This is a genomic window from Burkholderia sp. Bp9090, from assembly GCF_003857985.1.
Lineage (GTDB): Bacteria > Pseudomonadota > Gammaproteobacteria > Burkholderiales > Burkholderiaceae > Burkholderia.
In genome coordinates this window covers 1-57,671 of the sequence record NZ_QTPV01000038.1, presented here as the reverse complement: position 1 = coordinate 57,671, position 57,671 = coordinate 1, and the positions used below count along the sequence as shown (strand labels likewise).

Genomic DNA, 57,671 nt, shown 5'->3' with positions numbered 1-57,671 from the left:
CGTCGCAGATATCGATGGCCACCGATGTTGTTCAATATGCAACCGTTTCCGAGCGGCCGCCGCGGATCAGCTCGATGCTGCCGCCGCCACTACCGCCTCCGACGGATCGCCCTGCCGGCGGCAAGCGCGATGGCAGCGGCGGCACATTTACGTTGGCCACCGCAGTCCTCGACGTACCGGACAGCTGTTGCAGCGATACGCCGGCCGCGGCAAGCGCCGACGGCGACAACTTGTTGTCCGTACGCACCGCCACCGTCTGCATCGCAAGCTCGTCGTCGCGCGGATTGCGCAGTGCGAGCGTCAGCCGACCGCTCGCCTCGCCGAGCGTGAGTGCATCGACCTGCGCCGTCGGCACCGCGAGCACCGCGATGCGCGTATTGCTCGGCTGGCCGTTATTGCCGTTCGTGTTGCTGCCGCTGTCGCGCTCCGGCGTCGCGTCGCCGAACGACAGCACGCGCACCTTCGACATCAGGAGCCGCGCTTGTGTCTGCGAGACTTCGCCGTCGAGCATCCCGCCGCCCGCCTCACGCTTCAGGTTCACGAAGACGTCGACGAAGTTGCCGGGCCGCAGGCGATTGCCGACCGCATTGGTCTCGTCGACACGAACCGCAATCGCGCGCTCGCCCGGCTGCACGTCCTCGGCAAGCCCCGACACCAGTGCGTCCGACACAACCGGTGCCGACGCCGGGATGTCTCTCACCGGAACGCGACCGACCAGGGCGGCCGGATCGGAAAACGCACCTGCCGGCGCAGGAGCAACTGGTTGAACCCTCAACGCATCGGCGGCAATCGGCTGCCCCATCGGCAGCGCGCGCGTCGCGATAACCACTGACACCGGGCTCGCAGCGACAGCCTGTTGCACGGGGATGGGACTAGGCGTACTGCGCCCAAGCATCCAAGCGTAGATTCCAAGCAGAACAGCGATCGCAATCAGCAACCCCGCGATGATTTTTGTCAGATTGTTGGCCATGTTGATATGGGAATGCCGGAATCAGGTTCAAGAGCGTGATGACGATCGGGCGACTCGATTAAATAGGATTGCGATTCAGAGCATGCTTGGCTGAACTTGCACGGTCGCACTACTCTGCAGCTGCGGCGCAGTGAACAGGAATATCCACGGGATCAGCGGATTCGCCGCGTATGAATAGGTCGTTGTCACCATCACGTTGAATGCGGCGGTGGACGTCGATGTGAATGTCCCGCCGCAGGTCACGCCGGGCGTCGACGTGGGCGACGGTACCGAAGTGGACACCTGCGCGGCGAAACTGACGTTCTTCGACCACGGTGCGCCGCCCAACGCTTGCGTCACGGCATTTCGCGCATTGACCTGCAGGCGGTCGCACGGCGCCGACGTGTAGTTCAACGCAGCGCGCGCGCCTTCGGATGCCGCGAATGTCAGGCTTTGCTGGATGATGAACACCATCCCGAACGTGACGATCGCGTAGAAAATCAGGAAGAACAAAGGAAAGACGACAGCGAACTCAACCGCCGCCACTCCTCGTTGCCACCGCCATGCGGACGGCTGGCGCGCTTGCGTCCCCCGAGCCATCACATTCCCCTCACATACATAAGATGCAGAAGCCAAACAGCCGCGGGTATAACGAGAAAGGCCGCATAGGGCGTCGCGCGACGGCCGCCGAGCGTCATTGTGGGCATCGTGCGCTTGTACAGCAGGGAAACAGACGTCCGCGACAGCAGCATTAACCAAAGCGCGTGCAGCCCCCCGGCGAGACTCGCGACAACCCAAAGCCACAACAATGCTTGCGCACCACACCATGCACCCAGTACGGCGAATACCTTAACGTCGGCCGCGCCCATGACGCGCAATGCGAACAAGGGCGAAAAGCAAATCAGCCCTACGACCGCGCCTGCCAATGATTGAGAGAGGGAAATTCCAAACGGATTTCCGGAGATCGTCGCGCCCACCAGTGCGGCCACCAAACCGAAAATGACGAGTGAATTTCGAATGCGCCGAAGACGGATATCACTGGCCGCGACAAATACCGCCCAGCCCAGGAATGTCCCGCAGAAAATAAGACGTACCATCACGCCGCGATCGATCCCGGCCAGATCGGCGGGCGAACAACTAATGCAGTCCGCCCGCTGCCCAGCCGCAAGATGATTTCCGGAACCCGCGCCCTCTCACCCGCCGCGATTAACTCGAAGCAGCCGCGGTCCAGCACGTGCTACTCGGCGCCGAGACACAGGTACCAATTTTTGAGAAGGTACTGCTGAGATTGGACCCCACCGAGGAGGCGCCAGCGATGATGGCAACAGCAATCAGACCCGCAATCAGCCCATACTCGATCGCGGTAACCCCGTCTTCTTCCTTGAGGAAGCGCTTGATGAGTGCTTTCATTTTTTAATTCCTCGTGCCTGTATGTACGTTTTTTGGCCTTTTATACGTTGTAGTTCCCGTATATCTGGCCCTTGCCCCGCGTCGTTCGCTACAACTAAGTAACGACAACCGGATGCGCTTTCTTTATATGTCACCCCGAGGGGTATGTATCACAATTTGATGCAAGTTAACATTCGCGATAGTGACCCTCCTCGAACGTCGTGTACCGAGCTGTACATTTCCTTACACCTGCTCCGGATTCTATATCCGATCGTATTTAACTTCCAACCTCTTTTAAGACCGGATCGAAAAAACTTTCCGGGAGCACAGCCGTATTTGTACGGCGTTTCGGTACGACTTACACATAGGACTTACGATAGGTTAGATGTGCACACCTAATCCACCAGTAAAACAGCCGGAGCGCCCGCCAGGCCTGCACGCCCGCCCACGTTACGCCGCACGCGTAACGCCAATGTTGTGACGTTACGTTACGAAACGGCCGAAACCGTTCTCATTCGACCGTTCTTAAACAGATTCAACAATCTTTCAGTTTGCCTAAATCCCTTTTCCGACAAGGAATTGCCCCGTTTAAAACCAATCGTCGAACCGTCGGCCATCGAAATGGCACGACAGTTGCAGAGTAATCCCCGCATCACTCAACACAACATCAGCTTCAATGCGAGGACGAAATGGACATTCAGGTTATCCCTCATGGCACGCTCCGGACGACTATGATCGCGGCCACCGTGGCAGCCATGCTTTCCCTCTCTGCGTGCGGCGGCTCCGGTTCCATCAGCAAGGGGCTCAGCGGCGGTTCCAGCTCGGGCGGTGGCGACTCCGTCTCGACGTCGGGCGGCGGCACCTCGGGCGGCACGTCCGGTTCGACGAGCGGCAGCACGTCGGGCGGCACCAGCGGCTCGACCAGTGGCAGCACGAGCGGCTCGACGAGCGGCAGCACCAGCGGCACGACGAGCGGCACGACGAGCGGAACGTCCAGCGGAACGAGCGGCACCTCCGGTGTGTCGTCGAACGCAGTGGGTCAGGTCCTCGCAAGCGGCAGCAATCTCGTCACCAATCTCGGTGGCACCGTGTCAAACCTCGGCGGCGTCGTCGCCGGCCAGTCGTTGCCCGGCGTCAACCCGGCCACGACGCAAGCGGCGGGCGGCATCATCCAGAACGTCGGCGGCGCGGTCACTGCACTCGGCAATGGCCTCGGCAACGGCCTCGGCCAGCTCGGCGCAACGAAAGACCCGGTCGGCGTCACGGTCGCCAGCACCGGCGGCGTGGTGAACCAGCTCGGCGGCGCAGTCACGCAGACCGGCAACCTGGTCACGAGCCTCGGCAGTGGCCCGTTGTCGCCACTCGCTCCCGTCACCGGCGCCGTCGGCGGCCTCGTGACGCAGGTCGGCAACGCGGTTTCGAACGGTGGCACCACGCTGTCCAACGTGCTGTCGACCGGCCCGATCCAGCAGGTCACGCAGACGGTCAGCTCGGCGATCACGCCGATCACGACGATGGTCGGTCAGACGACGCAGACGATCGGGACGGCCACCGGCCTCGGCGCCCCGGTCAACACGCTGCTCGGCACGATCGGCAACGGCCTGAACCAGGCCGGCGCGGTGATTGCGTCGACGGGCGGCAATCCCGTCACGACCGGCCTCGGCAGCACTGTCTCGTCGACCGGCAATACCGTGAAGGCCGTCGGCGGCCTGCTCACGGGCGCCACCGGCGGCGCGACCAACCCGCTCGCGCCGCTCACGGGCCTGCTCACGACCGTCACCGGCACGCTCGGCGGCGCAACGGGCGGTACGAGCGGCGGCCCGCTCGCTCCGGTCACCGGCCTCGTCTCCACCGTCACCGGCGCACTCGGCGGCGCAACGGGTGGCACGAGCGGCGGTCCGCTCGCTCCGGTCACCGGCCTCGTCTCCACGGTTACCGGCGCGCTCGGCGGCGCAACGGGCGGCGCGGGCGGCAGCAACCCGCTCGCTCCCGTGACGGGCGCCGTGTCCGCGGTCACCAGCACGGTCGGTGCCCCGGCACTGAGCGGCACCACGGGCGCCGTCACGAATTCGGGCTCGGGCTCGAACCCGCTCGCGCCTGTCACGTCGCTGCTCGGCGGCCTGCTCGGCGGCACGCACGGCAAGTAATCGAACATCCATTCATCGACAAGACAGCGAGGAGTCCATCATGTCCCAGCAACGTTCCATCACGTCGGCCGCCCTGCGCCAATGGCGCGCGCCCCTCACCGCTTTCGCCGCAGCGTGCCTGCTGGCCGCCTGCGGCGGCAACAGCGTCAGCACGCCGCCGACGAGCAGCAATGCCGGCAGCAGCAGCGGCACGAGCGGCACCAGTGGTACGAGCGGCACCAGCGGCTCGTCCACCGGCACCAAGGGCGCTGTCAGCACGATAGGCCAGACGGCAACCGACCTCGGCAGCACGGTCGGCAACATCAGCGTGCCCGGCCTCGGCGACGGCGTGACGAAGGGTGTCGGCAGCACCGTCTCGAGCACCGGCACGATCATCAACGCGGCTGCCGATGCGTTGAGCAACGGGCTGGGACAGACCGGCTCGATCAAGGATCCCGTCGGCACGACGGTCGCCGGCCTCGGGAACGTCGTGGGCGCGACGAGCAACACCGTGTCCGGACTGAGTTCGACGGTCAAGGCGCTCGGCACGGGTCCGCTCGCGCCGCTCGCCCCTGTCACGACGCCGGTCGGAACCGTGCTCGACACGGTTGCCAACGGCCTGTCGGCAGCCGGCACGACGATCGGTTCGACGCTGTCGTCGGGTGCCGTGCAGCAGGTTACGCAACCGCTCAGCTCGGCGATCACGCCGCTGGTGATTACCGCAGGCCAGGTCACGCAACAGGTCGGCACGACCACCGGCCTCGGGCAGCCCGTGTCGGGCCTGCTCGGTCAGGTCGGCGGTGCAATCAGCTCGGCGGGCACGAAGGTCGCAAGCACGTCTAACCAGCCGCTCGTCGGCGACGTCGGCCAGCTCGTCACCGCGGTCGGCAACACCGTGACCAACGCGGGCGGCCTCGTGAACCCGAACGGTCCGAACGGCGCGGCACCGATCCCCGGCCTGCTCACCAGCCTCGTCGGCGGCTCGACGGCTACGGTCCAGAACGGCACGTCGTCGGGTTCCGGCTCGACGAACCCGCTCGGCGGCCTGCTGTCCGGCCTCGGCTCGACGCCGCTCGGTTCGCTCACGGGTGCGGTCGGCGGCGCAACGGGCAGCTCGGGCAGCAATCCGCTCGCGCCCGTCACGGGCCTCGTGTCGACGGTCACGGGCACGCTGGGCGGCGCAACGGGTGGTGCAGGCGGGGCAAACCCTCTCGCGCCCGTCACCGGTTTGCTGAATACTGTCACCGGAACAGTCGGCGGTGCAGCGGGAACCGGGGGTTCGTCGAGCCCGCTCGCACCAGTCACGTCGCTGGTCGGCAGCGTGACGGGTGCGGCATCGTCGGGCAGTTCGACGGGTCTGCTGGCACCGGTCACGGGGCTGCTGGGCACGCTGGGTAGCGTCGGCAAGTAAGGAGGACGATCGCGCCTTTGCAGCCGGAGCAGGAGGCGCGGCCGTACCAATACAACCGGCAATGCGGCACGCGGCGCGCGACACCCTGGTGTCGCGCGCCCGCATTAGAAAGAAGATGAAAAGCAAGGCCTACGAGGAAGAACAATGAAATCCAGACTCGACAGATGGATGATGCTGCTCGCTATCGCGGCAGCAGGCACGGCACATGCACAAACGCGCGCGGCAGGTAACCCGCTCGACTCCCTCCCCCAGATCAACGCACCGCAGAAAGGCCCGAGCGTCACCGTGCAGGTCGCGCCGCAGGCACCGCAACTGCAGGAACTGCTGTCGCGGCACCTGACGCCGACGACGTTCCAGGTGGAAGGCGTGAAGTCGGTGCCGTTCGACGAGATCTCGCGTCGCTTCACGCCCCTCGTCGGCAAGGACATCACGATCGGCGAGCTGATCGAAACCGCCAACGGCGTGACCAAGCTGTACCAGGATCGCGGCTATGCGCTGTCGTTCGCGTTCATTCCCGCGCAGACGTTCGAGAACGGCGTCGTGCGCGTCACGGTCGTCGAAGGCTATGTGTCGGACGTCAAGGTGACCGGCAAGCCCGGCGCGATGGAATCGAAGATCCGCGCGATCGCCGCGCACATCACGGCCGATCGCCCGCTGCGCCGCGCGACGTTCGAACGCTACGTGAACACGTTCGGCCTCCTGCCCGGCGTGTCGGTGAAGGCCAATGTGCCGCCGCCGCAGACGACCGACGGCGCAACGACGCTCGAACTGGCCGTCGACCGCAAGGCATTCAACATCAGCACCGGCATCGATTTCAATCACCCGGGCGTGCAGGGGCTCATCACCGCAACGGAGAACGGCCTCACGTCGTTCGGCGAGCAATTGAGCATTTCCGCGCTGGTGCCGCCCGGACGCGACAAGCAGACCTACGTCGCATTCAGCGGCGCCGTGCCGGTCGGCAGCAGCGGCCTGGTCACGCGCCTCGACGCCAGCACGTATCGCGGCAAGCCGACCGACAACCCGGGCCTGCCGTCGACCGTCGAGCGCACCGTCAAGAACGAGAAGCTCGGTCTTTCGGCATCCTATCCGTTGCTGCTGAACAACCAGCGCAGCCTGCTCGGCACCGTGTCGGGCTATGCGTCGCACAACGAAGACCGCTACCAGAACAAGATCAGCGGCAACAGCATCGATACACGCTCGCAGGTCCGCGTGCTGCAGATGCAGCTCGACTACACGAGCGTATCGGCCAAGCAGGTACAGAAGCTGAGCGTGAACGTCGCGAAGGGCTTCAACATTCTCGGCGCGTCGAAATCGCAGGACATCACGATCGGCTCGAACACGACGTCGGTGGACAGCCCGATCTCGCTGACGTTCGTGCGCACCGGCGCGACCTTCACGCAGACCAACGAATGGCCGTTCAAGATCGGCACGTCGGTCTCGCTGACCGGCCAGTACAGCCCCGACTCGCTGCCGACGTCGGAGCAGATCTCGTTCGGTTCGACACGCTATGCCCTCGGCTACCAGCCCGGCGAAACGTCGGGCGATTCGGGCTGGGGAATGTCGCTGGAGGTCAACCGCGGGTTCACGCCGGGCTGGACGTACATGAAATCGATCACGCCGTACATCGCGTACGACATGGCGCGCGTGTATCTGCATACCGGCACGCCGTCGCCGAGCCGCCTGTCGTCGGTCGGTATCGGCGTGCGGTTTACCGACAGCCGCTACTACAGTCTCGACCTGAACATCGCGAAGCCGGTCGGCGATGCACCGGTTGAAAGCGCATCGCGCAGCCCGCGCGTGAATGCCGCGTTCTCGTATCAGCTCAACTGATCGGTCACCAAACAGCCTGCGTCTCGCGGGCCGTTTGGATTAGAACCCCCTCTATCAAACGCAGCGTGCGGTTTCACGTATTCTGGCAAAGCTCGCAACATGCCACCGCCCCATGCAGACGGTCGTGCGGGCACATCGAACACGACATGAAACAAGGAGGAAGACGATGATTCAACTGACCCGCCCGTTGCGCGCGCTGGCCGTCGCAAGCGCCCTGCTCGCTTGCGCCGCCCCAACCTTCGCCCAGGCCGACAGCCCCGTCGGCATGTGGCAAACGATCGACGACAACACGCATCAGCCGAAGGCGCTCGTACAGATCGCCGACGACGGCGAAGGCTCGCTGTCGGGCAAAGTCGTCAAGGGCCTCGGCGCCAATGACACGCCCGATCGCCGCTGCACCGCATGCACGGACGAGCGCAAAGATCAGCTCATCAAGGGCATGACGATCATCAAGGCGATGAAGAAGGACGGCGATCACTGGGACGGCGGCAACATTCTCGACCCGGAGAACGGCAAGGTCTACAAGTGCAAGATGTCGCTCGAAGACGGCGGCCAGAAGCTCGTCGTGCGCGGCTATATCGGCGTATCGCTGCTCGGCCGGTCACAGACCTGGGTTCGCGCACAATGACGCAACGCGCGTCGACACGCTCGACGCGATAAAAAAATCGGCCTGCGACGACGTCGTCAGGCCGATTTTGTTTTGACGCCGACGTGCATGAAACCGATCGACATCACGCTGCGCGCTTCAGCGCATCCGCCGTGTAGCTGCGCGGTGCGCGATAGACCGGCGCCACGGCACTGCGCACAGCTGCCGCCTTCGATTGCGCGTGCTTGCGCATCCGCGTGGCCAGCTGGTCGCACAGATTCGCGCCTGCGTCGCCATATAACGCATGCATCACCTGCCGCAGCGTGCCGGTCTCGTGCCAGACCTTGAAACGGCGGTGGCAGGTTTGGTACGAAGGGTAACGACGCGGCATCGCGGACCAGGTCGCGCCGCTATAAATGACCCACAGCACGCCGTTCAGGACGGCGCGTGTGTTGGCCAGTGGTCGGCCGCGCAACTCGGTGCGCGGCTGCATTTCGGGAAAAAACGGCGCGACGCAGCGCCACTCATGGTCGGTCAGATCGCGGTACGGTGTCATGGATATCTCCAGCCTTGGGAACCATGACACAACGATATCGGCTGACCTCGACCGTGAACATAAGACAAGTCCGAAAATACCCGGAGATTGCGGGAATTTGACCGGAATTGACCTTTGAAGCCCGGCGCTCGCTGGCAACCGCGATCAGGTCAGCGAAGTATCGACGATGCGACGCGGCGTTTCGAGGTATTCCTTCGACTGCATCTCGACGATCCGCGACACCGTGCGCGTGAACTCGTTCGCCATCGGCCCTTCGACGTACAACTGCTCCGCCGGCACCGCCGCGGACATCAGCAGCTTGACCTTGTGGTCGTACAGCACGTCGATGAGCCAGGTGAAGCGTCGCGCCTCGGACGCCATCCGCGGCGACATCTGCGGCACTTCCGACAGCACGATCGCATGGAAGCGGCTGGCAAGCTCGAGATAGTCGTTCTGTGAACGCGGGCCGCCGCACAGCGTCGCGAAGTCGAACCAGACGACCCCGTCGGCCTTGCGCAGCGCCTTCAACTCGCGCTTCTCGATATGCAGGAGCGGGCTTTCGTCCGGCACTGCGGCGAGCTTCGCGAACGCATGACGCAATTCGCGATCGGCGTCCGCGCCGAGCGGCGTGTGGTACATCTGCACCTGCGCCAGCGTGCGCTGACGATAGTCGACGCCCGCGTCGACGTTCAGCACGTCGAGCTTTTGCTTGATCAGCGCGATCGCCGGCAGCATGCGGTCGCGATGCAGGCCATCGGGATACAGATCGTCGGGATCGTAGTTGGACGTCATCACGAACTGCACGCCGTTGTTGAAGAGGCGATCGAGCAGCCGGTACAGGATCATCGCGTCCGCGATGTCCGACACGTGGAATTCGTCGAAACAGATCAGCCGGTAGCGCTTCGCGATGCGCCGCGCGAGCTCGTCGAGCGGATCGGCCTGCCCTTTCAGCTCCTCGAGTTCGCGGTGGACTTCACGCATGAATTCGTGGAAATGCAGGCGCGTCTTGCGCTGCACGGGCACCACCGCATAGAAGCTGTCCATCAGGAAGCTCTTGCCGCGGCCGACGCCGCCCCACATGTAGACGCCGCGCGGGAGGTCCGGATGATTGATGAGCTTCTTGAACGCGTTCGAGCGACGCGCCTTGTACTCGACCCACTCGTCGAAACAGCGCTGCAGGCGATCGACGGCCGCGCGCTGGGCGGGATCGGACTGATAGCCGCGCGTGGTCAGTTCGCGCGTGTAGTATTCGGTGACGTTCATCGGGCAAACCGGAAAGAACGAAGGCGAGCGGGAAACCCCGCCCGCCTTCGTCATGAGACTGCTGCACCGGCCAATGGCCGGCCGGCGCTATACCGCGCTCAGCTGTTCAGCGAGCGCTTGTCGACGGCGAGCGCCGCTTCGCGCATCACTTCCGACATCGACGGGTGCGGATGGCAGATGCGGGCGATGTCTTCCGACGCCGCCTTGAACTCCATCGCCACCACGGCTTCCGCAATCAGGTCCGACGCGTTTGCGGCGATCACGTGCACGCCGAGCAGTTCGTCGGTCTTCGCGTCCGCGATCATCTTCACGAAACCGTCCGGCGCGTTCATGCCGAGCGCGCGGCCGTTGATCGAGAACGGGAACTTGCCCGACTTGATCTCGCGGCCTTCGGCCTTCAGCTGCTGTTCCGTCTTGCCGACCCATGCGATTTCCGGGTACGTGTAGATCACCCACGGAATGCAGTTGTAGTCGATGTGCGGCTTCTGGCCGTCGATCACTTCCGCGACCAGCACGCCTTCGTCTTCCGCCTTGTGCGCGAGCATCGGGCCACGCACCACGTCGCCGATCGCGTAGACGTTCGGCACCGCGGTACGGCAGTGGTCGTCCACGTCGATGAAGCCACGCTCGTTCGCCTTCAGGCCGATTGCCTCGAGGCCGAGGTTGTCGGTGTTCGGCACACGGCCGACCGACACGATCAGGCGGTCGGCGTCGAGCGTCTGCGCGTTGCCGTCCTTGTCCGTGTAAGCGATCGACACGCCGTCGGCGGTCGTCTTCACTTCGCCGATCTTCACGCCGAGATGGATGTCGAGGCCCTGCTTCTTGAACAGCTTGGCCGCTTCCTTCGCGAGCGCTTCATCGGCTGCACCGAGGAATGCCGGCAGCGCTTCGAGCACCGTCACTTCGGCACCCAGGCGACGCCACACCGAGCCGAGCTCGAGGCCGATCACGCCTGCGCCGATCACGGCGAGCTTCTTCGGCACCGAGTCGAACGTCAGCGCACCTTCGTTGTCCGACACGATCTTGTTGTCGACCGGGATACCCGGCAGGTGACGCGCCTTCGAGCCCGTCGCGATGATCACGTTCTTCGCGGTGACGACTTCGGTTTCACCCTCGCCGCTCACTTCGATCTGCACGCCGGCATCGGTCTTGCCGGTGAACTTGCCATGGCCCTTCAGCCAGGTGATCTTGTTCTTCTTGAACAGGAACTCGATCCCGCTCGTCATTTTCTCGACGATCGCATCCTTGCGGCCGAGCATCTTCGCGACGTCGATCTTCACGCCGTCGACCGTGATGCCGTGGTCGGCCAGGTGATGCGACGTGTTCTCGAACTCTTCCGACGAGGCGAGCAGCGCCTTCGACGGGATGCAGCCGACGTTCAGGCAGGTACCGCCGAGCTTCAGCGCGCCGGCCGGGTTCTTCCACTTCTCGATACAGGCAACGGTCTTGCCGAGCTGCGCGGCGCGAATCGCGGCGATGTAGCCGCCGGGGCCGGCGCCGATCACGACGACGTCAAATTCCTTGGACATGACAATCCTTTCTACTTGTACGCCCGCACGCTCGCGCAAGTGCGCGAGCGTGCGGGGCGGGTCAATGCAGTGAGACTCGGCTTACAGGTCGAGCAGCAGGCGTGCCGGATCTTCCAGCGCATCCTTCATCGCGACGAGCGACAGGACTGCTTCGCGGCCGTCGATGATGCGGTGGTCGTACGACAGGGCCAGGTAGTTGATCGGACGGATCACGATCTGGCCGTTTTCGACAACCGGGCGTTCCTTCGTCGCGTGCACGCCGAGGATGGCCGATTGCGGCGGGTTGATGATCGGGGTCGACAGCATCGACCCGAACACGCCGCCGTTCGAGATCGAGAACGTACCGCCCGTCATTTCCTCGATCGACAGCTTGCCGTCCTTCGCCTTCTGGCCGAATTCGGCGATCTTCTTCTCGATCTCGGCGAGACTCAGCTGATCGGCGTTGCGCAGGATCGGCACGACCAGGCCGCGCGGCGAACCGACCGCGATACCGATGTCGAAGTAGCCGTGATAGACGATGTCGTTACCGTCGATCGACGCGTTCACCAGCGGGAACTTCTTCAGCGCGTGCACGGCCGCCTTCACGAAGAACGACATGAAGCCGAGCTTCACGCCATGTTCCTTCTCGAACTTGTCCTTGTACTTGTTGCGCAGTTCCATGACCGGAGCCATGTTCACTTCGTTGAACGTCGTCAGGATCGCATTGGTCTGCTGCGACTCGAGCAGACGCTCGGCGATACGCGCACGCAGGCGCGACATCGGCACGCGCTGTTCCGGACGATCGTTCAGCCACGTCGCTGCCGATGCCGGCACCTTCACTTCCGGCAGCGCCGGCTTCGCAGCAGCGGCCTTCGCCGGTGCGGCGGCCGGAGCAGCCTTCGGTGCGCTGCCTGCGGCCAGCGCGTCGCCCTTCGTGACACGGCCGTCACGGCCCGAACCTGCGACGTCGCCTGCCGACAGGCCCTTCTCGGCCAGCAGCTTCGCTGCGGCCGGCGATGCGGCGGCCGAGCTCGACGCGGTCGCGACGGCCGGCTGTGCTGCCGGTGCGGCTGCAGCAGGGGCTGCCGCCGGCTTCACTTCGGCGGCGCCTGCCGCTGCTTCGGCAGCACCTGCCTTCGCTTCGGTGTCGATCGTCGCGATGATCTGGTCGGCGACCACGGTGTCACCGTCGTTCTGCAGCACTTGCGCGAGCACGCCCGCGGCCGGTGCCGGCACTTCGAGCACGACCTTGTCGGTCTCGAGTTCGATCAGGATTTCGTCCTGCGCGACTGCTTCGCCCGGCTTCTTCTTCCACTGCAGCATGGTGGCTTCCGAAACCGACTCCGAAAGCTGGGGGACTTTGACTTCTACGATAGCCATGTGATTTTCCTGGATGCTTAATCTGGGGTATGACGAGGTTCGTGCGATTCCTTCGGCCGGTGCGGCGCGCGACGCGCCCGGCAGGCCAAAAGAGACGGGAAAGCGCAGTGCGCCTTCCCGTTTCGCTTGACGTCGGTTATTTCGCGATCGATGCGCTCTTCAGGCGGCCGAATGCACCTTCGATGAGGGCCTTCTGCTGCTCGTAGTGCTTCGCGTAGTAGCCAACCGCCGGCGAGGCCGAAGCCGGACGGCCGCTGTATGCCAGCTTCTGCCCTTCCTTCATGCCTTCCTTCAGGTGGTGCTCGACGTAGAACCAGGGACCCTGGTTCTGCGGCTCGTCCTGCACCCAGACCACTTCAGTCGCGTTCTCGTACTTCTTCATTTCGGCTTCGAACTGCTTGTGCGCGAACGGATACAGCTGCTCGATACGGATGATCGCGACGTCGTTCGCCTTCGCTTCGCGGCGATGCGCGACGAGGTCGTAGTACACGCGGCCCGAGCAAGCCAGCACGCGCTTGACCTTCTTCGCGTCGATGCCGCCGTCGGTTTCGCCCAGCACCGGCTGGAACGAACCCTTCGCGAGTTCCGACAGGTCCGACACCGCTTCCTTGTGGCGCAGCAGCGACTTCGGCGTGGCGACGATCAGCGGCTTGCGGAACAGGCGGATCATCTGGCGACGCAGCAGGTGGAAGATCTGCGCCGGCGTCGTCGGCTGGACGACCTGCATGTTGTGATCGGCACACAGTTGCAGGAAACGCTCGATACGCGTCGACGAGTGTTCCGGACCCTGGCCTTCGTAGCCGTGCGGCAGCAGCATCGTGAGACCCGACACGCGGCCCCACTTCACTTCGCCCGACGAGATGAACTGGTCGATCACGACCTGCGCGCCGTTGACGAAGTCGCCGAACTGCGCTTCCCACAGCACGAGCGTGTTCGGCTCGGCGGTCGAGTAACCGTATTCGAAGCCCAGCACAGCTTCTTCGGACAGCACCGAGTCGATCACCGTGAACTTCGCCTGACCGTCGGCGATGTTCTGCAGCGGCACGTACGTGCCGTCGTTCCAGCGCTCGCGGTTCTGGTCGTGCAGCACCGCGTGACGGTGCGTGAACGTGCCGCGGCCCGAGTCCTGGCCCGTCAGGCGCACCGAGTAGCCCGATGCGACGAGCGACGCGAACGCGAGGTGTTCGCCCATGCCCCAGTCAAGCGGCTGGTCGCCGCGCGCCATGTTGCGGCGGTCGTTGATCACGCGCTCGACGAGCGGGTGAACCTTGAAGTTTTCCGGGACCGTCGTGATGCGTTCGCCCAGGCGCTTCAGTTCGGCGAGCGGCACGGCCGTGTCGGCTGCGTCCGTCCACTTGCGGTTCAGGAACGGAACCCAGTCGACCGCGTACTTGCTCTTGTAGTTCGACAGGACCGGATCGACGGTGTGGTGGCCGTCGTCCATCGCCTTGCGGTACGCCTTCACGTAGTTGTCGGCGTCTTCCGCGGTGATCACGCCCTGCTGCACGAGCTTCTCGGCATACAGCGCACGGGTGCCCGGGTGCTGCGCGATCTTCTTGTACATCAGCGGCTGCGTGACCGCCGGCGTGTCCTGCTCGTTGTGACCCAGCTTGCGGAAGCAGACGATGTCGATCACGACATCCTTGTGGAACTGCATCCGGTAGTCGATCGCGATCTGGATCGCGAGCACGACGGCTTCCGGATCGTCACCGTTCACGTGCAGCACCGGCGCTTCGATCATCTTGACCACGTCGGTACAGTACAGCGTCGAGCGCGCATCGCGTGGGTCCGACGTCGTGAAGCCGATCTGGTTGTTGATGACGATGTGCAGCGTGCCGTGCGTGCCGTAACCGCGCGTCTGCGCGAGGTTCAGCGTTTCCATCACGACGCCCTGGCCGGCGAAGGCCGCGTCGCCGTGGATCTGCACCGGCAGCACCTGCAGGCCGTCTTCGTCGCCGCGACGGTCCATCCGCGCCTTCGCGGAACCTTCGACCACCGGGTTCACGATTTCGAGGTGCGACGGGTTGAACGCGAGCGACAGGTGGACCGGACCGCCTTCGGTCGACACGTCCGACGAGAAGCCCTTGTGGTACTTCACGTCACCGGCCGGCAGGTCGTCGACGTGCTTGCCTTCGAATTCGGCGAACAGGTCGGCCGGCATCTTGCCCAGCGTGTTGACCAGCACGTTCAGACGGCCGCGGTGGGCCATGCCGATGATGATTTCCTGCACGCCGCGCTTGCCCGCGTGCTGGACGACTTCGTCCATCGCCGCGATGAAGCTTTCGCCGCCTTCGAGCGAGAAGCGCTTCTGGCCGACGTACTTGGTGTGCAGATAGCGCTCGAGGCCTTCCGCTGCCGTCAGGCGATTCAGGATGTGCTTCTTCTTGTCGATCGAGAAGGACGGCGTCGCGCGGGTCGATTCCAGGCGCTCCTGCCACCAGCGCTTCTGCTCCGGATCGCTGATGTACATGTATTCGGCGCCGATCGTGCCGCAATACGTGTCACGCAGGCCCTTGACGATGTCGCGCAGCGAAGCCTGGTCGAAGCCGAAATACAGGTTGCTTGCGCTGTACGTCTGGTCGAGGTCGCCTTCGGAGAAGTCGTAGAACGCGGGTTCGAGTTCGGGAATGGCGGGACGTTCGCGACGCTTCAGCGGATCCAGATTGGCCCATTGCGAGCCGAGGAAGCGATATGCGCTGATGAGGGACTGGACGTGGACCTGCTTGCGCGCGGTCGCCAGATTGCTGGTGCTTTCGCGCGGGATGAAGGCATTGGCCTTCGCGCGCTCGGCGAACGATTCGACGATCGGAAAATGAGCGACGTCATTGGCATTCGAGCCGTCGGTTGCAGGCACGTTCTGCAGCGCGTCGAAATACTCTCGCCAGTTCTCCGGCACCGATGCCGGATTGTTGAGGTATGCATCGTACAGTTCTTCAACGTACGAAGCATTGCCGCCGAACAGATAGGAGTTCAGCTGAAACTGCTTCATTACATCTGACATTTTACGCTCACCTTTCTTCGAGCTTCTCGAGAAATAGCGGGTTACTCAACCTTCCGCGACACGGCCTGACCGTTTAGCGGATTGCGAATCAAGTCTTGCTTGGAAGGACCTAAAACTTGCGTGCGCGCAGCATATCACAGAACCGTTACCGAAGTTCACGACGAAATGTGCCCGAAAGCACCGCGCGACGGGGTTTTGCCGGATTGCCACGACCCGCGGGAACAGTGTTTTGCAGCCCGCTCGATTGCGCATCGCGCAGATGCAAAAAAGGCCGCCCGAAGGCAGCCTTTTTCATCATGCAAGGGAACGATCGAACTTAGTCGACCGCGCCTTCGCGGCTCGCGCGGCGACGCTCGTGCTCCTTCAGGAAGCGCTTGCGCAGGCGGATCGACTGCGGCGTCACTTCCACGAGTTCGTCGTCGTCGATGAATTCGACCGCGTATTCGAGCGACATCTGGACCGGCGGCACGAGGCGCACGGCTTCGTCGGTGCCCGACGCGCGCACGTTGGTCAGTTGCTTGCCCTTGATCGGGTTCACGACGAGGTCGTTGTCGCGGCTGTGGATGCCGATGATCATGCCCTCATACAGCGCATCGCCCGGCTTCACGAACATGCGGCCGCGATCCTGCAGCTTCCACAGTGCGTAGGCGACCGCGGCGCCGTCATCCTGCGAGATCAGCACGCCGTTGCGGCGCTCGAAGACCGAGCCGTCCTTGACCGGTGCGTACGAGTCGAAGATGTGGCTCATCAGGCCCGTGCCGCGCGTGAGCGTCAGGAATTCGCTCTGGAAGCCGATCAGGCCACGTGCCGAGATCTTGTATTCCAGGCGCGTGCGGCCGCGGCCGTCCGATGCCATGTCGAGCATTTCGCCCTTGCGGCGACCGAGCTCTTCCATCACGCCGCCCTGGTGTTCGTCTTCGACGTCGACCGTCAGCAGCTCGTACGGCTCGTGGCGCACACCGTCGATTTCCTGCATCACGACGCGCGGACGCGACACGGCCAGCTCATACCCTTCACGGCGCATGTTCTCGACGAGAATCGTCAGGTGCAGTTCGCCGCGGCCCGACACTTCGAACACCGTTTCGTCGCCCGTGTCCTTCACGCGCAGCGCGACGTTGTGATTCAGTTCCTTCATCAGGCGGTCGCGGATCTGGCGGCTCGTCACGAACTTGCCTTCGCGGCCTGCCAGCGGCGACGAGTTGACGAGGAAGTTCATCGTCAGCGTCGGTTCGTCGACCGTGATCATCGGCAGCGCTTCCGGCGTGTCGACCGCGCAGATCGTCGCGCCGATGCCGACGTCTTCAATACCGTTGATCAGCACGATGTCGCCGGCTTCAGCCGACTCGACCTGCACGCGCTCGAGGCCCTTGAACGACAGCACCTGGTTGATCTTGCGGTTCAGCACGTCGCCTTCCGGACCGAAGCGCATCACGACCGGCTGGCCCGGCTTGATGCGGCCGCGCGTGATGCGGCCGACGCCGATCCGGCCGACGTACGTCGAGTAGTCGAGCGACGTGATCTGGAGCTGCAGCGGCGCTTCCGGATCGGCCGGGCGAACCGGCACGTGCGCGAGGATCGCCTCGAACAGCGGGCGCATGTCGCCTTCGCGGGTCGCCGGATCGAGCGACGCATAGCCGTTCAGGCCCGATGCGTAGACGATCGGGAAGTCGAGCTGCTCTTCGGTCGCGCCGAGCTTGTCGAACAGGTCGAAGGTCTGGTTGATGACCCAGTCGATCCGCGCGCCCGGACGGTCGATCTTGTTGACGACCACGATCGGCTTCAGGCCGAGCGCCAGCGCCTTCTTCGTGACGAAGCGCGTTTGCGGCATCGGGCCCTCGACCGCGTCGACGAGCAGCAGCACCGAGTCGACCATCGACAGCACACGCTCCACCTCGCCACCGAAGTCCGCGTGCCCCGGCGTGTCGACGATGTTGATGTGCGTGCCTTCGTATTCGACCGCGCAGTTCTTCGCGAGAATCGTGATCCCGCGCTCTTTTTCGATGTCGTTCGAGTCCATCACTCGCTCGGCAATCTGCTGGTTCTCGCGGAAGGTGCCGGACTGGCGGAGCAGTTGGTCGACGAGCGTGGTCTTGCCGTGGTCGACGTGAGCGATGATGGCGATATTGCGAAGGGCGCGGGTCATAGAAACCTGAAAATCGTTGAACGCGCAAACGCGCACGCTCGTCAGTCACCGGGACACGTGCGCGCGCGTTGCAGCTTGGAAAGCCTCAAATTATAGCACGTGAGAATGTCGAGAGCCGGACCGTGTGTTGCAACGCGAAAGATGATGCGCCCCGCCCTCGCCTCGCAGAGGGCGATTTCGCCTGCGGACACACCGCCCACGAACGAAGACCCTGACGCCCGCAAGGGAATTTCGGGCCGCGCAGCGCCCGCCCGCCCGTTCGATTAATATTTGCCGCGGCAAGCAAATAGCGCCTATACTGCTGCCTAGTCAACTATTGCAGCTTCAGGGTTTTATGTCGGATTCTCCTTCCCAACCGCCCGTTTCGCCGCTGTCCTCGTATCAGATGAACGACAGCGTCGGTTATCTGATGTCGCGTGTGAAGTCGGTGATGACCAACCTCGTCACGCAGCGCACGCAGGAAGAGCTCGGCATCACGGGCACGCAGGCGAGCATGCTGTTCATGATCGCCGTCGGAAAGTGCTCGACGGCCGCCGAACTCGCGCGGGAATACGGGATCGACGCGAGCGCGGTCACGCGCCTGCTCGATCGCGTCGAGAAACGCGGCCTGCTGTCCCGCGTGCGCAGCATCGAGGATCGGCGGGTCGTACGCCTCGAGCTGACCGATGAAGGCCGCGCGCTTGCCGAGCGTTTGCCGCCGGTGTTCCGTAGCGTGCTCGACGAGCTGCTGGACGGATTTACGCCGGAAGAAGTCGGGTTCCTGAAGAGCATGCTGCGCCGCATTCTCAGCAACTACTGCGAAACCGCGGGCGGCAGCATCACGTAATAGTTGCCATAACAATTACTTTTGACAGATTAATGTAAGGAAATCCTTGCAGTGTCCATCATTCATTCCGAGTCAGGGAACAGCGCGATGAAATCCTCCCCGTTGTCCGTGCGCGCCGGGTCGTGCCGCGCCGCCGTCGCCGCCGCGGTTGCCGCGCTGGCGCTGGCGGGCTGCGCAAACTACATCGGCATCAAGAGCGACAAGCAGATCGCACCCGCATCGCAATTCGAAACCGCCCAGAGCCTGCCGGCCCAGGGCGGCCAGTGGCCGGCGCTCGACTGGGCCAACCAGTTCGGCGATCCGCAGTTGCCGAAGCTGATCGACGAGGCGCTCCAGGGCAACCCGTCGATCGCGCAGGCACAGGCGCGCATCGCGAAGGCGTCGTCGTACATCGAGTCGTCGCGCTCGAACCTGATGCCGAAAGCCGAAGCCAGCTACTCGTGGACACGCGAGCTGTATTCGTCGAACGCGCTGTTCCCGCCCCCGTACGGCGGCCAGTGGTACAGCGAGAACAACGCGCTCGCGAGCGCGTCGTGGGATCTCGACCTGTGGGGCAAGAACCGCGAGCGCCTGCACACCGCCGTGTCGCAGGAAAAGGCCGCCGAGGCCGACATGCAACAGGCGCGCATCACGCTCGCGTCGTCGGTGGCCCGCACCTACAACTCGCTCGCCCAGCTGTATGCGCTGCGCGACATCGCGCAGCGCGAGATCGCCAACCGCCAGACGGTCGGCAGGATCACCGACGGCCGCGTGTCGGCCGGTCTTGACACCAACGTGGAACGCCAGACTGCGCGCGGCAACATCGCGACGACCCAGGCATCGCTGTCCGACCTCGACGGCCAGATCACGACCGTGCGCTACCAGCTCGCCGCACTGCTCGGCAAGGGGCCGGATCGCGGGCTGCAGATCGCCGCGCCGGTGATGAACCCGACCGGCGAAGTCGCACTGCCCGGCAACCTGCCGGCCGACCTCGTGTCGCGCCGCCCCGACATCGTCGCCGCGCGCTGGCAGGTCGAGGCCGCGATGCACGACGTGAAGGAAGCGAAGGCCGAATTCTTCCCCGACGTGAACCTCGCGGCCGGCTTCGGCTTCGATGCGTTCGGCTGGGGCAAATTCCTGAATTTCGCGAGCCGCCAGGCGCAGTTCGGCCCGGCCATCCACCTGCCGATCTTCGATGCCGGTGCGTTGCGCGCGCAGCTCAAGGGCCGCTACGCGGACTTCGACCTGTCGGTCGCGAACTACAACCAGACGCTGATCAGCGCGCTGAACGACGTCGCGACGCAGGTCGCGTCGATCCGTGCGGTCGATCGCCAGATGGATGACGCGCAGCGTGCGCTCGATGCGTCGACGCGGGCGTACGACCTCGCCGTGATCCGCTACAAGGCGGGCCTGTCGCCGCAGCTCCAGGTGCTGACCGCGGACACCAACCGCCTCGCATCGGAACAGACGGTGACCAACCTGAAGATGCGCCGGCGCGACATGCAGCTCGCGTTGATCAAGGCGCTCGGCGGCGGGTTCGACGCGACCGGCACGCGGCTCGCCGCGCCCGACGCCGACAAGCAGACAAGACAGGCCGCCAACTGATCCGGCGCCACCACTACGCAGACACTCGAAATAACGGACGGAGAAAATCGCCATGAGCGACCCTCAACAAAACGCCGCCAGCGCACAGCCGCAGAACAACGGGAAGCGCAAACGGATGATGACGCTGCTGATCGCGGTCATCGTGATCGCGGCCATCGCGTACGGTCTGTACTACTTCCTCGTCGCGCGCTTCCATGAAGAGACGGACGACGCATACGTGAACGGCAACGTCGTGCAGATCACGCCGCAGGTCACGGGTACCGTGATCGCCGTGAAGGCCGACGATACGCAGACGGTCAAGGCCGGCGATCCGCTGGTCGTGCTCGACCCGGCCGACTCGCAGGTCGCGCTGCAGCAGGCCGAGGCCAATCTCGCGCAGACGGTGCGCCAGGTGCGCGGCCTGTTTGTCAACGACGACCAGTACCGCGCGCAAGTCGCGCTGCGCCAGTCCGACCTGTCGAAGGCGCAGGACGACCTGCGCCGCCGGATGGCCGTCGCGCAGACGGGCGCCGTGTCGCAGGAAGAAATCTCCCATGCACGCGACGCGGTGCGCGCCGCGCAGGCGTCGGTCGACGCGGCGCAACAGCAGCTCGCATCGAACCGCGCACTGACCGCGAACACGACGATCGCGTCGCACCCGAACGTGATGGCCGCGGCAGCGAAGGTTCGCGACGCGTACCTCGCGAACGCGCGCAACGTGTTGCCCGCACCGGTCACCGGCTATGTCGCGAAGCGCTCGGTTCAGGTCGGCCAGCGCGTGTCGCCGGGCAACCCGCTGATGTCGGTCGTGCCGCTGAACGCGGTGTGGGTCGACGCGAACTTCAAGGAAGTCCAGCTCAAGCACATGCGCATCGGCCAGCCGGTCGAATTGACCGCCGACATCTACGGCTCGTCGGCCGTCTACCACGGCAAGGTCGTCGGCTTCTCGGCCGGCACGGGTTCGGCGTTCTCGCTGCTGCCGGCGCAAAACGCGACGGGCAACTGGATCAAGGTCGTGCAGCGCCTGCCGGTGCGTATCGAGATCGATCCGAAGGAACTCGAGAAGCATCCGCTGCGCATCGGCCTGTCGATGCAGGTCGACGTCGACATCAAGGACGAGCGCGGCGACCAGCTCGCCAACGCGCAGAACACGGTCTACGAAACGAACGTGTTCGCGAAGTACGGCGACGAAGCCGACGCCGAGATCGCGCGCATCATCGCCGAGAACGCCGGCGGCAACGCGCCCGCACCGGCCGCGGCGAAGTCGAACGCCGCCGCCAAGATGATGTAACGGTTCCGACTCCGGAAAACTATCGACATGGCACAGGCTCCTGTCTCCCACCCGCCGCTACAGGGCGGGCAACTCGTGCTCGGGACGATCGCGGTATCGCTCGCGGTGTTCATGAACGTGCTCGACACGTCCATCGCGAACGTCGCGATCCCGACCATCTCGGGCGACCTCGGCGTGTCGTCCGACCAGGGTACGTGGGTCATCACGTCGTTCGCCGTCGCGAACGCGATCTCGGTGCCGCTGACGGGCTGGCTGACCGACCGCTTCGGTCAGGTCCGCCTGTTCCTCGCGTCGATCATCCTGTTCGTCATCTCGTCGTGGATGTGCGGGTTGTCGCCGAACCTGCCGTTCCTGCTCGGCTCGCGCGTGCTGCAGGGCGCGGTCGCGGGCCCGATGATTCCCCTGTCGCAAGCGCTCCTGCTGTCGAGCTATCCGCGCGCGAAGGCACCGATGGCGCTCGCACTATGGGCGATGACGACGCTGATCGCGCCCGTCGCGGGCCCGATTCTCGGCGGCTGGATCTCGGACAACTATTCGTGGCCGTGGATCTTCTACGTCAACATCCCGGTCGGCATCGCCGCCGCCGCCGCGACGTGGGCGATCTATCGCAATCGGGAGTCGGCCGTGCGCCGCGCGCCGATCGACGGCGTGGGCCTCGCGCTGCTGGTCATCTGGGTCGGCTCGCTGCAGATCATGCTCGACAAGGGCAAGGATCTCGACTGGTTCGCGTCGACGACCATCATCGTGCTCGCGCTGACCGCTGTCATTGCGTTCGCGTTCTTCGTGATCTGGGAGCTGACCGCCGAGCACCCGGTCGTCGACCTGTCGCTGTTCCGCATGCGGAACTTCACCGGCGGCACAGTCGCACTGTCGATCGGGTACGGCCTGTACTTCGGCAATCTCGTGCTGTTGCCGCTGTGGCTGCAGACGCAAATCGGCTACACCGCGACCGACGCCGGCCTCGTGATGGCGCCGGTCGGGTTGTTCGCGATCCTGTTGTCGCCACTCACCGGGAAGTATCTGCCGCGTACCGATCCGCGCTTCATCTCGACGGCGTCGTTCCTGACGTTTGCGCTGTGCTTCTGGATGCGTTCGCGATACACGACGGGCGTCGACGAATGGTCGCTGACGCTGCCGACGCTCGTGCAGGGTATCGCGATGGCGGGCTTCTTCATCCCGCTCGTGTCGATCACGCTGTCCGGCCTGCCCGGCAACCGCATTCCCGCGGCGTCCGGCCTGTCGAACTTCGTGCGGATCATGTGCGGCGGCATCGGCACATCGATCTTCCAGACCGCGTGGGACCACCGCAACAACTTCCATCACGCGCAACTGGTCGAGCAGGCGAACCCGTACAACCCGACGTTCAACCAGGCCGTCACACAGATGCGCAGCCTCGGGCTGACGCAGGACCAGGCGCACGGCCTCATCAACAACATGGCCACGCAGCAGGCCGCGCAACTCGGCGTGAACGACCTGTTCTACATCTCGGCGGCGATCTTCGTGCTGCTGATCGGACTGATCTGGATCACGAAGCCGGAGCGCGCGGGCGGCGGCGATGCGGGTGCGGCGGCGTCGGCTGCACACTGAGCACCGCGCTCGAACGAGCGCGCCCAACAAAAAACCCGGTCGAAATCGACCGGGTTTTTTTCGTTCCGACGACGGCGCTTGCGCGTCGCGCGTTACGCAGCCGTCACGACGAGGCGTTCGGGCGCGAGCACGCCGTTGGCCTTGCGCGCCACGCCGAGCAGTCGCTGCGCGTCGTACACGCGCACGCGCCCGCCCTCGGCTGCATCGATCGGATCGAGCGCCGACAGCGGCAGGCGCTGGCCGTGCAGGAATCGCTTCGCGCTGGTTTCGTCGAGGCGTACCAGCGGAAACGTCGACAGCAACGCGTCGACCGGCTGAAGCCAGGCGTCGCGCGCCGCTTCGGCAGCGTCGGACAGCGCGTCGAGCGTCACCGCATGTTCGAGCGTCAGCGCGCCGACACCCGTGCGACGCAGCATCGTCAGATGTGCGCCGCAGCCGAGCGCTTCGCCGATGTCTTCGGCCAGCGTGCGCACATACGTGCCCTTGCTGCAGGTCACGCGGAACGTCACGTCGGGCAGCTCGCACGCGAGCAGATCGAGCGCATGGATCGTCACGTTGCGGCCTTCCCGCTCGACGGTCTGGCCCGCACGCGCGTATTCGTACAGCGGCTTGCCATCGCGCTTGAGCGCCGAATACATCGGCGGCACCTGCACGATCTCGCCGGTAAAGCGCGCGAGCGCCGCTTCGACCGCCGCACGGTCGCATTCGACGGCGCGCGTGTCGAGCACGTCGCCTTCCGCGTCGCCGGTGGTCGTGCGCACGCCGAGACGCATCGTCGCTTCGTAGGTCTTGTCCGCTTCCAGCAAGTCCTGCGAGAACTTCGTCGCTTCGCCGAAGCACAGCGGCAACAGGCCCGAGGCCAGCGGATCGAGCGTGCCGGTATGGCCGGCTTTCTTCGCGAGAAGCAGGCGCTTCGCGCGAATCAGGGCGTCGTTGCTCGACAGGCCGACCGGCTTGTCGAGCAGAAGGACGCCATCCAGCGCGCGCCGCGGCACGCGTGGACGCTGGGGAGCTGCAGTCGTCATGGGGCGTGCGCGCTCAATCGTCCTTCGCGGGCGCGTCGGCTTCGTCATCGTCCTTCGCGCGCGTCGAGTTGGCTTCCTTGATCAGGCGCGACATTTCCACCGCCTTCTCGATCGTCTGGTCGTAATGGAAGTGCAGCGTCGGCACCGTATGAATGTGCAGGCGCTTGAACAGCAGGTTGTGCAGGTGGCCCGACGCGTGGTTCAGCGCTTCCTGCGTCTTGTCCGGATCGCCGGTCAGCGCCGTGAAATAGACCTTGGCATGCGCGTAGTCCGGCGTGAGCTCCACGCTCTGGATGGTCACGATACCGATGCGCGGGTCTTTGACCTCGCGCATGATGAGTTCGGACAGATCGCGTTGAATCTGGTCGGCGATCTGAACGTTGCGATTGGGGGAAGTACGTTTCCTGGACATGATCGATCCGTGATCCGTTTATCAGGATAAAGCGGCGCGCCGTTGGCACGCCACCATGAAAATGGGCGGGACAGGCCCAAGCCTGCCCCGCCCCATGAGCCGATACGCGACGATTACAGCGTCCGTGCGACTTCGGTCACTTCGAAGACTTCGAACTGGTCGCCTTCGATGATGTCGTTGAAGTTCTTCACCGACATACCGCACTCGAAGCCTTGCTTGACTTCCTTCACGTCGTCCTTGAAGCGCTTCAGCGATTCGAGTTCGCCCGTGAAGATCACGACGTTGTTGCGCAGCACGCGAACCGACGACGAGCGCTTGACGATACCGTCGGTGACCATACAGCCGGCAACCGTACCGACCTTCGGCACCTTGAACACCTGGCGCACCTCGACCATGCCGGTCACGACTTCGCGCTTCTCCGGCGCCAGCATGCCCGACATCGCGGCCTTCACCTCATCCACTGCGTCGTAGATGATGTTGTAGTAGCGGATGTCGATACCGTTCGCTTCGGCCAGCTTGCGCGCCTGTGCATCCGCACGCGTATTGAAGCCGATGATGACCGCCTTCGATGCCGTTGCCAGGTTGACGTCGTTCTCGCTGATGCCGCCCACCGCGCTGTGCACGATCTGCACGCGCACTTCGTCGGTCGACAGCTTGAGCAGCGACTGCACGAGCGCTTCCTGCGAGCCCTGCACGTCTGCCTTGATGATGAGCGGCAGGTTCTGCACTTCGCCTTCGCCCATCTGCTCGAGCATGCTTTCCAGCTTCGCGGCCTGCTGCTTCGCCAGCTTGACGTCGCGGAACTTGCCCTGACGGAACAGCGCGATTTCGCGCGCCTTGCGCTCGTCCGGCAGCACGATCACTTCCTCGCCTGCACCCGGCACTTCCGACAGACCCTGGATTTCGACCGGGATCGACGGGCCGGCTTCCTTCGTCGGCTTGCCGTTCTCGTCGAGCATCGCACGCACGCGGCCGTAAGCCGTGCCTGCGAGCACGATGTCGCCGCGATTCAGCGTACCCGACTGCACCAGGATCGTCGCGACCGGGCCCTTGCCCTTGTCCAGCTTCGCTTCGATCACGATGCCCTTCGCCGGCGCCTCGACCGGTGCCTTCAGTTCCAGCACTTCGGCCTGCAGCAGCACGTTCTCGAGCAGGTCGTCGATACCGGCGCCCGTCTTGGCCGACACCGGCACGAACGGCGAATCGCCACCGTATTCTTCCGGCACGACGCCTTCCGCGACCAGTTCCTGCTTGACGCGGTCCGGGTTCGCTTCCGGCTTGTCGATCTTGTTGATCGCCACGACGATCGGCACGCCACCCGCCTTCGCGTGCGCGATGGCTTCCTTCGTCTGCGGCATCACGCCGTCGTCGGCAGCCACCACCAGCACCACGATGTCGGTCGCCTTCGCGCCGCGTGCACGCATTGCCGTGAACGCTTCGTGACCCGGCGTATCGAGGAACGTGATGACGCCGCGCGGCGTTTCGACGTGGTATGCGCCGATGTGCTGCGTAATGCCGCCCGCTTCGCCCGCTGCAACCTTCGCGCGGCGGATGTGGTCGAGCAGCGAGGTCTTGCCGTGGTCGACGTGACCCATCACGGTGACGACCGGCGGGCGCGGCAGCTGCTCCGCATCGGTTCCGGTCTCGCCTTCGACCAGCAGTGCTTCCGGATCGTCCAGCTTCGCGGCAACCGCGCGGTGGCCCAGTTCCTCGACGACGATCATCGCCGTTTCCTGGTCCAGCACCTGGTTGATCGTGACCATCTGGCCCATCTTCATCATCACCTTGATGACTTCGGAGGCCTTGATCGACATCTTGTGCGCGAGATCGGCAACCGAGATGGTTTCCGGCACGTGCACTTCACGCACGATCGGTTCGGTCGGTGCCTGGAACGTCGATGCGCTGTCCTGGTGACGGCCGCGACCCTTCGGGCCGCCGCGCCAGCCGCGGTCGACGCCGCCGCTCGAATCGCCGCGCGTCTTGATGCCGCGGCGCTTCGCTGCGTCGTCCTGCCAGCCGCCCTTGCCGCCGCCCGGCTTCTTGTTGCGGTCGCCCGCGCCTGCCGGTGCCGTCGTGGCCGCCGGCGCTGCACCGGCCGGCTTCTTCACGGCCGGACGTGCCTGCGCGCCTGCGCCCGCCGGCTTTGCCGGCTTGTGCAGCGTGCCCTTCGCTTCGGCCGGCTTCGGCGGTTCCACCGGCTTCGGCGGCTCGACTGCCTTGACCACGGCCTTGCGCGGCGTGTTCATCATTTCGCGGATCGCGCGTGCTTCGGCTTCTGCCGCCGCGCGACGCTTGCTGATCTCTTCCTGCTCGGCGCGCGCCTTGTCCGCAGCCTCGCGGGCAGCATCCTCGGCCTTCTTCGCCGCTTCGCGCTGGGCCGCACGTTCGGCGGCCGCGCGTGCTTCATCCTGCGCGGACTGCGCACCGGCTGCTTCCTGCTGAGCCTCGGCGGCCTGCTGGGCAGCCGCCTGCTGTGCCGCTGCGGCTTCGGCCGCGGCACGCTTCGCCGCCGCTTCTTCCTCGGCACGGCGGCGCTCGGCTTCGGCCGCTTCCTCACGGGCACGGCGCTCGGCTTCCTCGCGCTCGAGGCGCTCCTGACGCTCGCGCAGTTCCTGCGCCTGCTTCTCGAGCAGCTCGGCCTCGCGGCGCGCTTCTTCCTCGCGACGCTTCAGTTCCGCATCGTCGTCCGCTTCGGCGACCTGCGCCTGACCCTGTTCCGCACCCTCGGCCACGTCGTCGCGCTTGACGAACGTACGCTTCTTGCGGACCTCGACCTGAATGGTGCGAGCCTTGCCCGTCGCGTCAGATTGCTTGATCTCCGACGTATGCTTGCGGGTCAGCGTGATCTTGCGCTTGTCGCCGTCGGTTGCGCCGTGTGACTTGCGCAAATGATCGAGCAGACGCGCCTTGTCCGCTTCGGACAGCGCATCGTCTTCACTCGCTTTCTGGACGCCCGCTGCCTGCAGCTGTTCGAGCAGCACACCAGCAGGCATTTTCAGTTCCGCGGCAAATTGGGCTACGTTGTTACTCGCCATTCATTCCTCTTAGTGCAAGGACCGATTCCTTGCGGTTAGCATCGGGTCAGGCCATACGGCCGCCATCAAATCAGTGCGCCATGGTCATTTCTCACTGGAACCAGTGTTCACGTGCTTTCATGATCAACGCCTTAGCGGCATCCTCTTCCATCCCGGTCATATCGACCAGTTCATCCACGGCCAGCTCGGCGACATCGTCGCGCGTCTGCATGCCATGTTCGGCCAGCTTCGCGAGCAACTCCGGCGTGATGCCGTCGAGGCCCTTCAAATCCAGCGCTGCATTTTCAACCTTTTCTTCGTTCGCGATCGCCATCGTCAACAGTGCGTCGCGTGCGCGGTTGCGCAGTTCGTGCACGGTGTCCTCGTCGAACGCCTCGATTTCGAGCATTTCGTTGAGCGGCACGTACGCGATCTCTTCGAGGCTCGTGAAGCCTTCGTCGATCAGGATGTCGGCAACTTCTTCGTCGACGTCGAGACGCGCCATGAACAGCGAACGCAGTCGGTCGCGCTCTTCACCCTGCTTCAGGGCGGATTCGTCCGGCGTCATGATGTTGATCTGCCAGCCGGTCAGTTCGCTGGCAAGGCGAACGTTCTGACCGCTGCGGCCGATCGCGACAGCCAGCTCGTTTTCGTCGACGACGACGTCCATCGAGTGCTTTTCTTCATCGACGACGATCGACTGGACGGCTGCCGGCGCGAGCGCGCCGATCACGAACTGGGCGGGATCCTCGGACCATAGCACGATGTCGATGTTTTCGCCACCGAGCTCGTTGCGCACGGCCTGCACGCGGGAACCGCGGATGCCGACGCAGGTGCCGATCGGATCGATCCGCTTGTCGTAGGCGATCACGCCGATCTTCGCGCGCACGCCCGGATCGCGAGCGGCTGCCTTGATCTCGAGCAGGCCCTGCTCGATTTCCGGCACTTCCATCTCGAACAGCTTCATCAGGAACTCGGGCGCCGTGCGCGAGAGTTCGATCTGCGGGCCGCGCGCGGTGCGGTCGACCTTCGCGATGTAGGCACGCACGCGGTCGCCCACGCGCAGGTTTTCCTTCGGGATCAGCTGGTCGCGGCGCAGCAGCGCTTCGACACGGCCCGATTCGACGATGAAGTTGCCCTTGTCGAGGCGCTTCACCGTGCCGGTCATGATCTTTTCGCCGCGCTCGAGGTAGTCGTTCAGAATCTGCTCGCGTTCGGCATCGCGCACCTTCTGCAGGATCACCTGCTTCGCGGCCTGCGCGCCGATACGGCCGAACTCGATCGACGGCACCGGCTCCTCGATGAATTCGCCGACTTCGACGTCGGGCTTCTGCTCACGTGCTTCGAACAGCAGGATCTCGCGATCCGGCTCCTGCAAGCCTGCCTCGTCGGGCACGACGAGCCAGCGACGGAAGGTTTCGTGCTCGCCGCTTTCGCGATCGATATGGACGCGGATTTCGGCGCCTTCGTCGAACAGCTTCTTGGAAGCGGAAGCGAGCGCGGCCTCGAGGGCGCCCAGCACCACATCCTTGTCGACGTTTTTCTCGCGCGCCAGCGCATCCACCAGCATCAACACTTCGCGACTCATTATTTGCGGCTCCTAAAGTCAACTTGCGGAATCAGGCGGGCTTTGTCGATATCGGCCAGCGTGAAATCCAGCATGGCTGCCTCGCCCTTCTTCCTCTCAAATTCCAAACCGATCGTTTCGCCATTCGGCGCGTGCAGAATGCCCCGGTACGTCTTGCGCCCGTCCAGCGGCTTTTTCAAGGTCACGGAAACTTCGCTGCCGGCGAAGCGCTCGAAGTCGGCCAGCTTCTTCAACGGGCGGTCGAGCCCCGGGGACGAGACTTCGAGCCGTTCGTAATCGATGTTTTCGACCGTCAAGACGTGCTGGAGCTGACGCGTGACCTTTTCGCAATCTTCGAGCGAGATGCCGGCAGGCTGATCGATGTAGATGCAAAGCATGCCGCGCCCGGTGCGCTCGAGATCCACCAGCTCGTAGCCGAGCCCGGTGACCGTGGTTTCTATCAGTTCCGTCAGTTGCACAGTGTCCTCTCAGGTGTTCGCGCCCGCCGCTCGCGATTCACCCGCGGGCGCGCGCCTTAGCCGGCGCAGGAAGCGCTACCCGAGATGCCTAACCGTTTCAGCAAAAAAAAATGGGCGGAACGCCCATCTTCTTACTGGTGGTCGCACCTGAGCCGCACATTGAATCCGTACGCCCAGCGACTCCGCGATTATAGCGATTTTTGGCGCAAACGCCAAGCCAGCCGGTAAAAGCAGCGTCCAGCCCGCCTTTACCGACCAAAAATGCGAAACCGGACTGTCCGACCAGGCGGCATAGTCCGGCAGCGCGATATATATACAGTCAAAAGCAAACCACGCAGGGCGAGGTGCCGACCCAACCGGACTCGTGCCGATTTCGCCGGCACACCGGCGGCTTCACGCCGCCGGACGCCGCAAACGCTCAGCGGCCCCGCGAGCGATTGCGCTGCGGACGCTGACCGCCGCGCGCACCGCCACCGCCGTTGCCGGCGCCTTCGGCGCGATTGCCGTTGGGATTGCGGTTGCCGCCCTTGCCGCCGCCGCGCTTGCCGCCAGCGCCTTCACGCTTGGGGCCCGCGCCATACGACGCACGATTGCCGTCGACATCGCGACCGCCACCCGAGCGGTTGCCATAACCCGACGGCGAAACCGGCAAGCTGCCGTAACCGCTCAGGCCGGGCAGGCCCGGGGCGCCGCGCCGGCCGCCACCGCGACGCGGCTGGTCGAGCTGACCATGCGTCGTCAGCACCGGCTCGCGGCCGATGAAGCCCATCGACGTCTGCATCGGATCCGGCTGGCGGCGCTCGGCCTGCCCGCCACCACCGCGCTTGCCCTTTTCCTCGGACGGCGCCTTCAGGCCGACGGTCGCCATCAGCTTGCGCACCTGCGCCTCGTCGAGCTCTTCCCAGCGACCGCGCTTCAGGCCGCGCGGCAGCGGGATCGGACCGTGGCGCGTACGGATCAGGCGGCTCACCATCAGGCCGGCCGCCTCGAACATCCGGCGCACTTCGCGGTTGCGGCCTTCGGCCAGCGCAACGTGATACCAGTGGTTCGTGCCTTCGCCGCCGCCGTCGCGGATGCGCAGGAAGTTCGCCGGGCCGTCATCGAGCTCGACGCCATGCAGCAGTTTCTGCCGCATCCCTTCGGACAGTTCGCCGACGACGCGCACCGCGTACTCGCGTTCGACGCTGTAGCGCGGATGCATGAAGCGGTTCGCGAGATCGCCCGACGTCGTCAGCATCAGCAGGCCTTCGGTGTTGAAGTCGAGACGGCCCACCGCGAGCCATTTCGCCGTCTTCATCGGCGGCAGGCGGTCGAACACCGACGGACGACCTTCCGGGTCCGCGTGGCTGACGATCTCGCCGGTCGGCTTGTGGTACAGCAGCACGCGCGGCGGCTTGTTCGGCAGCTTGCGCTTGACCAGCTTGCCGTTGATGCGAACCTGATCGGTCGGCATGATGCGCTGGCCGATATGCGCGGGCTCACCGTTCACCGACACGCGGCCGGCGACGATCAGCTCTTCCATTTCGCGGCGCGAACCCATGCCGGCTTCCGCGAGCACCTTGTGGAGCTTCGGCGCGTCGTCGTCCGGCGACAGCACGCGCTTGTTCGCCGGCTGGCTGCGGCCGCGACGCAGCATCGGCGCACGTACGCCGCTGCCGCCCGCCGAATTGTCCGCGTCGAATGCCGGCGACGTCACATAGGCGAACAGATCGTCCTGCGACGCTGCGTCGCCTTCGGCCTTCGCCGCGCCGCCCTCGGCCTTCGCCGAACCGCCGCGTCGCCCCTGGCCGCCTTGCCCGCCCTGGGCACCCTTGGCTGCGCCTTCGCGCTTGCCGGCCGGCTTGCGGCCACCCTTGGCCGCACCTTCCTTGCGCGGCGCGCGTGCGGGCTGCGCTTCCGCCGCGTCGGCCGGCTGCGCTTCCGCGCCCTCGCCGCCCTGCGACTCGCCATCGCCCTTCGACTTGGCTGCCGCGCGGCGACGCGCGATCAGGCTGCGCGGGCCGCGCCGCAGGCCGCGGCGGGGACGCTCGTCACCACCCGCGGCCGGAGCGTCCTGCTCCGGCGCATCGTCGGCACGCGCGGCCTGCACGGCAGGCGCGGACGATTCAATATCGTGGATATCAGTCAAAACAACCTCAAAATGTCAGGTCTCGCGCCCGACTCGGGCGCGGCAAGAAGTCGGCCGCGATCAGGCGCGGCGCTGTTCGGGTTCTGCTTCGTCGTCCGGCAGCGCGTCGGCGCCGATGGGCGCGCTGGCACTGCGTACGGCGTCGGCGAGGCTGTCGGACGTATCGTCCAGCAACTCGCCGTCCGCGGGACGGGAGCGTGAGGCGTCGGCCTGGCCAGCCTCGCCCGGCATGTCGCCGGCCGCTTCCGCTCCGTCTCCGGCAACCGCGTCGGCAGCCGGCTTGCGATCTTCCTCGTCCCACACCGCGTGCAGCGGCTCGGGCTGCCCGCCGGCCGGCGCTGCTTCGGCGCCGCCCTGTTCGCTCTGAACGCGATCCGCTTCCAGCGTATCGCGGTTCGGCATTTCCTGCGTCGGCGCGCCTTCCGTTGCGGCGTCGCCCGGCAATTCATCCGGCCGAACGTGCGGCTCGTCGGCCGGCGCTTCGCCGGATTCCGGCACCGCGTCCGCCGCCGGCGCATCGCCGTCGAAGTCCATCGCCTGCTGCGCGAGCAGCGCGGCTTCGATGTTCGCCGCCGGCTCCTCGAGCGCCGGCAGGTCGTCGAGCGCCTTCAGGCCGAGATCGTCGAGGAACTGCTTGGTCGTCGCGTACAGCGCCGGGCGGCCCGGCACGTCGCGATGCCCGATCACCTCGATCCAGCCGCGATCCTCGAGCTGCTTGACCACCTGCGTATTGACCGTGACGCCGCGAATCTCTTCGATGTCGCCACGCGTGACGGGTTGCCGATACGCAATGATCGCGAGCGTCTCGAGCACCGCACGCGAATATTTCGGCGGCTTCTCGGGATGCAGTCGGTCCAGGTAATGGCGCATCGCCGGCTTGCTCTGGAAGCGCCATCCGGTTGCCAGCGCCACCAGTTCGACACCGCGGCCGGACCAATCCTGTTTCAGATCTTCGAGCAACGTGCGGACCGTGTCAGCCGACACGCCGTCGGCAAAGAGCTTGCGCAAATCGCCGAGCTTCAGCGGTTCCTGCGCGCAGATCAAAGCAGTCTCGAGGACGATCTTCGCCTCTTGGGTATTCATGCAGCTAGGCCAGACCCTGTGGTCAAACGAACCGGATCAACAAACAGACGAAAGGAACGGAAGACGCGCTCGCCCGATTCTGATCGGTCATATTGATGGGAGCACGAACCGGGGGCGGCGAACCAACTTCAAGCCAGGCCCAAACCGGACGGAACAGCACGGTTCAACGACGGAACCGCGTGACTGAGCGCCATCTTACGCAAAATTGCCCGGTGCGTAAAGATGAGCCGAAAGGCCCGCCACCCGCACGCCGCACCCGCTCCGTCCCCGCTTCAACGCAGGCCTGCGCCGCGCGCGAGGAACGCCCGCAAGCGCTCGACGCCTGCCTCGAGCCGCACCGGATCGCACGCGTAGCACCAGCGCACGAACCCTTCCCCCTCCGGGCCGAACGCGCGGCCGGGCGCCAGCCCGAGCCCCGCCTCGCGCACCAGCGACTTGCAGAACGCAAGACTGTCGTCCGCGCCCGGCAACCGCAGGAACAGGTACATCGCACCCGGCGGAGGCGGCACGTCGACGCCCGGCAACGTGCGCAGCGCGGCGACCAGGTGGTCACGCGCACCGCGCAGCGCCGCGACGAACGACTGCACGAACGGCTCGCCGTCACGCAGCGCGACTTCTCCCGCGGCCTGGATGAAACCCGGCGCGCACGACGTGTTGTACTCGACCAGCTTCGACAGATCGCCCATCACCGACGCCGGCGCGACCAGCCATCCGAGCCGCCAGCCCGTCATCGCCCAGGCCTTCGAGAACGAATTCACGACGATTACCCGCTCGTCGCGCGATGCGATGTCCAGGAACGACGGCGCGCCGTCCGTGCCGAACACGAGCCGTTCGTATACCTCGTCGGCGACCACCCAGATGCCGTGGCGCCGGCAATGCGCGAGCACGACCTGCTGGTCGTCGCGGGACATCACCCAGCCGGTCGGATTGTTCGGCGAGTTGACGAACAGCATCCGCGTGCCGGGCGTCAGCGCCGCGAGCAGCCGGTCGACGTCGAGCCGCCAGCCCGCATCGCCATGGCGGAGCGACACGCACTCGACCTGTGCACCGAGGATCTTCGGGATCTCGACGAGGTTCGGCCAGAGCGGCGTGACGGCGACGACGCGGTCGCCCGGGCCGACCAGCAATTGCGCGGCCAGCATCAGCGCGCTCACGCCCGAACTCGTCACGGCGATCGTATCGGCCGCCGTCGCACCGTGACGCGCACCGACATAGGTCGCAATCGCGTTGCGCAGCGGCACGGTGCCGAGGTTGTGCGTGTAGAAGGTCGCACCGTCGCGCAGTGCCGCGGCAGCCGCGTCGCGAATGAATTCGGGCGTCACGCGATCGGATTCGCCGAACCAGAACGGCAGCACGTCGGGTACGCCGAAGCCGGCGTTCGCCACTTCCCGGATCAGCGACGGACGCAGCGCCTGAACTGCGCTGCGCGCCGCCGGCTCGCCCGTCGCCGGGCCGACATCTGCGGAATGCGTCATCGAGAACCGCCACCGAGGAACACGATCCGCGTAGTGTACCGGCGTGCGCGCCCGATCCGCACCCTTTCAGTCGAGATCCTCCGCCCGCGCCGGCATCTGGCGCACGAGTTCCCAGATCGCCTGCGCGGCCGGCGACAGCGAGCGGTCGCGGCGGCGCACCAGCTCGACGGTGCGCTCGGTACGCGGCGTCAGCGGCCGCGCGACCAGTGTCGATCCGGCCGGCAGCGGCAGCGACAGCCACGGCTGCACGCTCACCCCGACGCCGGCCTCGACGAGCCCGAACACCGTCGCCGAATGCCCGAGCTCCTGCATGACCGTCGCATTGACCCGATGGGCGGCCAGCGCGGCGTCGATCAGCGGCCGGCTTCCGGACGCATGGTCGAGCAGCACGAGACGCTCGCCGTCGAGCGCCGTCCACGGCACCTCGGCCCGCGCCGCGAGCGGATGATCGGCGCGCGCCACCAGGCAGAACGAGTCGGTCATCAACGGTTCGCACACGAGATCGGCAACGGCGAGCGGCCCGATGACAACGCCGAAATCGACTTCGCTCGACTTCACCTTGCGCAGGACGTCGCTCTGCACGTCGTCACGCAGGCCGAGCGTGACGAACGGGAACCGGCGCTCGCACGACGCGACGACGCGCGGCATCAGCCGGCACGCGATCGTCGGGCTCGCAGCGACGATCACGCGCCCCCGCCGCTGCTCGCCGATCTCGCGAATCTCGCGCAGCGTGTCGTCGAGATCGGCGATCAGGCGGGACACGCTCGCGATCAGGTTCGTCCCGACGTCGGTCAACTGCACGTCGCGCGTCGTCCGGTCGATCAGCTTCAGTCCGAGCTCGGTCTCGAGTTCGCGCACGCAACGACTGACCGCGGACTGCGTGAGCCCGATCTCGTCGCCCGCGCGACTGAAGCTCCGGAGCCGCGCAACCTCGATGAATACGCGAAGCTGGCGCAGCGTAACGTTCATCCCCTCTCCTCATCAATCGTCGATACCGATGCGCGATTTTAATGCGCGCCATCGTCTTCGATGTGCGAATCCGGCACCGGCAGCACATGTTTCGCTGCGGTGCAATATCGACGCAAACGCACGTAGCACGGGCGACTTGCACAAGATTGGTGATTGTCCTGATTTGCTGGCGGGTTATTTTGGCGTCTTATACGCCCCTAGCTGACTTAGCCGTCAGCCCGCTGCCAAGCGGCTCTCGCGGGAATCGCCTCAGACATGGCACACATCGTGCTTTATCTGACGTACAGGGCGCAGGTCGAGTCGGACAGAGGGCAGAAACGCCGCTGCCGGCCAACCGGAAGCCCCCACCCGGCACTCGACGCTCGAGTGCTTGAAGAGTGCGCGGCGCAGGGCAGCGCACCGGAGTTAGCTTCGCTGAGGTGAGGACATGATGCTGTTCGACGATTTGAGAGATAACGAGTGGGCGCTGGTCGAAGGTCTGTTTTGCTCGGAACCCGCACGCAGTGAACGGCGCGGCCGTCCCCGCGTGGAGGCCCGTTCGGTGGTAAACGCCGTGCTGTGGGTACTGTCGACGGGCGAAGGCTGGTCGAAGCTGCCGGGCCGCTATCCGTCGCCGCCGACCTGCCGCCGTCGCTTCGACGAATGGCAGGCAGACGGCACGCTCGCCGAAATCGTCAAGCGACTCGGCACGAGCGGCCGCCAGATCTCGCTGCGCGGGCGCATCGGGGCGAGCGCGACGAAGCCGCCTGCACCGCCGAGCCGCGATCGGCTGCGCGGCGCCTTCTGGACCAACCCGGAATCCTGGCGCGCCCCCGTGAAGATGGCGTAACGCATGCTCGATCGGGCGGCTTCGGCCGCCCGGTTTCTTTCAGTGCCACGCGCTTTTGCGCGGCGCTCGCGTCGCCGTCGATTACGCCTGTCGTGCGGCGATACATCTATTTACGATTATTTACAGCAAGCCTGCACTCCCACGCTTACCTTAGCGAAATATCAACAGGCCGCGCCGGTGGCTTGAAGGGAGCCCCGCCATGAAACCAATGTCACTGCTCGTCGCATGCGGCATTGTCATTTCGCTGGCGCTGACCGCCCCCGCTCGCGCGGACGATCGCGCGAAGCCGCCTCACCACCAGCAGGATCATCGGAACACCCTTCGCCAGCAACCGCCCGCCGCGCCGCCCAATCGGCAGACCGTGCCGCGCGGCGATTTGCGCGGCGACATCGCCAGCAACGCGCGCGCGCGCACTGGCTCGCAGCCGACCGACCTGCCGCGTCATCCGTAGTCCGCAGGATTTCGTCAAAGAAAATTACCGGATTCGGGAACTGCCCGACATGCGACGAGTCACATTCGTTGCCATGAGCACAGCGTGGCAACAGCAAAAGTATCCGGTACGCCCGTATCCTCGCGATACGGGCTTTTTTTTGCGTCGCCGGTGGCCGGCGCGCGAGAACGGGAGTGCGCCGCTACAGGCGGCTTTCGAGAATCGCCACGGCGCTCGCTTCGCTCAATGCGTAGTCGTCCATACGGCGATCGGTCCAGGAAAGCAGTTTCTCGTCACGCTCGAGGCGCGCGCATTCGGCACGACCGTTGTCGGTCAGCACCGCGATGTCGACCGGCGCATGGAAACCCGGTGCGGGAGCAACGGTCTTCTGCCTGACCGTGTCCATCAGCCCCAGCGACCGGAGATACTCGAACACGCCCGGGCGGCGCGCCCACGGTACCTGGCGGTACTGCACTCGTCTCAATGCGTCGAGCACCGCTTCGTTGGAATACGTGGTCATCTCGATTCTTTCTTAAAGTGCAGCGACAATGCGAAGCGGCGCGCCGGGCGGGAGCTCCGCCCGCCGATACCGCCACCGATTCTGGGGGCCGACGTTCGGCGTCGCGTCAGGGCCGGATCGTCAGCCGTCCATAAAAAGACACCATACCCCAATCAAATTGATTCTGTTCGATTCATTTGTACTTCTCTTCATCGGTTTCATGCTCTGCCGCAAGCGGCGGCAACTCATCGCGATCGCGAGCGTCGCGCTATTCTGGCTGCTCGCGACAGGCTGGCTCGCCGCGCCGCTCATCGCGTGGACCGAGGCGGGCGTGACGCCGGTCGAGCGCCCCCACATGCATGGCCGGACCACGCTGATCATCATCGGCGCCGGCACGCGGCGCAGCGACACCGGCCTGCGACCGCCTCCCGACGGGGAAGCACGCATCCGCGAGACCGCGGCGCTCTACCGCACGTGCCGGCAGCAGGCCACCCGCTGCACCGTGGTGATGTCGGGCGGCGACCCGCAACGTCACGGCGAAACCGAGGCGGCCGTCTACGGGCGCCTGCTGGTCGCGGCGGGTGTCGGTTCCAGCGACCTCGTCCTCGAGCCGAACAGCCGTACCACCTACGAAAATGCGAAATTCACTGCATCTATACTACGCTCACAACATGACGACACGCGCATTCTCGTCACGTCGTCCTATCAGATGCGCCGCGCATTGCTCGATTTCCGCCGCTTCGACATCGATCCGCAACCCGTTTATGCGAACCGCCGGCGCGCGCAAACGGGCTGGCTGCCCCGCTGGCACAACCTGGAAGACGCGAATCAAGCATTGCACGAACTGATCGGCATCGCACAGTTCCACGTCTACCGATGGCTCGGCTGTTTTTGATGGCGACGCTTGCACCGGCGGCGAACGCGACGGTGCCGCCCCGGGATGGCATGCGCATGACGGAATGCACGAAGTGTTGCGCGACTTCAACGGGGCCTTGCGCTGTGCCTCGATCCGGTGCACATTGATCCGTCACTTTTGTTACACTCGACACGCACTCGATTGCAGTCGCCAGACAAAACGGCAACATTCGGGTTCATCACCACTTAGCGGAGGTAAAGCAATGAAGAAGACGTCCCTGGCTATTCTGGTCGCGATGTCGGCGCTGACTGGCGCAGCGTATGCGCAAGAGAGCACGCAAATCCAGACCATCACCGACCCGGCGAAGATCGCCGAGATCGAGCAGCGCGCACAGGCACTGCAACAGCAGCAAGCAGCCGAGGCTGCACAGCCGGCGGCGCAGGAAGAGCACCACGGCAAGAAGGCTGCTCACCACAAGGCAGCGAAGAAGGCTGGCAAGAAGGCCGCCAAGGCCGCTCCGGCAGACGCTGCCAGCCAGTAAGTTCGGCGGCACCGCACAAGCGAAAAGCCGAATCCGGGCAACCGGGTTCGGCTTTTTTGGTTGCGGCGCCTGCGCGCTGTGCTAAAGTCGCGCACCGAAATTTTCCACCCGTGCGCACCCCGGTGCGGAGGACAGCATGAGCAACATTCAACTCGACATCGAGTGGACCGAAGCAGCCACTCGCAAGATCAAGCAACTGATGCCGCGCGGCTCGGACGACGCCTTTCTCGCGCTGCCGCCGATCGAGTGCCTGCCGATGGAGGGCGACGTGCTTTTCCTCGGCCCGCAAGGCAAGCAGCAACCGTTCATCGTCGCCGAACGCCAGTATCACCACGACGGCGATGCCGACTGGACGATCATCCTGATCCTTGACGTACCCAGCGCGTCGCACTGACGCGTCGCGGCGGCCGGCAACGCGTCCGGCCGCACCGCCCTGCTCGCACGCGCTGCGACTGCACGCGAATCCCGGGCCGATCGAGCCGGTCCGCGTCCGTTTCGCGATTGAGCGGCGTGTGAGCGGAACGCTCACACGCCGCCAACGCGACCTCGCCCTACCGGCGCTCGCCGGATGCGAACCGCGCCGCCCCCACTCCAATTGATTGCGAATCACCGAATCCCGCACAGGCCGGATCGGCGCCCTCGCATTGCGGCCCCATCAAAAAAAATTGCCCGCGCTTCATACGAAGCGCGGGCGAAACCGTCGCCCTACGAGGATAGGCGACGGGGCCATCGAGACCCGCGCGCGGCGCGGATCATCATCGGTTGTGCCCGCGCTCGCAGCGCCGGCATCTGGGGACGTCGAAACCGTTGGTCGGGCGTTCGCGACGCCTGCCCGGTCTCTGGCACCACCCTCCCTGTCCTAACGATTCGAACTAATAAAGCAGTTTGCGTGCCAGGTGCATTTTCGAAAGCACATCATTGATCCATAAGGATATTTTTCGGGACCATGACGATGTAACACCCGTTCCGCCGCCGTAACGCGCAGATGTTACGTAACGTCACAAGGCGGAGCAGCCGAACGTCCCGCACACGCCGACGTCACGGCGCGCGACCATAAAAAAAGCCCGCCGGGCGGCGGGCTTGTTCGACGAGCGGGATCGTCGCGATCAGCGCAGCTGATTCACGAGCAGCCCCATGATCTGCCGGGCCGGCGACGACGAATCGATCGCACCCGAATCGTCGACGACTGCCACACGCGTCTGGTCGGCCGTCAGCGCCTTCACGTTGACGCGATACTGCTTCGCCTGCTTTTCCTTCTTGCCGTGGAACAGTTGGCTCCAGAAGCCCTGCTCGGCCGCGCTCAGATCCTTCGGATCGACATAACGCACGAAATACAGACCCTTCGTGCGATCGCGATCGTCGACCGTGAAGTTCGCGCGATCGAGTGCGAGGCCGACGTGCAGCCACGACCGGTCGTACGGCTCGCCGAGCGTGACTTCGGACGGCACCGCACTCGTGTCGACGTCGTTCGCTTGCGACGACGTACGCGCGACGTTCTGCGCAGCGATCGCCGCGGCAGCCGCCTTCGATGCGTCGGTATCGGCCTTCTTGTCCTTCGGCACCGTGTTGTCGTTGATGTTCGCGACCGGCGGCTCGCCGTTCTTCGCACGCTGCTCGTTCTGCGCGAGCACCGCCATCAGCCGCTTCAGGTATTCCGTCTCGAGCGCCGGATCGTTCGGCTTCGCTTCCCACTTGCTCGAATCGTTGTTCGCGCCGGTGATCGCCTCGCGCATGCCCTTCTGGCTGACGAACACATAGGTGCCGCCGTTCGGCGCCGAATCGAGGCGCGTGCGGTACTTGTTGCGCTCGGCCGTCACGTACGAATTGCCCATCGCTTTCGAGATCACGCTGCGGATCAGGCCGTCGTTGATCTGCGGATGGGTCTCGTTCCAGTCGGTTTCCATCACGCCCTTGTCGCGCTGGTCGACGACGAGCAGGAAGCCCTGCTCCTGCCAGAAGCGGCGCACTTGCGGCCAGATGTCGGCGGGCTTCTTGCCGTCGATCACGAGCCAGCTCTCGGTGCCGTCGCGCTGGATATGCATGCCGGCCACGGCGGGCGCGACGGTATCCGTCGCGGGCGCCGTGTGTTGGACCTGCTGAAGCGCGGACAGGGAAGTCGCGCCGCCCTGCGGCGGCAGCGAACGCTGATCGGCCGTCTCGTCGAGCATGTTGGGCGGCACTGCGAGCGACGCTTCCTTCGATTTCGAATCGCTCTTGTAGTCCACTTTCGTGGGCGACGACGTACCGCAACCGGCGACGAGCGCGCCAGTGGCGAGCACTGCAGCGAACCGCATGGTAAGACGAAGATCAGTCATGTTCGGGGAATCCTCTTCCGCTAAATCACGGCGCTTTCCGTGGATCAACCTTGCATTTTACCGGGGCCGCGCCGGGATGTGCAAAAAAGCGACGGGCAAGAAAAAACCCGCGTCAGCCTGAACTGACGCGGGTTCTTATCTGGTCGGGGCGAGAGGATTTGAACCTCCGACCACCTGCACCCCATGCACTTTTTTGTCGCATCCGTCGAGTTCCGCTGGCGTCCGAGAAAACACCCCAATGCATTGATTTTAATGCTTATTTTCTCAAGAACTTGCCCTAGCAATTCCATTACAATACGACCCAAGCTTCCGGATCTGTGGGGGCAAATGTGGGGGCAATTTCCCCCGGAGGTTGCAATGAGCACGCTCACCACGAAGGAATTGCAAGGGCTAATCCCAGCTGACAATGGCCGTCGCCTGTCCGATGGACATGGTGTTTTTGGTGTGGTCCGTGCCGGGGTGAAGGGCATATCGGTTCAATTTTCATTGCGCTATCGAGCAGGCGGCGGCGTCCGCGAGATCCGTCTCGGTACCTTTCCGAAGGCGAGCCTGCGCCAGATCAGAGATGCCCGCGACCGTGCGCGTGCACGCATTAGTTCCGGGGAAGATCCGCTGGAACAGAGACGCATCGAAAGGCTGAAGAAACTAGTCGACGTGAACGCAGAAGTCCGCACCCTCGAGGACAAGCTCGCGCGTAGGACGTTCAAACAGCGATTCAACGAGTGGGCCGACTCCGCCTTGCGGAAGCGGGCAGACAACGGACAAGAAGTCCGTCGAGCATTCAAAAAGGATGTCCTTCCAGTGATCGGCGACATCGCGATGGAAGACGTACGCCGCTCTGACATCATGTCCTCACTGGACGCGATTATCGCGCGAGGCGCAAACCGGCTCGCCAACCGGACTCTCACCGATCTCAAACAATTCATCAAATGGTGCCAGGCGCGGGAGTACGTTTCCGCCAATCCTCTGATGATGGTCTCAAAGAAGGATGTCGGCGGGACAGACGCCGAACGAGAACGAACCCTTTCCGATCACGAGATCGGCGCCTTTCCGAAAGCACTGGAGTCCGCGAACTTGCCGGAACCCACAAAGCACGTATTGATGTTGATCTTGGCGACCAACGCACGCGTGGGCGAGGTCATTAAGGCACGCAAGCGCGACATCAACCTTGAACTTCGGACTTGGCGCGTACCAATTGAAAACGCGAAGAACGGGGATGCACACATTGTATTTCTGTCTGACTACGCCACAACGCACATGAGCGCACTCTTTCACCTGTCCAACAGTAAGGAATGGCTGCTACCCGCCCGCCGGCACAAGGACAAACCAGAAACGCACATTGACCTCAAAAGTATCACCAAGCAGGTAGCCGACCGTCAGTTAGTCTTTTACGAGCGTGGCGCACATACGAACCGAACCGCTAAAACGAATTCCCTCGTTCTCGGCGACGAAAAATGGACTCCGCACGACTTACGGCGAACAGCCGCCACCTTGATGCAGGCGACGGGAGTATTGCCCACCGTGATCGACAAGTGTATGAACCACCGCGAGCAGAACCGCATGAAACGCATCTATCAGCGGTACCCATATACGGTCGAGAAGCGCGCCGCATGGCACCTGCTGGGGGCACGACTGGACCAACTGACGGGCCTGGATCGATTTGCAGAACGAGCTGAGCATGACGGGGCCACGGAAATGAGGGAGCACGCCATGCAGGCTGCCGCGATCGACGTCTCGACATCAGAGCCGGGGGGATAGGGCTCGCACTCTTTGGCGCCGGTGTGGAATCCATACGTAAGCGGCCAGCCAACCCGTCTGAGTTTGGCCGAGGCGCTTGGACATGCGTGCTGGTTTCGACACGGCCTAGGCGCGTGTGGTCAAGGTGTTCGGCGCCGCACACCCACATCATGCCTATCTGTTCGCCAATCGGCGCGCCAACCGCACGAAGGTCCTGATTCACGACGGGATCGGTATCTGGCTGGCCGCGGGACGCCTGAATCAAGGGCAGTTCGCCTGGCCGCCCATCGGCAGTGAGTGGCCGCACAAGACACTAGACTTCGATGCGCCGGCTGACCACTGCGCCTCAACCTCCAACAACTCCCTCCTCTTTTCATCTCAGCAGCTGGAAATAGTGAGCCGCAGACGAGGCCTTCGATCTCTGCTTTCGTATTTACCCTTGTCGCATACGATTCTTCAAAATGATCTGCTAAAGTCAAAGGCGAAGAACAGAAGCTAGTCGAACTCGCTTACAGGGCAACGAAAAAAGCGAATGGCCAAGCCGAATCCTGTTCATTCCGCTGTCAACGGCGGTCGGGGGAAGCATGGAAGAAGCGCGCGGTGTTGCGGGCGACCATCCCGCGAAAGAGGCGTTGATAGACGTTTCCATAGAGGCGTGGCGCTTTGCCCGCGTATTCGGTCGGTTGCTTGGAAAGCTCGAAGTAAGTGAGACCCCTCGCTACGCCAACCAATCCCGCTATTTCCTCAAGAAGATCGATGATGGTCTCAACGCGTGCGGCCTGCGCATTGTCACCCTTGAGGGGCAACCCTACGATCCGGGCATGGCAGTCTCCGCCTTGAACATTGCCGACTTCGGCCCCAACGATTTCTTGGTCGTCGACCAGATGGTCGAACCCGTTGTCATGGGTCCCGATGGCCTAGTGCGCAGCGGAACTGTAATGCTTGTGAAGGCGGGGCGTCCATGAAGAACTACATCGGGATCGACCTCGGAACGACCAACAGCGCGATCTGCGCCTATGATGGCGAGAGCCTGCGCCTATTCAAGAGCCCTGACCAGAATGACGTCACGCCGTCGGCCATCTTCATCGACAAGCGCAACAACAAATATGTAGGCAAGCGCGCCTACGATAACGCAGCGCGCAATCCAGAGAATGCGGCCACGTTGTTCAAACGGTTGATGGGCACTAGCACACCGATTCGCTTGCCTGCGGTCGACGTGACCATGACACCGGAGGAGTGCTCTGCCGAAATTCTGCGTGTGCTCTTCGGTTACCTGCCTGAAGAAACTCGCAACAAACCTGACACCGGAACCGTAATCACCGTTCCCGCTGCATTCAACCAGATGCAAAAGGAAGCGACAATGGCCGCGGCGGAAATGGCCGGACTGGGAAAGGTCGCCCTAATGCAAGAGCCGGTCGCCGCGGTCATGAGCGTTATGCGTCACCGCACAGGTGATGGAATGTTCTTGGTCTACGACCTAGGCGGCGGGACACTGGACATTGCCATTGCCGAGAGCATCAGTGGGCGAGTCAGTCTGCTTTCCCACAGTGGTATTGCCATGTGTGGCGGCAGAGACTTCGACCGACTTCTTCTCGACAACGTCGTGAAGCCCTGGCTTCTGGAGCACTTCGATTTACCAGAAGACTTCTCAACCGACACGCGCTACACAACCCTACGCTACATGGCCACCTGGGCGGCTGAGAAGGCAAAGATCGAATTGTCCTCGAGCGATGAGGCGGTGGTAACACTCGACGACAGCGAACTGCGAGTGCGCGACGCATCCGGGAACGACATCTACCTTGACATAGCCGTGACCCGGCATCGGTTCGACGAATTAATTACAGGAAAGGTTGACGAATCCGTCGACGCGGCACGTGAAGCAATGGACAAGGCAGGATTGAGTCCCCACGACATTGGGCGCGTTGTATTCGTAGGAGGCCCGACTCAGTACAAGCCGCTTCGAGATAAGGTCGCCTTCGAACTTGGCATCGCGGCGTCCACCGACGTCAACCCGATGACAGCCGTGGCCGAGGGTGCATCTGTGTTCGCGGAATCCATCGACTGGGCTAGCCAAAACCGAGGCCGCAAAAGCGGGCGAGGCGCTCTGGCAGCTGGAGGTGAGCTAGATCTGGCCTTTAACTATCAGGCACGCACGCCGGACTCAAAGGCCAAGGTGATTGCCAAGCTCGGCGGCAAGGCCGCGGACAGCACCGCCTTCCAAATTGATAGCCTCGATACCGGATGGTCTTCCGGCCGCATCGCCCTCAAAGACGGGGCAACGGTCGAGATTCCATTGGCCAAACCTGGTGAGAATCTGTTCAAGGTGTTCGTATTTGACGCCGCGGGCGGACCTGTGCGGATGAGCGAGGACAAGATCACCATCTCGCGCACTGCAGCGCAGATCGACGCAATCCCGGCCTCTCATTCAATCGGCATGGAGGCGCGAGAGAAGATCGGCGGGCGTCTCGTCCTCGACTATTTGGTCCAGGAAGGCGACCAACTGCCGATAAGCGGCAAGAAGACCTTCAAAGCTGACGAGTCCCTGCGCGCCGGTGCCGCAGGCTCAATCAAATTCAAATTATGGGAAGGCTCAATTGAGGATCCTGTTTCGGACAATCGGTTCATCGGCATGTTCGAGATCAAGGGCTCGGACTTCGCCACTGGCGTAATCGCCAAGGGCGCAGAACTACAATGTGAATACGAGGTGCTCGACTCGGGCAACATCGTTCTCGAGGTCACGGTGCCTTCCATCGGCGGCTCGTTCCACAGCGGCCGGAATTTCTATTCGCGACAGGAAGGGCAAATCGACTACACCAAGGCGGCCAAGCGCATCGGCGAAGAGTCTGAGCGCGTCGGAAGCCGGCTCCACGAGATCGCCCAACAAGTTGACGATTCACGCCTCAACTTGGCACGCGAGCGGCTGGAACGGGCGGCGACAATAGAGGGTGGCGAACACGATCCCGAAACCGCAAAACAAGCGATGGACGACATCCAGGAGGCGAAGAAGCTACTGGCCAAGGCGCGAAAGGATCACCTCAAAGTCATCCGGCGGATGGAGCTCGACAAGGCGGTCGAATTCTTCGACTCGCGTATCCGCCAGTTTGCACGGCCTGCGGAATCCGGATCTTTTGACAACCTCGCCAAGACGGCGCAGCGCGCGATCGACAATAATAGCGGCGATTTCGAGTCACACCTTGATGAAATGCGCGGAAGGTTCTTTTCGATCCTCTGGCGCCAGGACTGGTTCATCATCGACCGCTTCAAATGGCTCTCCGAAGACACATTTCTGTTTCCTGACACCACCGAGCACGAGGAACTCTGCCGGGTCGGACGACAAGCCCTGCAAGCTAGCGACATCGACAAGTTACGTCAGGTGGTAGGCCACCTCGACTCGATACGCGTCGGCACGTCCAGAGAGGACGACATGGTCGCTGGGTCGAACATCCTAGTGGGCTGATCGTGGCACTCGAAAGCTGGCTGCCAATTGGATATGAACTGCCGGACGGGGCTCGCTGCGGGCGGCCGAGGTACATCGATTTCAACTGGCAAATCGTAGAGACTCAGGGTGCCGGATACGCCCTGATCGCGAGAGAAGACCTATTTGCCAAGTGGGCAGCCTCGGGACTGGCTGATGTTGGCGACTTCCACCGTTTCATGTTCGGGTCCGAAATCTACCGCGAGGTTTCTTGCGGCCCGAGCCAAATGCTCGCTCCGCTGTCCGACTGCCGCTCGCCTGTTAATAAGAGCGAGGCGCTAGCGTTCGCAACGGCCCTGAGAGAAACGCGCATGATCGATGCAGACAGTCCGCTTCAGGACGCTATCTACGTCGAAAAATTCAGCCGACTACTGCCCACTTACGGGATCACTTCGCACACGGACGACGACACGGTGCTCGGCTACTGGCTGACGGGCGGTGCCCGCGTCTCCACCAAATCGTTTCGACGCTTACAGCAGATGCTCACGTGGTTGGGAACCACACACCTGTACGAAATTATCCTGACGGCGGGGCTCGATGCCACCGACGACCCAAACGCCGAAGCGGCCGACGATTCTCGCGCTCTTGATTCAGACGAGCGCGGCACGACGTTTCTGCACCAGGCGGACGCCCACGGGGGCGACTTGAAGCGACGGGCGACGATCGACTCGGGCAAGCCGTTCTCGCTTCCTGGGCGCGTGGAGTTGGAGGCATTTTTCAGCGAACACATAGTCGACATCGTCCGACACAAGGAGCGCTATCAGGAACTTGGCATCGGATTCCCTTCGGCGACCGTCCTATACGGGCCGCCCGGATGCGGGAAGACCTTCGCGGTCGAACAGCTAGTCGAGTTTCTCGGGTGGCCGTGCTTCCAGATCGACGCTTCAACAGTCGCGAGCCCGTTCATCCACGAAACCAGCCGCAAGGTTTCCGAGATGTTTGAGAAAGCAATGCGGAGCGCACCGTCAGTGCTGGTGATTGACGAAATGGAGGCTTTCTTGGCCGACCGGGAGACTGGCGCGGGAAGCCACCACCGAGTCGAGGAAGTTGCCGAATTCCTGCGGCGAATCCCAGAGGCTGCCAAAAACGAGGTCCTCATCATTGCGATGACCAATCGCGTGGAGATGATCGACCCCGCAATTATGCGTCGTGGCCGTTTCGACCATGTCATCGCGGTTAGCTATCCAGACGAGACCGAAGTAGCGGCGTTACTCACCAAGTTGTTGGCAAATCTACCGAAGGACCGAACAGTTGATCCGGTGCCGTTGGCCCAAAAGCTCGCCGGGCGGCCACTCTCAGACGTTGCGTACGTGGTTCGCGAAGGTGCGCGGCTTTCCGCCCGCGCCGGCGCCAGTCGTCTCGGGCAAGAGTCCCTTCTCGCAGCACTTGAGTCTGCACCGTCCCGGACTGAACTGGGCTCCGGTCGACGCATCGGGTTTGTCTAACGGGAAGATGCCTTCTCGAACGCTGCGGAGAAATATCGCAAAGGCCAAACGTCCTCCTCGATCAACGTCTGTCCAAACTAGACCTCGGGAGACGCAAGTCGTAAGCGACCTAGTTCAGAAGTCGAGCCAAAGATCGATAAGTTCAGTGCAATGGCCAGCATCTGCAATACGCGCCGTGGTGAATCCTAGTTCGAACCGCGGTGCAACAAGGCGAGATCGAAATGAGTAAGAACACGACCGACACAGCCCTGCATCGAAACCCCTTTTGCGTCCTCGGCGTCACCACACGTGACGACCGCCGAAAAATAGTCGCAATGGCTGAAGAACAGTCCCTACATCTCGACAGTGACGTCTGCCAAAAAGCGCGCTCCGCACTCATCAATCCTAGGACGAGGCTTTCGGCCGAGATAGCGTGGATGCCAGGAGTCGCGCCGCGAATCGTCGAGAACTTGATGCAAAGCCTCTCCGACAATCCACAAGCCATTCGGTCCGAACAAGGGCTGCCTGGCCTGGCGAGAGCGAACCTAATGGCAACTGCCTGCGAACTCTTCGCCGACGACGAATCGGTGTTGCCCTTGGCCAGATTCATTCGCGACTTCGCCGAGGTGGTTGAAACCATCGATCTTGAGGAGGTCCTGCGTGATGTCAACAAGGATCGCAGCATCTCCGGGTTTCCGGAGGTGCAAGCCGCCGAATTGGTCGAGGAAGAATTATCTGAACGTCGCAAGGCCTACCGATCGGCCCTCAGGAACTTACTGGACACGATGGAGCCGACCAAGCTGACCGAAACCTTGTCGACGGCGGTGAACCTCGCCACCGACAAGGGAAACACGCACGGCCCCACTCTACTCGACGACTTAGTTGACAGCTACGAGGTTGAGGCGCAGGGACTCTTGCAAAAAGAGGCAGAAACTCTGTTTATCGTCATCGAAAGTGCACGTCAGGCTGCGCCGCGCGGTGCACAAGCGGTCGACGTGGTTCTCGATGGGCTCGAGAAGATTGCGCGCAACTGGTATCGATTCACGAAGCCGATCCAGACTAGCGCGAAATCCCGCGGTATCGTTCATCAACCGAGCCAGGATCTCGCGTATGCGCTGAGAGGCGTTGGGGTCATGCTAAATAACGAACACAGTATGCTTGACCAAGCCGACCGGATAACTCGACTACTACGCGAGCTCTTTGCAGAACTGCCCGAGGTTGCAGAGAGAGCTCAGGAAGACTCCGAAGTGATTCGGGGGCTGCGGTTGCAGGCGGAGGAACGCGACCGAGATAACGAGCAGTGGGCGCGCGACATTACCTTCTGTGCAGAGGTTGGTCTAATTTTCAAAGACGAGTTGGCGATCTCACCGCAAGGCATACGCTGCAACGGGCGCTCTATTCCACTCAACTCGATTACGCGAGTGCGCTGGGGGGGAGTGCGTCGATCAGTAAACGGAGTTCCTACTGGAACAGACTACACAATTGCCATCGGCAACAACGATTCCGAACAGGTCGTCAAACTACGTAAGGAAGCAACCTACTCGGGGTTTGTCGCCGCGCTTTGGCGTGCCGTCTGCGTCCGCCTTGTCCTAGAGATGATCGCCGCTCTCGAAAAGGGTCAATCATTTTCCTTTGGGGACTTCGTAGTCGAGGACGACGCTGTGACTTTGGTTCGCCATAAATTCTTTGGATCGAACGAACGGGTTCGCCTTAACTGGCACGAGGTCCGTGTTTGGAGTGCGGATGGTCGATTTTATATTGGCACCCCCGACCGGAAAGGGGCCTATGGATCAGCGTCTTACGTCCACGTCTGTAACACGCACATCATTGAGCACATCATTCGTGGAGGATTCGAAAAAGGCATTCATAAATTAAGTGACTACGTTAGGGGATGATCTTCCATGGCGAATGAAAAAAGTAAGAAGGGATTCGCAGGGCTCGAATCGATGGCCTCAGATGTCACGACTCTCCCAATCCCCCCTACTAGTCCGCCCTCACCGGAACGAAGCGATACTCTACAAGCCGGCGAGTCAGCACCCATCTATGCAGGAGCACTGCAGCCCACTTCCAGACCCAATGGTTCTGCGAAATGGTGGGCTATCGGAATCGGTTTACTAGTGCTGTTCGCATTGCTTCTGAATTCTCATACTCCATCTCAGTCGCCTCCAGTTCAGGGCATCGAAACCAACCAAACATCATCAAGTGGTTTCGAAACTCCGAATTCATCTCTTTCCGCTACGTCAGAGCAGACAATCGCTTCCAACGAAGAAAACATTCCGCCTGCCGGTAAAGGACTAATACTCGACCGCTCACAGATTCGCTATTGTCTTTCACAGAAGATGCGGCTGGAAGCGTGGGATGGGCAAGTAATCCAAACTTCGGAGATATCCGTGAACGCGTTCAACGTGGCAATAGCGGACTACAATTCCCGATGTTCAAATTTTCGCTACTACGTCAGCGAATTCGAGCGTGTCCGCGCCGAAGTCGAGGTAAACCGCGCGGCCCTGACACAGCAGGGCTTTTCCAAGGCTGCTGCGGCAAATCAATACAATGCCAATTTGCAAAATGCACCGGCAATCAAAACTAGCTTTGACTGCGCGAAAGCCCGCTCGGATGCGGAGCATCTAATTTGCAGCGATGCTCAACTAGCGGCGGAAGATGTCGAGCTCGCAAGCCTCTTTGCCCATGCCAAGGCGGTGGTTCGGGACCGGGTCGCATTCAGGGAGCACGCGAGGCAGCAATGGAACTATCGCGAGCGCAACTGTCACGACCGGCTTTGCCTAGGTCAATGGTATGCAGGTCAGCGGCAGTGGCTGACGACAGTCGTAGAAAGTCAGGGAATGATGAATGCACCCGGTGAAAATGATTGATGTTGCACGAACTCGATAGAACAGTCGCTTAGCTACACCGAACCTTTAACGTTCCTGTTGCCTCTGGCGGCTCTACACGATAGCCGGCATGCCTGAGGACTAGCGCGCACAAGGAGAGAAAGTCCTCCACCGACAGATCATTCTTCGCGTCGTTCGTCCGCCACGCACAGATTTTGAAAGAAGCCTCATTGGCTGAAGCCTCGACGTGGTCCACCGTGGGCAGCAGCGCGAAACCAGCCTTGTAGTGGTGCCCGCCCTCTTGCGAATCGGCATTGACATAGGTCGAGATGAGATGCCAGTCAAGCGACTTGCCTGTGTAGGCGTCCAAGCCACCGCTCGCGACAACGGCCGCGTGGATCGCATCTCTGTATTGCGCGCCCGTCGCGAGCATGCCGCGCTTGCGATCTCGAACGACATGTGCCCGCGCTTTTCGCAGCAGCCACCGCACGTAGACCTCCTCGGAGACCACCCCTTCGAGAAATGGCGGCATCGACCGCTTTCGTGTCATCGTTGTTGTTCTCTTGCGCCCGTGGTTCGTGGCAAAAAATCGGAGCCGTGCACCGGCAGGCTCCGAAGGAAGAAATGATCGAGTGGGCGGTCACGAAATATCCGCCCCCTGGCATTTCTGCCGCTTCGTGCCTGTCTTCGCTTACTCGCCATCGCAACAAGCACTTCCGAGCTCACTGGCGAAAGCCAACGCGCCATCAATATCCAGATGTGTCGACGCGAACGCACGCCGCCTCACTTTTTCAGGTAGCGCCCAATCCCATTTCTCTTGCTCGAGATTTTCAATTTTCCCGAGCGAATCCAGGGCTGTCGTCGCATCCCATTCACCGATCTCCCCAAAGACGTTGACTAGACGGTCAACGTTTCCGTTGGTAACGCTGACGACCACACCACCGTTGAAGGCATCGATTTTGTGGGCCTTGAGCAGCAAGACGAGTGTGTCGTTAATCCAGTCACCGCGCCAAGTAGCGATGTGCACTTCCGCTCCTTCCGATATGAACGTGGCGGAAGCCAACGAGGCATCAGCATAGTAGCGACGTGCCTCTTGCAGCAGTTCACGACCTCGTGCGTCCAGAGTGAGTTCCGCCTGGTCACTTGCAAGAACGCGCCGCATTTCGCGCCGAACTTCGTCGTGAACCATTGCACCGTAGCCGTCAAATTGTGGCGGCGCACCACCGTGGTCAGGCAGCACATAGATGGTCTTGTTTTCCTGATCTACTTCCTGGACGCGCCAGCGCCGCCCAGCAAAAATCAGCCCCTGTCCGATTGTCAGTGGATGTGCTACTGGCAGGCTCCCGAGTTGGCGCCCTTTGGCAATCAGTCGGAACTCCTCGTCAGTCGCAAACGCGGAATAGAACTCATAGTGGTTGACCAACTTCTCGCCCGCCTCGCCGTGCAGCAGCAGGCCGTTCGACGACTGCACAATGAGGTCGAGCTTGCCAAGATGAAGCAGAATCTCCGTGAATGTCTGCTTATCGATCGCGTCGAACGTGCCGCTCGCAATCAGGCTGCTCCATAGATATCCTGCAGTGCACCCTCCGCGTTCAGCGATGATTGAAAGAATCTGTTGTACGAGAGTCGATGCATGGAGGCCGCCGATTCGTGGTGGCTCGAACCATTTCCGCATCAGCAGATGCACCATAGCGACCGACTGAACCAGACCTTCGCGTATCCTGTCCGAAAAGTCGGACTGCGGTGTTAGATCGGACTCTATACAGTAGCCACGGAGGATGGATGGTTCTCCTTTGCGGCGGCCGGATCGACCTAGACGCTGACGCAGGCTCGCCACCGAGGGCGGTGCCCCAATCTGCGCAATACTCTTCACTGAGCCAATATCGATTCCGAGTTCAAGTGTAGTCGTGCAAATGGCGCTAGCCGGTCTTGCACCTTCCTTCAAAGCTCGCTCGGTGTCCTCTCGTAGTTCCTTCGAAAGGCTTCCGTGGTGAGGCCAGAATTCGTTGGGATACGCGTCGCGCTCGCACGCGCGGCGCAAAAGATCCGCGTACGTTTCCACCTGTCTGCGGCTGTTCGGAAATATGAGATTGTTAGAGCCGCGCAACGACGCATAAAGCTGATTCGCAACGTCAACGGTACTTCCTGGGAGCGCATCCTCAAGCTCCGGACTTTCAAGATCAGGTTCGCGCTCTACGCGTGGCGGTCGATGCACGAAGCCTTTGATTAGGACCTTCAGCTCCTGAGTGGTACTTTTTGACTCAATGATGCCAATCGTCGACTCGCCACCCGGACGCAAGAACCGCGCGGCGAGCTGCATGTCCCCGAGGGTCGCCGATAGGCCGACACGTGGCACTGCATGACCACATGCACGTTCAACGCGATACATCAAGGACTGAAGCTGCTTTCCTCGCTCGGAGCCGATAAAAGCGTGCAATTCGTCGACAACGATGTAGCGCAGAGAAGCGAATGTCGCCTCCATGGACGCCCCGCGGTTGACGAACATCGCTTCTAGGGATTCGGGTGTTATCAGAAGAACGCCCGTCGGATTCCTGAAAAATCGCTGCTTCTTACTGCTGGAAACATCACCGTGCCATCCGACAACGGAAATCTCTAGCTCCTCGCAAAGGCTATCCAGCCGAGACCACTGGTCGTTGATGAGAGCCTTAAGGGGACTAACGTAAAGAACTGATCCACTGCACGGAGACTCGCGCAGCAGGTTTGACAAGATCGGAAGAAATGCCGCTTCAGTCTTCCCAGCCGCTGTTTGGGCCGCAATGATGATGTCTCGGTCGGCATTGATTAGCGCAGGCACCGCACGCTCCTGCGCGTCGCGCAACTCAGTCCACCCTTCTCTCCAGATCCACCGGCGAATCCTTTCGTCGAGAAGGTCAAAGCTCCTCGAATCAGCCGAGGCGGAAGCTGGCGAATTCATCGTCACCCTCGGTCGCCACGTCACTCATGCCCCCGGTGTCTTTCTCGACTTCGAGCGCGCCGATCAGTTGCTGCCATTCAGCTGTTGGATTCTGTTCGAGTACGGCCAAGAGATTGATGAAGGCGGTAATCGTAGTTCGTGGCGTGCGAAAATATTGGTCGCCGAGACGCATCGCGCAATGAGCCATGAAAGCGGGAATAGCTTCGGCCGGCAGTTGCGCCTTTGCCTCGTCGCCGAACGCATGCACGAGGCGAATCTTGTCCAGCAGAACATAGAAGTCTTCCGGCGTAAGACTGGCAAGCCGGATGACGGGGCCCGTGTAATCGACAAGCCCGCTCGTGGCGAATGTATTTTCTGCGAGTCGCGACTGGAGAGCCGTATAGCTGTAAAGCCCGCGTTTCGTGTCCAACAGAAATTCAGGCGTGCCACCGAGGACGAATCCGAGCCCTTCAGCAGAACCCTGAAGAGAGTCGTTCAGGATCCTCAGGATTTGTTCGTAGTTCGCGTTCCGTGCCTGAACGTTCGCGAGCTTGTAAAGATTGACCAGTTCATCGAGGCACACCAGCAGCCCGCTGTACCCTGCAAGTCTTACGAAACGTGCCATTAGCTTAAGTTGGTCGTAGACCGACGCATCATCAATGATAGTGCGTACGCCCAGCGCGGCACGTGCATCCGTCTTCGTAGTGAACTCACCTCTCAACCAGCGAACGGCATCACCCTTGAGCTGCTCATTTCCCTCTTCAAACCCACGGCAATATGCGGCGATGACGTCGGCGAAATCATATCCGTTGACCATCTCGGTCAACTGGTTGAGCTGAGCACGAATAACCTCTTCGCTCGTTCGCCCTGCTGCCTTCGCTTCGGTTTTTGCTTGGCCGATGAATTTTTCGACGATGGCCGCCATGGCACCGCCATCAGCCTTCGTACGTGTTGAGATGTTCTTCGCCAGTTCAGCGTACAACGAGCGCGCCTGCCCGCCCGACGCATGCAATCGGCGGTCGGGATTCAGGTCCGCGTGGACCGTGACAAGTTTTTTCTCCAGGGCAATAGCCCGCACGAGATTCAAGAAAAACGTCTTGCCTGCACCGTACTCACCGGTCACCACGCGGAAACTCGATCCGCCATCGGCGACGCGCGCGATGTCCTGGATCAGGGCATCGAGTTCTTTCTGACGACCCACCTGAATCAGGTGTTGTCCGATTCGCGGAACGACGCCCGCGCGGAGTGACTGAAGAACCGCATCGCGATCCTTGGGACGAATTGTTGTCATGCTGCTAACCGTTGTGCAAGTTCCTGATTGATTTCGATTGGGTCGTCCCCGTCAATGAGCGGTTCGTCCCAGTGATCAAGCGCAGCCTCATTGACCTGTTCAATGGCGCCATCTAGCATCATTTCAAGGTCAGATGCAGCATCGACCAACTCCGCGCGCGTCCATTTCGGCCTCGTCAGCAGCAGCCGAAGGAACGCCGAGTGAGCATCGTCCATCCCGAGCAAGCTAAAGGACTCTGGCTTCGTTGCCAGGGCAGCGGCGTGATCCGAAACTAGCTGGGCGCCCGACTCCTCGTCGGCAAACACGCCGGCCAACATTGCGGATACCTTTGCAGTCTCCTTTTGGAGCGCTTCGATTCGAGCGGAATCAAGTGTGAAGGTCGGCTGCGACGACACAAGCTTCAACGTAGGTGCGTTGGTGTGCGCTTGCGACAAGCTTGGAGAACCAACAACGGCATTACCGTGTAGATCCCTATATAACTGCTGCGGGTCGAGTCCGAGCATCTGGTACACTTTTTCTAGCAGCTTGACTTCCGCCGGCGACACAACAGCGTCCGCGTTTGCGGTCTGGATCAGCAGCGTTGCAAGGGAATGCTTCGCGTCCACCGACAGTGGCTCAAGCCGCTTTTTGAGGCTTGCCAGAGTCGGCGGTTGTGCGATCTGCACCTGCACACGTGCTTTGAGCCGATCCTGCTGACGTGGGGCCATCTGCGACCAGGATTCAATCTGTCGATAGATGAGCTCAATTTCGGGCTCCGTCGCCGCCCCATCAGCCATCGCGATCGAAGCAGCCATGTCCACCATCAACGCTAGCGTGAGATATGTCTCGTCCGCCAGGTTTGTGGAATTGCTAGGTGGCGTCGTGTACAACGCCACAAAATCCGTGTTCTTCGGTGTGCGCCCCGAAATTCGCACATCCGGCTCCATTGCTACGCCGGCTTCTCCAAGCACGCGAGCGAGGGTCGCCAGCTTGTCGCGCGTGAGGTTCCCTGCTGCCTTGAACCGCTCAAACAGATTTCCGAAAGTTGTCACGACGGTACTACTAGCGACTGACGTGACGAGTGTTTCGAGTTCGAGTCGAGCACTCTCCTGCCAAAGCTCAACCGGGAGTAGGAGGGTGCTTTCCAGCGTACCCTCTGCGTCTGGGTTCCGCCCCAAAAATCTGCTGTAAGCGTCCAGTGCATCGGTGCACTCGTACACCAACTCCTGTAGCTTGTTTCTCGGGCCGGTCACGGCCGTGAGATCGGGCAACGAGGTAATGTAGTCCGGATATTCAATTTCGCGGAGCGCGTAGAACGATGTGGACGCAGGCGCTCGAAGCTTCGTTTTGTTCACGGGCAGTCTCATCCCGTCGCGATACTTCTCGACGTACTTCCTCTCGAACAACTGACGGAATTCGCGGGCACAACGGGTCACCGGCGTACGCTTGTTGACGGCACCGTCACCCAACACCCACGCGAGGGCCCACTCGACAGGAACGGGCGCTTTGCCCACCGACGCCTGGCCGAACGCTACGCGTATGCTAAGTGGCACTTCGAATGTGTTGCTGATTGGGCCTGGCCTCTGCTCATACTGCCGCCTGGGATGCACCGAATGCACGGAGATGAACTCGAGCAGATTGTCGACAGCGCTCGTGGAAAGCGTGTTCGAATATACAGTTTTCAGACGCAGCAGCTCAGTCGCGATAGCATCGAACTCCCCCTTTTCGACGCGGCCCTGCATCCCATCCACGAGAACACGGCGTTCGAGTCCGTGGAGGTAGAACTGTACGAAGCCTCGATGCAATTGCGGATCTGACCGGTCGGATGCCAGCCATTGGATATATGTTCGTCGATGTGCAGCAGAAAACGAGTTGTAACTCAGCCAGTAGTCTTCGGGACCAACCGAGCTTTCACTCCCTTTCGCTGCCACGTTCGAATTCGGAACAACAGCGCACGCATCGAGGCCTTGGTACCCCTCGCCTCGTCGCGGTGTACCGAGAAAGAACATACCCCCAGTAATCGTTGTTCCGGCAATGTCCACAGCCTCGCCGCGATTGATCCAGTGAACTTTTGGCGAAGACTCGACGCTCGGGGGCGCGATCCGATAGGATGAGCCAGTTGAATCAGATGACAGTGTTACCGTCAAAAATTCCTCATCGTGCTCTGGCCGGGTCTCTAATGTAGCTTTCGGCATAACCTCCGCCGGCCCAATAGATTGCGACTCCGCCGAGCTTGTGCTCATGGAGTTCGTTGTCGGGGGCAATTGCTTTTTCTTTGTAAGGGCGGAAATGCTTACACAGACAACGGTGAACACCAAAGCGATCGTCCAGCTCCCTTTCGGGGCCACAACGATAGCAATCAATAGGGCCATGACGAGCACGCCCACCCCGGCACCCGACTTTTTTGCCTTGCGGCTCATAGTTTTGGTCTCTCGCTTCTTCGAACTCAGCCGCCATCCGGTCAGGCAGTCCGATTGGACGATTATATTACGCTGGAATATGCGTCCTCGGGCATCGCGTTCGAAATCAAACGGCGGCTCCCTTTCGAAGGTTCTCCTCTTCGCGATGAATGGTTCGGCACACACTAGAGGGGGAGAGGCACACGGAAAATCGACGCTGGACGCGTCGGTTAGCGGGAACGCCTTGATATCGAGTATCGGCCGGCAGATCCCGACAAGCTCAACCTGCACTATGCGAATAGCGCGAGCTGCCACTATCACGCGCAGCGCAGCATCGAAACTGGACATGATCACGCGACAGGACATGGTCTTGCACTCGCCTGCTGCTGCGCGCTGAAGTAGCGTGGGGACGACTGTTGACTGCGTCAAACCGGCGTTTCCGTACTCCAGCGCCCGACTCTTGCGATTCAGCGGTACGCAACTGACGAGGACTGGCACGCTTGCCGAACTTGAAATTCCCCATAGCTACCACAGACTTGTCGTAGCCATTTCAAGATGTCGTGGCGCCAGCTAAATAGAAATGTCCGGTTTTGAGGTTGGGGTTAGGGTTGGTT

General features: G+C 62.7%; 44 protein-coding genes and 1 pseudogene. 20 read left to right on the top strand and 25 right to left on the bottom strand.

What is annotated here, in order from left to right; translation table 11 throughout:
• Positions 1-31 precede the first annotated feature (31 nt).
• The 4 genes from cpaB to DIE16_RS27430 all read right to left on the bottom strand — a co-directional run bounded on the left by cpaB (position 32) and on the right by DIE16_RS27430 (position 2,359).
• Positions 32-970, bottom strand: coding sequence for a Flp pilus assembly protein CpaB (gene cpaB / locus DIE16_RS27445; RefSeq protein ID WP_124893778.1), 939 nt, complete (start codon positions 968-970; stop codon positions 32-34).
• Between the two features lie 75 nt (positions 971-1,045).
• The gene (locus tag DIE16_RS27440) at positions 1,046-1,549 is read right to left on the bottom strand and encodes a TadE/TadG family type IV pilus assembly protein (RefSeq protein ID WP_124667745.1); all 504 of its coding nucleotides are present in this window, start codon (positions 1,547-1,549) and stop codon (positions 1,046-1,048) included.
• Entirely contained in the window at positions 1,549-2,046 is a 498-nt protein-coding gene (locus DIE16_RS27435; protein ID WP_124893792.1) for a prepilin peptidase, read from the bottom strand. The genes DIE16_RS27440 and DIE16_RS27435 overlap by 1 nt, the downstream gene beginning before the upstream one ends.
• Positions 2,047-2,155: 109 nt before the next feature.
• On the bottom strand, positions 2,156-2,359 hold the full coding sequence (locus DIE16_RS27430) for a Flp family type IVb pilin (protein WP_124667732.1): 204 nt from the start codon (positions 2,357-2,359) through the stop codon (positions 2,156-2,158).
• Positions 2,360-3,027: 668 nt separating this feature from the next.
• Between DIE16_RS27430 and DIE16_RS27420 the strand changes: the two genes are divergently transcribed.
• The 4 genes from DIE16_RS27420 (at position 3,028) to DIE16_RS27405 (ending at position 8,333) form a co-directional block, all read left to right on the top strand.
• Positions 3,028-4,485: a collagen-like triple helix repeat-containing protein gene (locus DIE16_RS27420; RefSeq protein ID WP_124893777.1), complete on the top strand. Its 1,458-nt coding sequence runs from the start codon at positions 3,028-3,030 to the stop codon at positions 4,483-4,485.
• 40 nt (positions 4,486-4,525) lie between these two features.
• Positions 4,526-5,875 (top strand): collagen-like triple helix repeat-containing protein, encoded by a 1,350-nt coding sequence (locus DIE16_RS27415; protein ID WP_124893776.1) that lies wholly within the window; start codon positions 4,526-4,528, stop codon positions 5,873-5,875.
• 144 nt (positions 5,876-6,019) lie between these two features.
• Entirely contained in the window at positions 6,020-7,705 is a 1,686-nt protein-coding gene (locus DIE16_RS27410; RefSeq protein WP_044846020.1) for a ShlB/FhaC/HecB family hemolysin secretion/activation protein, read from the top strand.
• 166 nt (positions 7,706-7,871) lie between these two features.
• Complete coding sequence (locus DIE16_RS27405; RefSeq protein ID WP_124488928.1) at positions 7,872-8,333, top strand: DUF2147 domain-containing protein; 462 nt, start codon at positions 7,872-7,874, stop codon at positions 8,331-8,333.
• A 103-nt stretch (positions 8,334-8,436) separates the two neighbouring features.
• On the opposite strand, the gene DIE16_RS27400 is transcribed toward DIE16_RS27405, so the two are convergent.
• From DIE16_RS27400 to typA, 6 genes are all read right to left on the bottom strand, one after another.
• Complete coding sequence (locus DIE16_RS27400) at positions 8,437-8,847, bottom strand: transposase (RefSeq protein ID WP_124572950.1); 411 nt, start codon at positions 8,845-8,847, stop codon at positions 8,437-8,439.
• A gap of 144 nt (positions 8,848-8,991) precedes the next feature.
• On the bottom strand, positions 8,992-10,089 hold the full coding sequence (gene zapE, locus DIE16_RS27395; protein ID WP_124488906.1) for a cell division protein ZapE: 1,098 nt from the start codon (positions 10,087-10,089) through the stop codon (positions 8,992-8,994).
• A 98-nt stretch (positions 10,090-10,187) separates the two neighbouring features.
• The gene (lpdA, locus tag DIE16_RS27390) at positions 10,188-11,618 is read right to left on the bottom strand and encodes a dihydrolipoyl dehydrogenase (protein WP_044846024.1); all 1,431 of its coding nucleotides are present in this window, start codon (positions 11,616-11,618) and stop codon (positions 10,188-10,190) included.
• A gap of 81 nt (positions 11,619-11,699) precedes the next feature.
• On the bottom strand, positions 11,700-12,977 hold the full coding sequence (gene odhB / locus DIE16_RS27385) for a 2-oxoglutarate dehydrogenase complex dihydrolipoyllysine-residue succinyltransferase (protein ID WP_044846025.1): 1,278 nt from the start codon (positions 12,975-12,977) through the stop codon (positions 11,700-11,702).
• 136 nt (positions 12,978-13,113) lie between these two features.
• The gene (locus DIE16_RS27380; protein WP_044846026.1) at positions 13,114-15,978 is read right to left on the bottom strand and encodes a 2-oxoglutarate dehydrogenase E1 component; all 2,865 of its coding nucleotides are present in this window, start codon (positions 15,976-15,978) and stop codon (positions 13,114-13,116) included.
• A gap of 316 nt (positions 15,979-16,294) precedes the next feature.
• Entirely contained in the window at positions 16,295-18,121 is a 1,827-nt protein-coding gene (typA, locus tag DIE16_RS27375) for a translational GTPase TypA (protein ID WP_044846027.1), read from the bottom strand.
• A gap of 334 nt (positions 18,122-18,455) precedes the next feature.
• On the opposite strand from typA, the gene DIE16_RS27370 reads away from it, so the two are divergent.
• The 4 genes from DIE16_RS27370 (at position 18,456) to DIE16_RS27355 (ending at position 23,388) form a co-directional block, all read left to right on the top strand.
• Complete coding sequence (locus DIE16_RS27370) at positions 18,456-18,947, top strand: MarR family winged helix-turn-helix transcriptional regulator (protein WP_014897211.1); 492 nt, start codon at positions 18,456-18,458, stop codon at positions 18,945-18,947.
• 87 nt (positions 18,948-19,034) lie between these two features.
• Complete coding sequence (locus tag DIE16_RS27365; RefSeq protein WP_124488904.1) at positions 19,035-20,531, top strand: efflux transporter outer membrane subunit; 1,497 nt, start codon at positions 19,035-19,037, stop codon at positions 20,529-20,531.
• A gap of 52 nt (positions 20,532-20,583) precedes the next feature.
• A complete protein-coding gene (locus DIE16_RS27360) occupies positions 20,584-21,801 on the top strand; it encodes an efflux RND transporter periplasmic adaptor subunit (protein WP_044846029.1) in 1,218 nt (405 codons plus the stop codon).
• A gap of 27 nt (positions 21,802-21,828) precedes the next feature.
• Positions 21,829-23,388: a DHA2 family efflux MFS transporter permease subunit gene (locus tag DIE16_RS27355; protein ID WP_044846030.1), complete on the top strand. Its 1,560-nt coding sequence runs from the start codon at positions 21,829-21,831 to the stop codon at positions 23,386-23,388.
• 92 nt (positions 23,389-23,480) lie between these two features.
• Here the strand turns inward: DIE16_RS27355 and truB are convergent, their stop codons facing one another.
• The 9 genes from truB to DIE16_RS27310 form a co-directional block, all read right to left on the bottom strand.
• Entirely contained in the window at positions 23,481-24,413 is a 933-nt protein-coding gene (truB, locus tag DIE16_RS27350) for a tRNA pseudouridine(55) synthase TruB (protein ID WP_124893775.1), read from the bottom strand.
• A 13-nt stretch (positions 24,414-24,426) separates the two neighbouring features.
• Complete coding sequence (gene rbfA, locus DIE16_RS27345; protein ID WP_006495346.1) at positions 24,427-24,825, bottom strand: 30S ribosome-binding factor RbfA; 399 nt, start codon at positions 24,823-24,825, stop codon at positions 24,427-24,429.
• A 113-nt stretch (positions 24,826-24,938) separates the two neighbouring features.
• The gene (infB, locus tag DIE16_RS27340; protein WP_124488901.1) at positions 24,939-27,860 is read right to left on the bottom strand and encodes a translation initiation factor IF-2; all 2,922 of its coding nucleotides are present in this window, start codon (positions 27,858-27,860) and stop codon (positions 24,939-24,941) included.
• A 91-nt stretch (positions 27,861-27,951) separates the two neighbouring features.
• Positions 27,952-29,427, bottom strand: a complete 1,476-nt coding sequence (gene nusA, locus DIE16_RS27335) for a transcription termination factor NusA (protein WP_044846033.1) — start codon at positions 29,425-29,427, stop codon at positions 27,952-27,954.
• Positions 29,427-29,885 carry a ribosome maturation factor RimP gene (gene rimP / locus DIE16_RS27330; RefSeq protein WP_014897219.1) on the bottom strand — a complete coding sequence of 153 codons (459 nt, stop codon included), beginning with the start codon at positions 29,883-29,885 and terminating at the stop codon, positions 29,427-29,429. The genes nusA and rimP overlap by 1 nt, the downstream gene beginning before the upstream one ends.
• Positions 29,886-30,303: 418 nt before the next feature.
• Positions 30,304-32,013 (bottom strand): 23S rRNA pseudouridine(2605) synthase RluB, encoded by a 1,710-nt coding sequence (gene rluB, locus DIE16_RS27325; protein ID WP_124893774.1) that lies wholly within the window; start codon positions 32,011-32,013, stop codon positions 30,304-30,306.
• Between the two features lie 60 nt (positions 32,014-32,073).
• The gene (scpB, locus tag DIE16_RS27320) at positions 32,074-33,096 is read right to left on the bottom strand and encodes an SMC-Scp complex subunit ScpB (protein ID WP_124893773.1); all 1,023 of its coding nucleotides are present in this window, start codon (positions 33,094-33,096) and stop codon (positions 32,074-32,076) included.
• A gap of 272 nt (positions 33,097-33,368) precedes the next feature.
• Positions 33,369-34,571 carry a pyridoxal phosphate-dependent aminotransferase gene (locus tag DIE16_RS27315; protein WP_124893772.1) on the bottom strand — a complete coding sequence of 401 codons (1,203 nt, stop codon included), beginning with the start codon at positions 34,569-34,571 and terminating at the stop codon, positions 33,369-33,371.
• Positions 34,572-34,637: 66 nt separating this feature from the next.
• Complete coding sequence (locus tag DIE16_RS27310) at positions 34,638-35,540, bottom strand: LysR family transcriptional regulator (RefSeq protein WP_124893771.1); 903 nt, start codon at positions 35,538-35,540, stop codon at positions 34,638-34,640.
• A gap of 430 nt (positions 35,541-35,970) precedes the next feature.
• Between DIE16_RS27310 and DIE16_RS27305 the strand changes: the two are divergent.
• Positions 35,971-36,366 (top strand): annotated as a pseudogene (locus DIE16_RS27305) (transposase); the annotation flags it as partial.
• A gap of 202 nt (positions 36,367-36,568) precedes the next feature.
• Positions 36,569-36,820 carry a hypothetical protein gene (locus DIE16_RS27300; RefSeq protein ID WP_124488897.1) on the top strand — a complete coding sequence of 84 codons (252 nt, stop codon included), beginning with the start codon at positions 36,569-36,571 and terminating at the stop codon, positions 36,818-36,820.
• Between the two features lie 181 nt (positions 36,821-37,001).
• Here the strand turns inward: DIE16_RS27300 and DIE16_RS27295 are convergent, their stop codons facing one another.
• Positions 37,002-37,319: a hypothetical protein gene (locus DIE16_RS27295; protein ID WP_044846039.1), complete on the bottom strand. Its 318-nt coding sequence runs from the start codon at positions 37,317-37,319 to the stop codon at positions 37,002-37,004.
• Between the two features lie 157 nt (positions 37,320-37,476).
• Here DIE16_RS27295 and DIE16_RS27290 point away from each other — a divergent pair, with 157 nt between their 5' ends.
• The 3 genes from DIE16_RS27290 (at position 37,477) to DIE16_RS27280 (ending at position 39,089) form a co-directional block, all read left to right on the top strand.
• Positions 37,477-38,193: a YdcF family protein gene (locus DIE16_RS27290; protein ID WP_124893791.1), complete on the top strand. Its 717-nt coding sequence runs from the start codon at positions 37,477-37,479 to the stop codon at positions 38,191-38,193.
• A 223-nt stretch (positions 38,194-38,416) separates the two neighbouring features.
• The gene (locus DIE16_RS27285; RefSeq protein ID WP_059608570.1) at positions 38,417-38,695 is read left to right on the top strand and encodes a hypothetical protein; all 279 of its coding nucleotides are present in this window, start codon (positions 38,417-38,419) and stop codon (positions 38,693-38,695) included.
• A gap of 136 nt (positions 38,696-38,831) precedes the next feature.
• On the top strand, positions 38,832-39,089 hold the full coding sequence (locus DIE16_RS27280; RefSeq protein ID WP_006486090.1) for a hypothetical protein: 258 nt from the start codon (positions 38,832-38,834) through the stop codon (positions 39,087-39,089).
• Positions 39,090-39,801: 712 nt separating this feature from the next.
• On the opposite strand, the gene bamC is transcribed toward DIE16_RS27280, so the two are convergent.
• The gene (gene bamC / locus DIE16_RS27275; protein ID WP_044846042.1) at positions 39,802-41,010 is read right to left on the bottom strand and encodes an outer membrane protein assembly factor BamC; all 1,209 of its coding nucleotides are present in this window, start codon (positions 41,008-41,010) and stop codon (positions 39,802-39,804) included.
• Between the two features lie 357 nt (positions 41,011-41,367).
• Between bamC and DIE16_RS27270 the strand changes: the two genes are divergently transcribed.
• The 7 genes from DIE16_RS27270 (at position 41,368) to DIE16_RS27240 (ending at position 50,516) form a co-directional block, all read left to right on the top strand.
• Positions 41,368-42,768, top strand: coding sequence for a site-specific integrase (locus tag DIE16_RS27270; RefSeq protein WP_158348957.1), 1,401 nt, complete (start codon positions 41,368-41,370; stop codon positions 42,766-42,768).
• Between the two features lie 115 nt (positions 42,769-42,883).
• On the top strand, positions 42,884-43,246 hold the full coding sequence (tnpB, locus tag DIE16_RS37575) for an IS66 family insertion sequence element accessory protein TnpB (RefSeq protein ID WP_148095399.1): 363 nt from the start codon (positions 42,884-42,886) through the stop codon (positions 43,244-43,246).
• Between the two features lie 85 nt (positions 43,247-43,331).
• Positions 43,332-43,712: a hypothetical protein gene (locus tag DIE16_RS27260; protein WP_113047419.1), complete on the top strand. Its 381-nt coding sequence runs from the start codon at positions 43,332-43,334 to the stop codon at positions 43,710-43,712.
• A complete protein-coding gene (locus tag DIE16_RS27255) occupies positions 43,709-46,204 on the top strand; it encodes an Hsp70 family protein (protein WP_124893770.1) in 2,496 nt (831 codons plus the stop codon). Before DIE16_RS27260 ends, DIE16_RS27255 begins: the two co-directional genes overlap by 4 nt.
• A 2-nt stretch (positions 46,205-46,206) precedes the next feature.
• Complete coding sequence (locus DIE16_RS27250; protein WP_124893769.1) at positions 46,207-47,667, top strand: ATP-binding protein; 1,461 nt, start codon at positions 46,207-46,209, stop codon at positions 47,665-47,667.
• Between the two features lie 221 nt (positions 47,668-47,888).
• Complete coding sequence (locus DIE16_RS27245; RefSeq protein ID WP_124893768.1) at positions 47,889-49,541, top strand: hypothetical protein; 1,653 nt, start codon at positions 47,889-47,891, stop codon at positions 49,539-49,541.
• Positions 49,542-49,763: 222 nt separating this feature from the next.
• Positions 49,764-50,516, top strand: coding sequence for a lysozyme inhibitor LprI family protein (locus DIE16_RS27240; protein ID WP_124893767.1), 753 nt, complete (start codon positions 49,764-49,766; stop codon positions 50,514-50,516).
• A 28-nt stretch (positions 50,517-50,544) separates the two neighbouring features.
• Here the strand turns inward: DIE16_RS27240 and DIE16_RS27235 are convergent, their stop codons facing one another.
• The 4 genes from DIE16_RS27235 to DIE16_RS27220 all read right to left on the bottom strand — a co-directional run bounded on the left by DIE16_RS27235 (position 50,545) and on the right by DIE16_RS27220 (position 57,405).
• On the bottom strand, positions 50,545-51,006 hold the full coding sequence (locus DIE16_RS27235) for a hypothetical protein (RefSeq protein WP_124893766.1): 462 nt from the start codon (positions 51,004-51,006) through the stop codon (positions 50,545-50,547).
• A 159-nt stretch (positions 51,007-51,165) separates the two neighbouring features.
• Positions 51,166-53,409 (bottom strand): DEAD/DEAH box helicase, encoded by a 2,244-nt coding sequence (locus DIE16_RS27230; protein WP_124893765.1) that lies wholly within the window; start codon positions 53,407-53,409, stop codon positions 51,166-51,168.
• Complete coding sequence (locus DIE16_RS27225) at positions 53,381-54,679, bottom strand: ATP-binding protein (protein ID WP_124893764.1); 1,299 nt, start codon at positions 54,677-54,679, stop codon at positions 53,381-53,383. The genes DIE16_RS27230 and DIE16_RS27225 overlap by 29 nt, the downstream gene beginning before the upstream one ends.
• Positions 54,676-57,405, bottom strand: coding sequence for a TerB N-terminal domain-containing protein (locus DIE16_RS27220; RefSeq protein ID WP_185735520.1), 2,730 nt, complete (start codon positions 57,403-57,405; stop codon positions 54,676-54,678). Before DIE16_RS27220 ends, DIE16_RS27225 begins: the two co-directional genes overlap by 4 nt.
• Positions 57,406-57,671 lie beyond the last annotated feature (266 nt).

Coding starts and splice junctions, on each gene's coding strand:
- cpaB (WP_124893778.1), bottom strand. CDS start 970: ATGGCCAACAATCTGACAAAAATCATCGCGGGGTTGCTGATTGCGATC.
- DIE16_RS27440 (WP_124667745.1), bottom strand. CDS start 1,549: ATGGCTCGGGGGACGCAAGCGCGCCAGCCGTCCGCATGGCGGTGGCAA.
- DIE16_RS27435 (WP_124893792.1), bottom strand. CDS start 2,046: ATGGTACGTCTTATTTTCTGCGGGACATTCCTGGGCTGGGCGGTATTT.
- DIE16_RS27430 (WP_124667732.1), bottom strand. CDS start 2,359: ATGAAAGCACTCATCAAGCGCTTCCTCAAGGAAGAAGACGGGGTTACC.
- DIE16_RS27420 (WP_124893777.1), top strand. CDS start 3,028: ATGGACATTCAGGTTATCCCTCATGGCACGCTCCGGACGACTATGATC.
- DIE16_RS27415 (WP_124893776.1), top strand. CDS start 4,526: ATGTCCCAGCAACGTTCCATCACGTCGGCCGCCCTGCGCCAATGGCGC.
- DIE16_RS27410 (WP_044846020.1), top strand. CDS start 6,020: ATGAAATCCAGACTCGACAGATGGATGATGCTGCTCGCTATCGCGGCA.
- DIE16_RS27405 (WP_124488928.1), top strand. CDS start 7,872: ATGATTCAACTGACCCGCCCGTTGCGCGCGCTGGCCGTCGCAAGCGCC.
- DIE16_RS27400 (WP_124572950.1), bottom strand. CDS start 8,847: ATGACACCGTACCGCGATCTGACCGACCATGAGTGGCGCTGCGTCGCG.
- zapE (WP_124488906.1), bottom strand. CDS start 10,089: ATGAACGTCACCGAATACTACACGCGCGAACTGACCACGCGCGGCTAT.
- lpdA (WP_044846024.1), bottom strand. CDS start 11,618: ATGTCCAAGGAATTTGACGTCGTCGTGATCGGCGCCGGCCCCGGCGGC.
- odhB (WP_044846025.1), bottom strand. CDS start 12,977: ATGGCTATCGTAGAAGTCAAAGTCCCCCAGCTTTCGGAGTCGGTTTCG.
- DIE16_RS27380 (WP_044846026.1), bottom strand. CDS start 15,978: ATGTCAGATGTAATGAAGCAGTTTCAGCTGAACTCCTATCTGTTCGGC.
- typA (WP_044846027.1), bottom strand. CDS start 18,121: ATGACCCGCGCCCTTCGCAATATCGCCATCATCGCTCACGTCGACCAC.
- DIE16_RS27370 (WP_014897211.1), top strand. CDS start 18,456: ATGTCGGATTCTCCTTCCCAACCGCCCGTTTCGCCGCTGTCCTCGTAT.
- DIE16_RS27365 (WP_124488904.1), top strand. CDS start 19,035: ATGAAATCCTCCCCGTTGTCCGTGCGCGCCGGGTCGTGCCGCGCCGCC.
- DIE16_RS27360 (WP_044846029.1), top strand. CDS start 20,584: ATGAGCGACCCTCAACAAAACGCCGCCAGCGCACAGCCGCAGAACAAC.
- DIE16_RS27355 (WP_044846030.1), top strand. CDS start 21,829: ATGGCACAGGCTCCTGTCTCCCACCCGCCGCTACAGGGCGGGCAACTC.
- truB (WP_124893775.1), bottom strand. CDS start 24,413: ATGACGACTGCAGCTCCCCAGCGTCCACGCGTGCCGCGGCGCGCGCTG.
- rbfA (WP_006495346.1), bottom strand. CDS start 24,825: ATGTCCAGGAAACGTACTTCCCCCAATCGCAACGTTCAGATCGCCGAC.
- infB (WP_124488901.1), bottom strand. CDS start 27,860: ATGGCGAGTAACAACGTAGCCCAATTTGCCGCGGAACTGAAAATGCCT.
- nusA (WP_044846033.1), bottom strand. CDS start 29,427: ATGAGTCGCGAAGTGTTGATGCTGGTGGATGCGCTGGCGCGCGAGAAA.
- scpB (WP_124893773.1), bottom strand. CDS start 33,096: ATGAATACCCAAGAGGCGAAGATCGTCCTCGAGACTGCTTTGATCTGC.
- DIE16_RS27315 (WP_124893772.1), bottom strand. CDS start 34,571: ATGACGCATTCCGCAGATGTCGGCCCGGCGACGGGCGAGCCGGCGGCG.
- DIE16_RS27310 (WP_124893771.1), bottom strand. CDS start 35,540: ATGAACGTTACGCTGCGCCAGCTTCGCGTATTCATCGAGGTTGCGCGG.
- DIE16_RS27300 (WP_124488897.1), top strand. CDS start 36,569: ATGAAACCAATGTCACTGCTCGTCGCATGCGGCATTGTCATTTCGCTG.
- DIE16_RS27295 (WP_044846039.1), bottom strand. CDS start 37,319: ATGACCACGTATTCCAACGAAGCGGTGCTCGACGCATTGAGACGAGTG.
- DIE16_RS27285 (WP_059608570.1), top strand. CDS start 38,417: ATGAAGAAGACGTCCCTGGCTATTCTGGTCGCGATGTCGGCGCTGACT.
- DIE16_RS27280 (WP_006486090.1), top strand. CDS start 38,832: ATGAGCAACATTCAACTCGACATCGAGTGGACCGAAGCAGCCACTCGC.
- bamC (WP_044846042.1), bottom strand. CDS start 41,010: ATGACTGATCTTCGTCTTACCATGCGGTTCGCTGCAGTGCTCGCCACT.
- DIE16_RS27270 (WP_158348957.1), top strand. CDS start 41,368: ATGAGCACGCTCACCACGAAGGAATTGCAAGGGCTAATCCCAGCTGAC.
- DIE16_RS27260 (WP_113047419.1), top strand. CDS start 43,332: ATGGAAGAAGCGCGCGGTGTTGCGGGCGACCATCCCGCGAAAGAGGCG.
- DIE16_RS27255 (WP_124893770.1), top strand. CDS start 43,709: ATGAAGAACTACATCGGGATCGACCTCGGAACGACCAACAGCGCGATC.
- DIE16_RS27245 (WP_124893768.1), top strand. CDS start 47,889: ATGAGTAAGAACACGACCGACACAGCCCTGCATCGAAACCCCTTTTGC.
- DIE16_RS27235 (WP_124893766.1), bottom strand. CDS start 51,006: ATGCCGCCATTTCTCGAAGGGGTGGTCTCCGAGGAGGTCTACGTGCGG.
- DIE16_RS27230 (WP_124893765.1), bottom strand. CDS start 53,409: ATGAATTCGCCAGCTTCCGCCTCGGCTGATTCGAGGAGCTTTGACCTT.
- DIE16_RS27225 (WP_124893764.1), bottom strand. CDS start 54,679: ATGACAACAATTCGTCCCAAGGATCGCGATGCGGTTCTTCAGTCACTC.
- DIE16_RS27220 (WP_185735520.1), bottom strand. CDS start 57,405: ATGTCCAGTTTCGATGCTGCGCTGCGCGTGATAGTGGCAGCTCGCGCT.